Origin of the sequence: Pedobacter sp. UBA4863, assembly GCF_002399615.1 — a bacterium.
In the GTDB taxonomy this organism is placed as follows: domain Bacteria; phylum Bacteroidota; class Bacteroidia; order Sphingobacteriales; family Sphingobacteriaceae; genus Pedobacter.
On the sequence record NZ_DHDZ01000050.1, the window covers coordinates 1 to 52,739 of the forward strand.

Sequence of the window (52,739 nt, forward strand, 5' to 3'; positions counted from 1 at the left end):
TAGTTAAGTTATGACCTCTATTAATTTATTCATTTTAAAGAATTTTTCAGCGAATTTATCTTTTTACAAAACTGTTTATACTCAGTATAAAAGTACATGAATTGTTCATTAGAAATATATTTTCTATTACGTGCCATGTGTAAACAGCTTACAGCTTCTAAGCCAGAACGAACAGAATAAGTTAAGAATCTGCTAAACTCTGCATTGGATTGACCCATACAGCCTTCTGCTATATTTAGGTTTACAGTCGGCAGCTTTTTTTATCTGGGTAGTTAGACTAAATAATTCTATTTTAGGAAACTGCCGCTTGGCAAGGTTATCAATTTCATCACTTAACAACAAAGAGATTTGCCAAATTTTTAACTCTTCAAATTTAAATACCATAGTATTAATACATTATTATACAATCTCTGCATTCTTTTTGACGATAAGTTATTTTTTTTAAAAAGTTTTCAGCTATTGACCATTGACTATCAAGCCTGTCAAACTATTCATTAATTTTTTTGGTAACAATTACTCAAATGGGACAAAGTCATTGTTTAATTAATTCATAGTCCGTTAGAAATCTTTTTATCTCCTCGGATTTGACGCTTGTTTCAGGGTGGTATATGGTTTTAATGGTAAATTTATAGTACTCTCTACCTATATTTAAATAGTCATTTTTTATTTTTTCTAGAATTGACAATTCAAATTTTCCCCGGATAGAAAAATCCTCTTTTTCAGAGTATATTTTAAAAGACGGTTCTTTTGAGTCTATGTCTATTTCTCGAAATATACCTTCAATGATTTCTACATCCTCAACTACGTCCAAAGACTCATCAATTATCGCTTTCGCTATTTTTGCTTTTTCTTTGTCAATAACTGCTATCTGTACTTCTTTGTTAATTGGATTAGCATATGCTGTGTTTAAGGTCGCATCATTTTCTATGATAGCTTTGATTATCGTACTATATTCTTTTATATATCTATTATTCTTAGTTGAATTTATTACACGTTTAAACTCATCCTTATTTTGAGCATTTAATAGCTGCATAATTTTCTCTATGGCTTCTGTTTCTTTTTCTAAAAAAAGGTCTTTTGAATAATTTATCTCAATCGTTATTCCAAGAGATGAATGTCTAAGGTTGTTAAATGAAATGTGCTTGTCTGCATTTCTATTATCAAATTCCAGTAAGTTTTTTATGATATCTACAAGCGGGGTTAGTACTTTAAATATTGCATACGGTTTTATAGATGAAATTAAGTTTTGACTTTGTAAATAAAAGTCTAGTATCAATTTATTAGTTCTTTCAGAATAACCTAATAGATAATTTTCATTTAGTTCAGCTTCTTTTATTGAGTATTCGAATGTAAAGTTGTAACTCTGTGGAATGAGATTATATGTATGCGTATCAACAGATGGAACTAAATATGATTGCAATATTTTCCCATCATATAAACTATATTCAATTATATAAACCACATTATTTTCAGCGCTTATAAATGTATCGTAAATGTTCTTTCTATTTTCAAGAACTTCATTCAGCCTTTCCTTACTAACTTGTACGTAACTTCTAATTTCCGAGTCCGTATTAGAAGTTGATAAATAACTCAAATAAAGATTCCCTATTTCATCTTGCTCAAGCAATAAAATAGGCTCTTCCCTAAAGTCAAAAGCCTCTATTACACTTAAATTAAGTGAAAATTGTGGGAGCTGAAATTTCGAATCAATCTTCATTTACTTCTGAGATATTTATAGGACTAAAGATATCAAATTGAGATTTGCTGTAAAACCATGTATTGATATGACCACTTGAACCATTAAGATGAGATTTACCATCATCTTTACAAAGATTATAATGAGCAATATAGTCTCCTAATTTATTATTTCTTTCTATTGATTTTTGTACTGCTTCCTTCGCATTGCTTAATGTATCGTAAAAAGAAATCGCATATGCTTCACATAGTTGCTTGTATCTAGGATTATCAGGATACAACTTAGCATATACCTTAAAATCATCTATAGAAGGAGTGTTAGTTTTTGTCACTCTGAATACACTTCCTTCATAATCTATAGCTTTATTAGTAGGACATCTTTCAGGTAAATCTTCTTTCCACATAGAGAGCGTTTTGGTTTGAAAATTGGTCAATATAATCAAATATAATAACAAAGTTTTATTTATAAATATTCGAAATTTTTAAAAGAATTTTTTTCACACATAAGAGTTTAATTACTAACTAAAAATGTTAGCAATTATTTTTCCGCTATTTTCTTATTATCATTATTTTAGTACTCAATGAGAAATAGATTATGGATGGAGCTTTGTCAAGCAAAATGGAACAATAAATATTGTGCTGTTTTACTTACGTACAGGAGAAGAGTTCTTAATTGGGTAACTATTTTAATTCTAGTTTTTTCAGGCGCAGGTGTAATGGGATGGAAATTTTGGGAAACCATGCCTTTTATATCCTGCCTAATAATTTCGGCGATACAGATAGTAAGGTTAGTACAGCCCCACCTTTTTCCTACTGAAAAACAAATAGAAAAGCTAGAATTTGTTACGGACTTCTATTTCGATTATTATAATAAACTTGAAAAACTATGGTTTGATTATGAAAATGAACGAATTGATGAGGAAAATACCCAATTAGAGTTTTACAAATTAAAAGACAGTGAGAAAGAGGTAAACAAAATCATTAATGAAGTAATTAAGACCGTGGATAAAAAAATGAAGGAAAAGTGTGACAAAGCAACAGAAGAATATTTTAATAGATTAATTGTAATAATATGAGTGAAAAACCAAAAGGAGATTCAAATCCCTCTCCAGAAAGCATCGTTAGGATTATTGAGGATGGAAGCAGAAGTGTAAAAAATGGCAATATTTTGCCCAGTTTTCATATTCCACCACCACCTCCAAAAGAAAAAAAGTAAGTTTTATTAACTTAAATTTATGGAAAAATTATGACTGCCCTTTGTGATGAGCCAAGGGCTTTATCATTTTATGGCTTCTTGACAAATACCTTATCCATATGCGTAGAATAGAAATAAGAACTATCTACTACTGGTAATACTTGTAAAGCTATCTGCTCTGAACCATCTGTGCCAAATTCAATAACTAAGTGCCTAACTTCGTTATTCTTTTTCACTTTATCATACCAAATATACGCACCTCGTCTTCCTGTAGGTGATATCATTTCATCATCTGACTGACCTAATAACCTTAAAGCCTTATCTATCCTACCCTCTAAGAATGCAAGTTTATATTCGTCTATATCTTTTAGTGTTTTAAGCTTTTCTTCTTTTTCTAAAAGTTTTCTAAACGCTTCTGATGTGTCTTTTTTAGTTGTTAGCTGTTGGTTTGATTTTTCTGTCTTCTGATTTGAGTTGTGCTGATTGCACGAAGCAAGTACGCTGATAGCGATAAGAAAGATTAATGTCCTTTTCATAAAATGATTTTTTAAATTATTTCAATCGCAATATATGATTAATCGTGCATTATTCATCGTGCATGATATAAAATATGTTATAAATAATTTTGTTTCGATGGCAGGTAAGAAAGAGAATCCAAGGAACAACCTTATCATAAAACGATTCGGTGAAAATGTGCGAAAGATTCGCATAGCCAAAGGATTAACTATGAATGAGCTTGCTAATGCATGTGACGTTGAGTTGGGAACAATAAGTACCGTTGAAAGAGCTATTGTAAATTGTACAATTAGTACAGCCTATGCGATTTCAATAGCATTAGAAACATCAATTGATAAATTATTGGAGGAATAATAATGGGAGTTTTAGCAGATAAGAATGATTTTGAATTTCAAAGATGGGTTGAGAATTATAACTCTGATTTTATACTACCATTTATTACAGAAGCAGCTTCTAAAAAGTATAAGATAGATATGTTTTCAACTTCAGGAATGTTCTATTTATGGTATCCTGAAAAAGAAAAATATATAGAAATAAAAACAAAATTAGACTTGACTAATAAAGAGAACATATACTCTTTAGTTAAAACATTTGATGAATTGATTAAAGACGGTGAAATTTGATTTTACTATTTTCACAATCAGTATTCACATCATAAACAAAAAATATATCTATACCATTAGATTTTCTCTTGTCATAAGAAAATTCCATCTTTAGAATATCATTTCTTTTTAGATAATTACTAACTATTGACATGAAATAATCATGTTCTATTTCCATTTGTGTAATTGGTTGTTTCATATATATAAATAGTCCCTTTCTTAAAAATAGACCAGAACTATATATATAAATGCTATTTATATTCTTCTTTTTATCTATCCTTTTTAGGTTGGAATAGCAACTGCGTAATTTCTACGCAAAAAACTTATATTTATCTGAAATATTATCATCAAAATGGAGGACTCTCAATCTTTTATATCAGGCATATATCAATTTATTTTAGGAATTTCTGCTGGAGTAATTACCACTATTTTAACTACCAAATGGTTAAATAAGGAAATTTTATTAACAAAACGGCTATTTATCCAGCGTGTTGCTTATTCTAGTGAATCAGAAACTTGGGGGAAAATAGAAGTCCTTTATAATGGAGGTCAGTCTCATAATCTACATCTAATAACTGTAGAAATTCATAATGAAAGCAGCAAGAACATTGAGGAACTAGAAGTGGTTTTTACTCTTCCTGAAAATAACGTTGTTTATGCTAGTTCAGGTGAATATAAGCAGGATGAAGTTTTTACACCATTGTATTTTACCGCGGAATATTACAACTATTTTGCTTCTGTAATTGAAAAAAATAAAGATTTAAGCCTTTTAGATGAAATAGAAAAATCACAGCATCAGAAGGACGTGAATGTAGTTACCAGGCAAAGAAAATACCGTATCCCCGTTTTTAACAAGAATGGGGTTGGCATTTTTAGTTTTTTAATTGACAACATTGGCAATATTGAACCAACACTAATGGTAAGCATTCTGAAAAAAGATGTTCGACTTGCACCTTACCAAGAAGAAGAGGAAAGAAAAAAAACACAGAATAAGTGGGTAACAATAATGAATTTGCTTTTCCTTTTAATAGCATCTTATGCCATATATTTATATAGCACCAGCATTATGATGGCTGTTTCATTGATGTTTGCTAATATATTCATTTCATATCTTTTAGCATTCGGATTATACAGGACGATAGTTTGGGTTAAAAATTCAATGAATTAAAATGGAAATAGCTATAGGAATTGTTGGATTGTTGATAGCTTGGTTTACTTATCAGAAAACCTTTCTTTCAAAACCAAATGAAGAAATAGAAAATCTAATGCTTCATTTTAGAACTACTCAATCCATGTCTAAAAAAGTACAGACTAAATTGAAAGATTATGCTGAAATGAATAATGCTTGGGATGCGGATATGTTTCCCAATATAACCTTTGCTAAATATATAAGTACTATGGAAGAAACTTATGAGAAAAATCTTTCTGATAAACTAATAAATGATATTCTTCGTGAAAAACCATCCAAGTCAATATTAATATCCATGACTAAAAGTTTAGAGAAACAATTAGAAGCACTCAACATTCTGGATACACAAATTAATCTATTATCTGAAAATCATTAAGAAATTATTTTTAAATTTCCAAATTTTTTCTTATATTTGTTTTATGTTCAATGAATTTAAAACTTATAACCAATTTTTAGATTACTTCAACAACGAACAAACCTGCATAAGATATCTCGAATACCATCTTTGGAACAATAACCCTACTTGTCCACATTGTGGCTGCACTAACGCTTATACAACTAACAGAGGTTATAAATGTTCAGACAAGGATTGTAGAAAGAAATTCTCAGTAACATCAGGTACTATCTACAGACATACAAAGGTCAGTCTTCGTACATGGCTGTCTGCAATGTACCTGACAACTTCTTTCAAAAAAGGCATATCAGCATTACAGCTTGCCAAGATGATAGGTGTATCTGATAAGACAGCTTGGTTCATGCTAAGGAAAATAAGAAACTTATTTACACAAGCAAACTCAGAAAAGCTAAAAGGCACAGTTCAGGCTGATGAAACATTTGTAGGTGGGAAGAACAAAAACAGACATGCCGACAAGAAATATAAAGGAGTTCAGGGCAGAGCTGCAAAAGATAAAATACCTGTTTTGGGGCTGGTTACAAATGAAGGTCAAGTAAGAACATTTGTTGTAAAAGATACAGAAGCATATACTTTACAGAATATTGTAAAGAATAATGTAGAGCAAGGTGCAACGTTTATTTCAGATGCTTATAAGTCTTATATAGGTTTGGATAAATATTATAATCATATAAGGGTGAAGCATAATGAAAATGGTGATTATAAGTTTGCTGTAACAGGCATACACAATACAAATCGAATGGAAGGTTTTTGGACATGGGTTAAGAGGGGTTACATTGGAACTCATCACCATATGAGCAGAAAGCATCTACAGGCTTACTGTGATGAAATTAGTTTTAGGTATAACACAAGAAATTTGTCCGATTCTGCTAGATTTGAACAAACTATGAAATTGATTCATCAGGGACAGATTACTTACAAAGATATAGCGGCATAAAATCATGGCAAAGAAGAAGGGGAAGGGTAGAAAAGATAAACAAAAGCAACTTGAAGAAAAGTATAATGAAAAAGTTATAGTGGATGTTTCTTTTGAGGACTTGGTAAAGTTAAGCTTAGGCATACATCCTAAACCAGCACTTAAAAAAGAGGATAAAGAAAAAGGTTCAGAATAATCACTGAACCTTTTTCATATAGGAATTTTAAACCAATCTTATATTGGTAAAGATTTTAATCCTTTTAAAGATTTTCTAGCTTCTGCAATTTTATTAACAAATAATTCTTTACCTTTTAAAGTTGCAGCAACAACACTAAATTTCTCTTTAGCATCAATTGGAGTTTCTATTACATTAGAATTTCTCACAAGTTTTCTATTTGCTTTCATAACTTCATTAATTATATGATTATATCAAATATAATCATATTTATAAATACTTTGTTTTACAAAAGTATTTATTTTTTCTTATATACTAAAATTTCATGATAAGTTTCACCAGGAACATATTGAACAAATTCTTCACCTCCTGTACTATTTCTACCATAAAAATCATAATCTTTAGAAAGCTCATCAAAGTTCTTATTTACATAATATCTATATGTATTTATTCTTTGATTCGTTTTTCTACATTCATCCTTACATTTTTTGGTGCAAGTATTAATACAATTCAGCTTAAAATCGTCAGCAGAATCACTTCCACGAACATAAATTACATCATATGGTCTTTCAGCAAAAAAAACAGGGATACTATGCAAGACAGTATTAAATACTGTATACATATCTCCATTATTACTATTAACATCATCAACTAATGTTTTGTTAGCGTCATCATAATCTCCAAAACCTAGATTATACACATACCTGCCATCTTCTTGCTGCTGTATTGGAGCATATTCTATCAGTTTAATTATAGTTGAATTACCCGTACTAGCAAACATGAATTTTATTTTCTTATCTTCTTGTGTTAGTTCAGTATCGTAGTGCTTCTTATCTTTCAAATCATTGTATCGGAGTTGATTATACTCCAACACCAAAAATATTATTTTAACTTGAAATTTAAGCTTCTAAATCTTAACATATATTTTTTTGTCCCATTTCAGTAATTGTTACCATTTTTTTATTTTGCAACTATGAGAATTAGCCTATCATATTTCCTTTTCGTAACGCTTCTTTTCTTTGGTTTATCCAGCACAAAAGCTAACGACATTCCTCGTATTGGCGTACCCTATGTACAGAATTTCCATAAATCATTATATGCTGCCGGAAATCAGAATTGGTCTATCGCCAAAGACAAAAAAGGCATCATGTATTTTGGTAATGCTAGCGGATTAATGAGCTATGATGGCAAATATTGGCAAAAACAAAAACTACCTAACAACCAAATCATTAGATCTGTTGCTATTGGCGCCGATGGCTTAGTTTACACGGGAGGCTTTGGAGAATTTGGATTTTGGAAACATCAGGACAAAAAACCACACTATACCTCCTTAATTAGCTTAATACCTAAACCAACCAAATTAACAGGCGAAGTTTGGAAAATTTATCCCCTAGGCAAAACCATTTACTTTCAAACCTTTTCACATATATTCATTTATCAAAACAATAAAATAACAGTTTTAAACGCTGCAAACAATCTTCTATTCCTGCACAAGGCGGGCAACAGACTTTTTGCCGAAGTAATTGACCACGGATTATTTGAGCTTAAAGGAAACAAGCTTATTAAGCTACAAGGCAGCGAAATACTGGGTAAAACAGGCGTACTTTCCATTCTTCCTTTTAAAAACAATCAACTTTTAATTGGTACCAGTAAAAATGGATTATTTGTATTTAATGGCACTACATTTATGCCTTTTGCCAACCAAGCCAATAATTTTCTTAAAACCTACCAACTTAACAATGGTATTAAAGCGCTCGATAATTATTATGCTTTCGGTACAATTTTAAATGGCATTATCATTATCGATGAAAATGGAGATATAGTTCAGCACATTAACAAAGCAAGCGGCTTACAGAACAATACGGTGCTATGCCTTTACAACGACAATGAAAACAATTTATGGGCAGGTTTAGACAATGGTATCGACAGAATTGAGCTAAATTCTCCCCTGTCTTTTTATTTTGACAAAACAGGGAAATTTGGCACCGTTTACTCTAGTTTAATATTTGGCAACAAGATTTATCTTGGAACCAATCAAGGTTTATTTTCGGGGAATTGGAACAAACACTCGGCAAGTAATTTCGATTTCAAATTAATTCCAAATTCGCAGGGGCAGGTTTGGGATTTAACCAAAATTGACAACCAACTCATTTGCGGGCACAATGACGGAACATTTACCGTTGTTGGCGATAGAATTGAGAAAATATCTAACATTAATGGCGGATGGACACTAAAAAAACTAGCTTCGAACCCCAATTATTTAATACAAGGCACTTACACTGGCCTTGCTATTTACACTAAAAATACGCAAGGAAATTGGGTTTTTAGCCTTAAAATTGATGGTTTTGGCGAACCTTCCCGTTATGTAGAGCAAGACCACAAAGGTAATATTTGGGTAAGCCATGCTTACAAAGGGCTTTACCGATTAACCTTAAGTACCGACCTAAAGAAGGCCAGCAACATACAATATTACGATGAAAAAAATGGCCTGCCGAGTAGTTTTAACATCAATGCTTTTAACCTAGAAAATAGAGTAGTGTTCTCTTCCGATTCGGGTTTTTACGTTTACGATGACATCAGTAATCACTTTAGCAAATATGAGGCCCTCAACAATAAATTGGGGGGTTTCGGTTCATCACATAAAATTATTAAGGCTACAAATAATGCCTATTGGTTTATAAACGATGGCAGAATGAGCCTTGCCAACTTTAATCAGCCCGGAAAAATAAGCGTCGACTCCAATAGGTTCAATGTACTAGACGGCAGAATGGTGCAATACTACGAGAACATTAGCCAAATTAGCGATAACCTGTACTTAATTAGTGTAGATGATGGTTTTGTAATTTATAACAATGCCTTAGCAAGCGCACTTAAATCTGCTACAAAGCTACCTCGAGTTTTAATTGGCAAAATAGAAGACATTACCGACAAGTACAGTTCAATTACAGAAAGTGGCGAAAGTGAAAAAGAGATTGCCATTCCATTCTCTAGAAACAGTATCAGGATTTCTTTTGCATTGCCTTATTACCGTCTCTCAAAAATCAAGTTCCAATATTTTTTAGAGGGATATTCTAAACAATGGTCTGAATGGAATACAGCAAGCCAAAAAGACTTTACGAACCTGAGCAATGGCTCCTATACTTTTAAAGTAAGGGCAAAAATTAACGAATATACAGTTACCGAAATTAGCAGTATAAAAATTATCATTTTGGCACCTTGGTATGCCAGCAATTGGGCTTGGGCATTTTATTTCATCTGCATTGTTATTGGGTTAATTGTAGGCAAACGAATTTATGAAGCAAAATTAAAAAGAGATCAACAAAAAATCTCCGACAAGTTACAACAAGAGCACGAAGAGCACTTGAAAAAAGAAGCAGAAGCAACCGAAAAACAAATTGCTAAGCTACAAACCGAAAAATTGCAAATCGAGCTTGCCGGAAAAAGCCGCGAATTAGCCAACTCTGCCATGAGCTTGGTTTATAAAAATGAACTGCTTCAAAAAATAAGTCAAGAACTGAGCAAGTTAAAGGACAACCAAAAACCACAAGAAGACCAATTGCGAAAAATACAGAAAATTATAGACGATGGCATGAATGACGAACGCGATTGGAACTTGTTTGAAAACAGTTTTAACGAAGCCCACGAAAGTTTCTTTAAAAAATTAAAAGCAAACCATCCAGACTTGGTACCAAACGACCTAAAACTGTGCGCTTATTTACGCATGAATATGAGCAGTAAGGAAATGGCCTCTCTCCTAAATATCTCGGTAAGAGGTGTAGAAATTAGGCGATACCGCTTGCGCAAAAAGCTAGCAGTTCCGCATGATAAGAACCTCACTGAATTTCTTATCGAATTATAACACTACATCATTACCTCTCACACTGCTTTGCTAAAGGTACTTTTAACTAATTACTCAAGACGCTTTGTAGTAGTATCATTTTCTTAATATAACCTAAAAAAACAGTGTTTAAACCTAAAAAACAATAGTTTACCCCTCATCGTGAGATAGCTTTAAAAGCCCCCTTGATGTAGTAATGTGTAAGTCGTTTTAATTGTTCTTACCAAACAAAAACTTAACATTCGTGTATTCAATTAATCAAATATTAATTAAACGGTATGAAAAAAATCTTTACAGAACTCTCTGTTATTACCTGTTTTTTATTGCTTTTAATATCAGACGTTGCCTATGCCCAAAATGTTACAGTTAAGGGTACGGTAAAAGACGATCGGAATTTACCCATACCAGGAGTAAGTATTGTACTTAAAGGCACTAACAACGGCGTACAAACAGACGCTATTGGAAATTATACCATCAGTGTTCCATCTAACGGCACATTGGTATTTTCTTCTATCGGTTTCAACAACCAAGAAACTCTAGTTAACAACAGAACAACTATTAACATTACACTGCTTCCTTCTACCAACGACTTACAACAAATAGTAGTTATTGGTTACGGTACACAAAAGAAAAGAGACCTTACAGGTTCTATCACCTCTATTAAGGGAAAAGAGATAGAAAAACTACCTAACGTAAACCCGGTATCTTCTTTACAAGGGCAGGTGGCAGGTTTAACCATTGTAAATAGTGGTAGTCCCGGTGCTGCACCAACAGTAAGGATTAGAGGTATTGCAAGTACCAATTCTAACTCCGTTAACCCTTTATATGTGGTAGATGGGGTACACCAAAGCAATATAGACTACATTAATCCCGCAGACATTGAAAGTATAGAAGTACTAAAAGATGCTTCTTCTGCAGCTATTTTTGGTTTACAAGCAGCCAATGGTGTTATCGTAGTAACCACAAAAAGAGCTAAAACAGGAACTACTACTATTAATTTGGCTAGTTCGGCTGGTTTTCAAAAAATACAGAAAACCATTGATGTACTCAATGCAGCTCAATTCCGTACGGTGTACGATAAAATTAGAGCAAACGCAAATGCCATTCCATTTGATTACACCAACTACACGGCCGACACCGATTGGCAAAATGAGATGTTACGAACAGCCTTCCAAACCAATCATGGCTTAACCATTTCAAATAGTAGCGAAAAATCTACGACTTTGTTAAGTTTGGGATACAACAATCAAGAAGGCGTCTTAAAATTTGGCAAATATCAAAGATATACCGCTAGATTGAATGAAGAAATTAGGATAACCAAAGACATTAAAATAGGTGGCGATTTTACAGGCTCGCATTGGAATTTGAATGGATCTGGTGCAAGCTTAAATAACGCTCTGTGGGCTGCTCCAATTGTAGGTATTAGAGAGAGTGAAACTGCCTATTATGCCATGCCTAGTTTTCAAAGGTCGCAAGTAGGTAACCCAATAGCTTCAATTTACCAAAATGATAAAACAAGCATCAACAAAGGTTACAGATTTGTAGGAAGTCTGTTTGGCGAGGTCAAATTTTTAGAGAAATTTACTTGGAAGTCGCAGGTGTACACAGATCTAGGCTTCAATAACTCGAGAGGTTATACCCCAATTTCTTTCACACAAGTTTTACTGGGGGAATTTGGACAACCAACAGAGTATTACAACAACCCAAATGCCAGAACTTCTGTTAGACAAGCAGCAGAAGAGTTCAGAAAATTCCAACAAGACCATACCTTAACTTATAGTGATAAAATTGGCGGCCATAGCTTTACCGGCTTAGTTGGTTTAACAACGATCCACGAAAGTAGCACTTCGCTATCTGGAAGCCGCACAGATACGAGGTTATTTATCCCCAACGACCCAGATTTATGGTATGTTGGCATCGTAGATCCTGATAACCCAACAACATTGGGCGGCGGGGGTGCTAATCGTTCGTCGGTGGGGGCATTCGCCAGAGCCAATTATGCTTACAAAGAAAGGTATTTAATAAATGCATCTATTCGTAGAGACGGGATTTCACGTTTAAGCCCTCAAAACAGATGGGGTACATTTGGTTCTTTAGGTTTAGGATGGGTAGTTTCAGAAGAAAATTTCTTTAAGAACATTAAAGGCATCGATTTTCTAAAATTACGTGGTGCTTGGGGTAGTACAGGTAATGCTTCGGGCATTGCAGATTTCATTTACCTCCCTGGTTTAAACACAGGCGGATCCGGTGTATTTGGTGATTTTATCTATCCATCTGTAGCTCCAGACTATCTTCCAGATCGTAATTTAAGATGGGAAAGTAACAGAGGTTTAGATATGGGTTTTGATTTGAAAGCTTTAAATAACAAGCTAAGTGCAGAAGTAGTTTATTACGACAGAAAAGCGAAAGATATCATTACCTCCATTACCCTGCCTGGTTCAACTGGTGTTACACGATATATCACAAATGCTGGTACCATTAGCAACAAAGGCTTAGAAGTTGCCCTTGGATGGACTGATAACATTACCAAAAATTTAAAATACTCGATATCACCAAATTTTAGCTACAATAAAAACGAAGTAACTTCTATTGGCGACAAAATAGACTTCTTATTGACCGGTAATGGAACAGTGAATAGAACGGTTACCGGTCAATCTGTTGGTCATTTCTATGGTTATAGACAAGCTGGAATTTACCAAACCGTATCTCAAATAGAAAATTCTCCAACTTTAGCAGGAGTATTGCCAGGAGACATCATGTACCAAGACATCAATAAGGATGGAAAAATCGACGAAAAAGACATGGAAAACTTAGGTTCGCCATTCCCATCTTGGAATTATGGAATCAATTTTTCATTATCATATAAAAACTTCGATTTCTTAGTGCAAGGTCAAGGTGTTGCCGGAAATTACATCTATACCCAAAGACGAGTGGTAACATTTACCGATGCCAATCTGGAAACCAATAGATTAAACGCTTGGGACGGCGCAGGCACTTCCAATATAGAACCTATCTTAGACAAAGGAAGGTCTGGCAACTATCGCTTTAGTACTTACTTTTTAGAACCTGGCGATTATTTCCGTCTTAGAACATTACAATTAGGCTATACTTATAAACCTAAAAACACTACGGGTATGATGTTGAAAAGTTTAAGAATGTATTTAAGCGGACAAAATTTATATACCTGGTCTAAAGTGAGTGGTTATACCCCAGAAGTTCCAATTGGCAACGTTTTAGGAGGTGGTGCCGATAATGGCACCTATCCAATACCTGCGGTTTACACATTTGGTATTAATGTTACATTTTAATCTTGAACCAATGAAAAGTTTTAAAAACATAACAAAATATTTTTTGGCTGCAATACTTATCGTCATTGCATTGCCATCCTGTAAAAAATTCTTAGACCTTGATCCACAAGGTAAATACGATACAGGTACTTACCCTTATCCAAAAGGCTCTGGACCTTTTGATGGCGATATATTTGCCGCCTATGATGTTTTACGCTCCTATGATGCTACAGGTTCGGGCTTTATTGCAGCAACCAGTATTCGTAGCGACGATGCCGACAAAGGCAGTACACCTACCGATGGGCCTTCGTCTAAAGAATTTGATGACTTCACTTTAATCTCTACCAATGGTTTACTAGATGGAATGTGGAAAAGCTATTATAACCTAATTGGAAAAGCAAATGGAGTTCTTGATAGGATAGCGAAAGACCAAGATCCAGGAACTACAACAGAAGTAAAAACCTATGCCGAAGCTGAAGCCAAGTTTTTACGTGCTTATGGCTATTTCATGTTGGTAAGATTGTTTGGAAGAGTGCCTTTAGTTGATAAAGTTTATGCTGATCCAACTCAACAAGCTAATATTCCGCAAAGCGAACCTACTACTATTTATACTTTTATAGAAAGTGACCTTAATTTTGCAGGGGCACACCTACCTCCAAGCTGGGATCCAAACATATTTCCGGGAAGGGCTACAAGTGGTTCTGCTAATGGATTATTGGCCAAAGTATATCTAACGCAGAAAAAATGGGGGCCAGCTATGAGCGCAGCTAACAAAGTAATTATTTCTGGACAGTATGATTTATCCACTACCTACGATAAAATTTTTGGTGAGGATGGCGAAAACAGCAAAGAGTCTGTTTTTGAAATTCAATGTACTGCAACCCTAGTAGAAAAAAGAGCTAACGGAAGCCAATTTGCCAGCATACAAGGCGTAAGAGGTTCGGGCGATTGGAACTTAGGCTGGGGTTTTAACTCTCCTAGTGGCCAACTAAGTGCGGCTTACGAAACTAACGACCCTAGAAAAGCAAGAACATTTTTAAGTGTTGGTGTACCAACTATTTATGGAGAAACCTTATTGGCCGGAAACCAAGCAGCCGATGCTCCTAAGGTTTACAACCATAAAGTACACTCAAACCCTGCCCGTAGAAAAGCTTTACTAGACAACTTCTCTTATTGGATGAATATCAGAATATTACGCTATGCAGATGTGGTATTAATGTATGCAGAAGCAGCTAATGAAGTTGGAGGAACAACCAATACAACAGATGCACTGGAAAAGCTAAATAGCGTAAGGCTAAGAGCTCGTAATGGAAATAATGCTATCCTGCCAAACGTTACCACTACAGATCAAGGAGAATTAAGAAATGCGATTAGACAGGAAAGAAGAATTGAATTGGCGATGGAGTACGATAGATTTTTCGACTTGGTAAGATGGGGAACCGCTAAAACTGTATTACATGCGGCAGGAAAAACTGGTTTCGTAGAAGGTAAACATGAAATATTGCCTATTCCTGCAGCACAAATTCAAATTAGTAAAGGAGTATTAACTCAGAACTTTGGTTATAACTAATTAAAATATTGAATAATGAACAAATTATTTAAAACATTAGCCAAATGCAAGCTTAGTTTACTTGCATTAGCAGTGGCACTGATTGTTGGTAGCTGTACCAAAGACAATAATCCTTTTGATCTAAAAGACGCAGATAAATCGCAATATGGCGGAAATTCAAATGACGGCGTAATCAAAATTCTTGCTATTGGAAACAGCTTTTCTGAAGATGCCTTAGAAGCTAATCTATACGAATTAGCGAAAGAAAAAGGAAAAACTGTAATTATCGGAAATATGTACATCGGTGGAGCCTCGCTAGCCGAGCACAAGAAAAATACAGACAACAAAGCTTCTGTTTACAATTACAGAAAAATAGGGAAAGACGGTGTTAAAAGAATCTATAACGCTATTAGAATGGATATGGCTATAGAAGACGAACATTGGGATTACATTAGTTTCCAACAGGTAAGCCAAAACTCTGGCCAACTAGAAACCGTCCAAGCCTCGTTGCCTGCGGTTTACAACTATGTTAAATCTAAGGTTACCAACCCTAACGTTAAATATGTTTACCACCAAACTTGGGCCTATGCACAAAGTTCAACCCACGAAGGTTTTGCCAACTATGGCAATAACCAAACAACCATGTATAACGCCATTGTAAATGTTTCGCAAAAAGCAAAAGACATTGTTCCGATAAACATTATTGTACCAGCGGGTACAGCCATTCAAAATGGTAGAACAAGTGCTATGGAAGATGGTTTTACAAGAGACGGCTACCACCTGAATGATTTGGGTAAATACACCGCAGCTTGTACGTGGTTCGAGACCCTGTTTGGCCAATCGGCAGTAGGCCTACAATACAAGCCTGCCGGGATGGGGAATTTCGAAGCTGCTGTAGCACAAAATGCTGCCCATAGAGCAGTTTTAAAACCCTTCGAAATTACTGCCATGCCAGATTTCTTGGGCGAGCCTGGGCCATTAACAGCACCGGTACAAATTGATTTTGGTGATTTAACTGCCTCGCCTAATTGGAACCAAGTTCGCACGGTTACCGCGGGTACTAGGATTAACTTAAAAGATAGCCAAGGAAAAGAATACGGTGGCTTGGCACTTACCATTACCGAAAGATTTAATGCCATTAATACAGACGGCCCAGCGGTTACCAATACACCTTTCAATATGCCCGAAAATGTATCTCGACGTTCGTTCTTTGGCAATTCAAAAGCAGCATTTAATAGCATTATAGTTGCACAAAGCACATTTGTACTTTCTGGTTTAGACCAAAGTCGAACTTATAACATTTGTTTCTTTGGTGCTAGGGGTGGCGTTTCAGACAATCGCGAAACTAAGTTTACTGCAATTGGTACAAACCAAGCTGAAGCTAACCTAAATACCTCATCAAATACTGCTAATACCGTTTGTGTAAATGCGATTAAACCAGATACTAACGGAAAAATTACGGTTAAGGTAACCTCGGGAGCTAATAATAACAATGGTTCTGGATTTTACTACCTTACCTCTGCTGTGCTAACATCAAATTAATCCATAGCTAATTCTAAATCATAGCCATCACTTCGTATAAACTACGTTGTGATGGCTATTTAACTGATCATACATCTATCCTGTTTCAAAACAAAAACCTTGGGCTTTTGTAGCCTAAATCAATAAACACACCAATGAAACTTAAATTATTCATTATTCCCATCCTTGCCCTTTTAGGAAGCTGCTCCGTCAGTAAAACGAACAATACCCCATTAAAACTATCTGACGATGAACTTTTAACTGAAGTTCAAAAACAGACCTACAAATACTTTTACGAAGGTGCCGAACCAACTTCAGGTTTGGCCAGAGAACGTTATCACATAGATGACATCTACCCACAAAACGACAAAGACATTATTGCTGCTGGCGCAAGTGGTTTCAGTATTATGGCAACTATTGTAGCCATAGAACGCAAATTTATTACCCGAGAGCAAGGTTATCAGCACCTTAAAAAAGGTTTAGATTTTTTGGCCAAGGCCGATAGGTTTCATGGCGTTTGGGCGCACTGGATGTATCCCTCTGGAAAAGCAAAACCTTTTAGCCAAGGCGATGATGCTGGCGACTTGGTAGAAACTTCTTTCATAGCCCAAGCATTGGTTACCTTACGCCAATATTACCTTAATGGCAGCGAACAAGAGAAAGTGTTAGCACAAAAAGCAGATGAACTTTGGAAAGGGATTGATTGGAATTTCTATAGAAAAAATAACGAAAACGTATTGTATTGGCATTGGTCGCCAACGGTTGGCTGGAAAATGAACTTTGCCATTACAGGTTACAACGAGTGTTTAATTACTTATGTAATGGCCGCCTGCTCCCCTACCCATGGCGTACCTGCCGAAGTTTATCATCAGGGCTGGGCTAAAAATGGCGATATTAACACCAACATTAACTTATACGGGCATCCAATTAAACTAAAACATAATGTAGTTGGCGAAAGTGTAGGACCTCTTTTCTGGTCGCACTACTCGCACCTTGGCCTAAACCCAAAAGGATTAAAAGATAAATATGCCGATTATTGGGAAGAGAACAGAAACCATGCTTTAGTAAATTACGATTATGCAATTGCCAATCCGAAAGGATATAAAGGCTACGGAAAAAACTCTTGGGGCTTAACTGCAAGCTACTCTGTAAAAGGCTACGCTGCCCACATGCCTAGCGAAGATTTTGGTGTAATTAGCCCAACAGCAGCACTTTCTTCTTACCCTTACACGCCAAAAGAGAGCATGCAAGTAATCAGACATCTTTACGAAAACATGAAAGACAAAGTTTGGGGCGAATATGGTTTTTACGACGCTTACAGCGAAACTGCTAACTGGTACCCAAAAAGATATATTGGTATTGATCAAGGCCCTATTGTAATCATGATAGAAAATGCCCGTACCGGATTACTTTGGAAACTTTTTATGAGCGCTCCAGAAGTACAACAAGGATTAACAAAACTAGGCTTCACCTATTCAAAATAAAGACACATGAAGAAAATAATTATAGCTTTTGTAGTAACATTAACTTTACCTGTTTTTGCACAGCAGAAGAAATCAGTACCAACCGAAAAACAAAAAATGAATACTTTCATCAGCAACCTAATGTCGAAAATGACAGTTGATGAAAAGATTGGGCAACTGAATTTAGTTACTGGTGGCGAAGCAACTACAGGGGCAGCAGTAAGTACAGGTGTAGAAACAAAAATTGCCAAAGGTAACGTTGGCGGCATTTTCAGTTTAACCACACCACAAAAAATTCGCAAGGCACAAGAAATAGCTATGCGCAGTCGTTTAAAAATTCCTTTGATCTTTGGTCAGGATGTGATACACGGTTACAAAACTACTTTTCCTATTCCATTGGCATTGGCCGCAAGTTGGGATATGTCTTTAATAGAAAAAACGGCTAGAATTGCCGCAACTGAAGCAACGGCCGATGGTTTAAACTGGACTTTCTCGCCAATGGTAGATTTAGCCCGCGACCCACGTTGGGGCCGTGTAGCCGAAGGTAGCGGTGAAGATCCGTTCTTAGGCTCGGCAATTGCCAAAGCCATGGTAAAAGGTTATCAAGGCAACGATTTAAAAGCTATTAACACCATGATGTCGTGCGTAAAGCATTTGGCCTTATATGGCGCAGCTGAGGCTGGTAGAGATTATAACACTACCGACATGAGTTTCGACAGAATGTACAACGAGTACTTGCCTCCTTACAAAGCGGCAATTGATGCAGGTGCAGGAAGCGTAATGGTTTCGTTTAACGATATTAACGGCGTACCGGCTACGGCTAACAAATGGTTATTAACTGATTTATTGCGTAAAGAATGGGGATTTAAAGGCTTTGTAACTGCCGATTATACTGGCGTTAGCGAATTAGTTGCACATGGCTTGGGCGATTTAAAAACCGTGTCGGGCTTAGCCTTAAAAGCAGGTACCGATATGGATATGGTGAGCGAAGGTTACTTAACTACCCTAAAACAATCCTTAAAAGAAGGTAAAGTAACCATTGCACAAATTAACACCGCTTGCCGTTTAATTTTAGAAGCCAAATACAAATTGGGTTTGTTTGATGATCCTTTTAAATATTGCAGCGAAGACAGAGCCACTAAAGAAATACTGACCCCAGAAAATTTAAAGTTTGCCCGCGAAACCGCTACCAAAACATTCGTATTGTTAAAAAACGAAAAGCAAACTTTACCATTACAAAGAAAAGGAACAATTGCTTTAATTGGCCCATTGGCTAACACGGCTAGTAACATGCCTGGTACTTGGAGCGTAAACGCCGATATGTCTAAAGTGCCTACGCTATTACAGGGCTTAACCGAAGTAGCTGGCGATAAAGTAAAAATTGTACACGCTTTAGGCTCAAACTTAATTGCCGATGCCAATCAACAAATTTGGGGAACGGCACATGGCAGAGATATCCCGCGTGACAATCGCCCAGAAAGTGAAATTATTGCTGAAGCAGTAAAAGTAGCCGAAAATTCTGATGTAGTAGTAGCTGCTTTGGGCGAAGCTTCGGAAATGAGTGGCGAAAGCTCAAGCCGCACCGATATTGGCATTCCAGACACACAGAAAAAATTATTAGCGGCATTATTACAAACTGGCAAACCGGTGGTTTTAGTACTTTTTGCAGGCCGCCCAATGACTTTAACATGGGAACAAGCAAATGTACCAGCTATCCTTAACGTTTGGTTTGGCGGTGTAGAAGCTGCAAAAGCTATTGGTGATGTGCTGTTTGGCGATGTAAATCCATCTGGAAAAATCACCATGACTTTCCCTCAAAATGTAGGGCAAATTCCATTGTATTATGCACATAAAATGACTGGTCGCCCACTTGGCGATAGACCTTGGTACAGCAGATTTTGGTCTAATTATTTAGATGTAACTAACGACCCTTTATATCCTTTCGGTTATGGCTTAAGCTATACTACATTTAGCTATGGCAATGTTAAAATAAGTAATAACACCTTAAAACCCGGACAGCAAATAACGGTAACCACTACAGTAACAAATAGCGGTGCTCATGCGGGAGAAGAAGTAGTACAACTTTACATCCGCGATTTAGTAGGCAGCAGCACCAGACCAGTAAAAGAATTGAAAGGTTTCCAAAAAATTAGCTTAAAGCCTGGCGAAACCAAAACAGTAACTTTCGCTATTACCGAAGAAATGTTAAGATTCTACAACAGCCAATTAAAATTTGTATCGGAAGCTGGTGATTTTAAAGCTTTTGTGGGCACCAATTCTAGAGATGTAAAAGAAGTTGACTTTAAATTAGTGAAATAATAATCTTCAGCCATCATTTCGACAGCCTGCTCCAAACATTCGGAGAAGAATGAGAGCTTGTCTCGATTTTAACAGCGAGAAATCTAGCATAATGTTAGATTTCTCGCTATGTTCGAAGTGACGAAGTAATTTAACAAAACATGAAAAGAACAAGTATTCTAGCCCTATTATTCTTCCTTACCCTAAGCGCCTTTGCTCAAGACTTATCACTTTATAAAAAAGAAGAGTTTGTAGCCAAAGGCGATACTTTGAGATACCGTATCCTCTATCCTAAAAACTTTGATGCCAGCAAAAAATATCCGGTAATATTGTTTTTACATGGCAGAGGCGAAAGTGGTAACGATAACGAAAGGCAGCTTACCCATGGCGCTAAGTTGTTTCTAAATGATAATTTTAGAAATAACAACGAAGTCATTACCATTTTTCCACAATGTGCCGAAAATAGTTATTGGGCAAACGTTGAAATAGAAACTGTATCGAATAAACGTTTTTTTACTTTCGTAAAGGGAGGGCAAGCAACTTTGTCCATGAGTTTACTACTTCAATTCAGCGGTCAATTTTTCAGAAATAGTTTTGTAGATCCTACTAAAATTTATGTTGGCGGCCTATCAATGGGTGGCATGGGTACCTTCGAAATTTTAAGAAGAAAGCCAAAAACCTTTGCTGCCGCATTTGCCATTTGCGGAGGCGACAATGTGCAAAACGTAAAGAAATACAAAAATATTCCTCTCTGGATTTTTCATGGTGGCTTAGACGATGTGGTAACTCCCCAATTTTCGTATGGCATATACAAAAAGCTGACCGATTTGGGCAATAAACCTAAGTTCACCCTATATTTAAAGGCAAACCACAACAGCTGGGATAGCGCCTTTGCAGAGCCAGAATTACTGCCTTGGCTACTGTCGCACAAAAAACAATAGGAAAACTGTTTAAAAATGGACAACTATTTTACATTGCCTTTGGCGAGGACGCCAAAAGTTGCCCTACTTGCAGAGGACGGTGCCCCCGCCGTCCATACACATATTTATTTGACCAAAAAAACAAACTAAAGTAAGTCCGTATAAGCTAATGCTAAATCAGCATGACGAGCAGCCTAATTGCCGTGACCCTAACCACAAAATAGCTGCGAAGCAAATTTATTTCAGGGGCTGCCATACTTAAATTAGTATATGTGACTTATAAATGAATAAAATAATACTATAACCCAAGTTAGTAAGCCATAAGTCGGTTAATTTTCAGTTTTGATTTTTTACTTTTAACTTGGCCTTATGGATTTACCTAATATTTTCAGCAAAGAAGTTTCCGAAGGTGTTATAGAACGAATAAACCAATTAACAGCAAGTTCTCAGCCACTTTGGGGCAAAATGACCGTAGCGCAAATGTTGGCACATTGCTGCGTTACCTACGAAATGGTTTATACCGACAAACATCCCAAACCAGGCTTTTTTATGGGATTTATTTTGAAAAATTTCGTGAAAAAGATGGTAGTATCTGCTAAGCCCTATCCGAAAAGTTCAAGAACAGCTCCTGCGTTTCTAATTAGCAATGAACGAGATTTTGAAGCAGAAAAACAACGTTTAATAGCTTACATACGCGAAACCGAGGTATTAGGTTCTTATATCTTCGATGGTAAAAAGTCGCTTTCTTTTGGTCCCTTAAGCGCTAATGAATGGAACAACATGCTGTATAAGCATTTAGATCACCATTTAAAGCAATTTGGTGTATAAATTTATTCGAAAAACAAAGTAAATTAGCACATCACAGCTAAACATCTCTAGCCTATTAGGTGTTGTGTTATTATAGCTTAAGAGCACCAATAACTAGGTCTTCGAATAAAAAATAAAACTATGGCAACTATCAATCCACACATCAACTTCAACGGAAACGCAGAAGAAGCATTCAATTTTTACAAATCAGTATTTGGCGGAGAGTTCATAAAGATTATACGTTTTAAGGACTTGGCAGGCATGGAATCTCAAATACCAGCAAGCGAAGCAAATAAAATAATGCACATAGCGCTACCTATTGGCCACAACGTATTAATGGCTAATGATGTACCCGAAAATATGGGACCAACAAACGAAAATGAGCATAGAAGTAAAATTTCAGTAAGTGCCGAAAACAAAGCGGAAGCTGATAGATTATTTAACGGACTTTCGGCAGATGGGCAAATTGAAATGCCAATTTCAGACAGTCCATGGGGTTCGTACTTTGGAATGTTTAGAGACAAGTATGGCATAGAATGGATGGTAGAATTTGATCCTAATGCTCAAAACCAACTTTAATTTAAGGCACATCTAGTACTACTTACCTAGCTTATTTCAACAATTAGCATAGTTAAGCGTTTATGCCTACTTCAGCATGGGTAAATAACACCATCATTTATCTATACAGCTACACGTCCAGCGGTTATCTGGGTTAGACGGAAATACCAAGAAGAATTTATTAGGCCTGTCGGTTTTGTCTGCTTTACCGCCATCAAAATAGCCTCCTTTAAAAACTAGGTTACCTTTTGCATCAACCGTAAATTTCCCCTTGCTGGGCTTTTGGAAACCTTCGTAAGTATAAGTTCCATCTTTTTTAAGGGTGAAAGAACCTTTGGGAGTATATTCGTACGAACCACCAGTATATTTGGAAGCAGTACATCCATATTTACCATACTTTACAGCAGCAGCCGTACTTTGAGCTTTGGCTGACCAAGAAAAAACAATTAGGGCAATGGCCAAGAAATAAAAATTTTTCATACAATTTAAAAGATAAGAATGTTAAAATAAACCGAACCCTAATATACTGATTATCAAAACAAATTAGCAACCTCAGTCTAATTATTCTTTTTTAAATAACTCTTATGATAGTTTACGTCATAGTTTTCCACTTAGCGTATTACTAACCTTAGCGAGCACGCCAATATGAGCAATCTTTTTTCACCTTTCTGTAAAAGTAATTATGTTACGTACACAGGGGCTTGATTAATAATGTGCTAATAACGGTCTTAAAAGCTGGTCCGAAATTAATTTCGGGAGACGAATCTCACATCTTGCGTTACGCTAAACTTACCTACTGCAAGTTTTTTTTAAGAAAAAAAATCCCGCAGCTTAAACTACGGGATTTCTTTTTTACAGCTGGAGAATTATATTATTCTGCCATATTATGATAAACGGCTTGTACGTCATCGTCTTCTTCCAGTTTATCAATAAGTTTCAGTACATCTGCAGCCTGCTCTTCTGTTACTTCGTGGTGCGATAAAGCAATACGCTCCAATTTAGAGCTTTTTAATTCCAATCCTTTTTCTTCTAAAGCTTTTTGCAAAGAGCCAAAATTCTCGAACGCACCTTGCGCTACTACAATATCATTTCCCTCTTCATCTGCTTCTACGTAAAGTGCTTCTAAACCCGCATCAATTAATTCAAACTCTAATTCTTCCAAATCAAGCTCTTCTGTTGGCACAAACCTAAAAATAGATTTACGGTTAAAAACAAAATCTAATGAACCGGTTTTGCCCAACGAACCATTTGTTTTATTAAAATAACTGCGCACGTTAGCTACCGTACGGTTGGTGTTATCTGTTGCTGTTTCAATTAAAACCGCAACACCATGAGGGGCGTAACCTTCGTAAACAATCTCCTCATAGTTGGCCATAGATTTATCAGATGCACGTTTAATAGCCGCCTCTACCCTATCTTTTGGCATGTTTACCGCTTTGGCATTTTGCATAGCCGTACGTAAACGAGAGTTGGTTTCTGGGTTTGGCCCCGACTCCTTAACCGCCATTACAATATCTTTACCAATACGTGTAAACTGTACGGCCATTTTAGACCAACGCTTAAATTTTCTTTCTTTTCTAAATTCGAATGCTCTTCCCATTTTATTAGTATTTAGTAGTAAGTATTTAGTATTTAGACGAAAGCAAAACTTTACACCTTAATCCTTATACCTAATACCTCTTTTATTTTTTCAAGTTCATTAACATATCTAATGTCAATTTTGCGATATCAAACTCAGGTTTCCAGCCCCATTCATTTTGTGCAAAACTATCATCAATTGATTTTGGCCAGCTATCGGCTATTTGTTGCCTCGGATCATGCCCGGCATAGGTTAGTTTAAAATTAGGAATATGTTTTTTAATTTCTTCGGCCAAAACTTCTGGTGTAAAACTTACGCCGCCAAAGTTGTAACTAGAACGAATACTAATTTGATTTTCAGGTGCATCCATTAACTCAATAGTTCCACGAATGGCATCGTCCATATACATCATTGGTAATTCGGTTTCTGCCGACAGAAACGAAGCATAACTTCCTTTTTTTAATGCTTCATGAAAAATATGTATAGCATAATCTGTTGTGCCACCACCAGGGGCAGCTTTCCAGCTAATTAGTCCCGGATAGCGAATACTTCTTACATCTAGTCCATATTTTTGGTGATAATACTCACACCAGCGTTCTCCCGCTAATTTACTGATACCATATACCGTATTTGGATCCATGGTACAAAATTGAGGGGTATTGTTTTTTGGGGAATTTGGACCAAATACGGCGATAGAACTTGGCCAGTAAACCTTTGCCGTTTTATATACCAATGCTAAGTCTAACACATTTAGCAAACCGTTCATGTTCAAATCCCATGCTAGTTTAGGGTTTTGCTCTCCCGTTGCAGAAAGTAGTGCCGCTAATAGGTAAACTTGTGTAGGTTTATATTTTGCGAAAATGGTATTTAAAATATCTTTTTCCAATACATTCACAAATTCAAATGGCCCTGCGTTTTTGATTTCGTAATCTGGCCTACGAATATCGCAGGCAACCACGTTATCGTTACCATAAGTAACACGTAGGGCTGTTACTAACTCAGTACCTATCTGACCATTTGAGCCCAAAACCAATATTTTATCTTTCATACGTAATTTAAATTTGACAAAGTTAAAAAATTGGACTAAAAAGCCTTATCAATTTTTTTAATAACCTGATTTCGATTAATTTTAATCTTTCAAATTCTAAAGCAAATTTGAAATTATCCCTTCTGGTGTCACTATTTTTCAGTAATTTAGCTTTACTTTCAATTGTAGGATAATCCATCCTAAAAGCAAATCCATCCATACTTTACAAGTCCACCTTAAGTTCGCCTCAAGTCTATTCTTACTTTAGCTTTGTAGGTGTGTTTCCCTAACCTTTATATACCTCATCACTCATGGTTGGCCACAACTACACAGCTTTTTCTTTTTTAAGAGGGAAAGTCATCTTCTACCCCTCAATTTACAGGTTGTTTTGAAATATTTAATCATTCTCGGGTTAATAATATAGTTCCCTATAAAAACACGTTTCGATATGTTACATTCGTATTAATAATAATTAACTTTATCGATAAGAAAAATTTCATTTCGATTTCAAAAACGAATCGTCTATAATTAATTAAAACTAAAACACTTGAATAACAATGAAGAAGAACCACTTTTTTAGCAAGCTACTTTTTATCGCATTTTTAGTAATTACCCTCAGTAACGTTTATGCGCAAAAGATAAATACCGTTTTTCACAATGCCGATAACCTTTTTCTATACGGAAAAACCAAGCCTACCGCCACCAGGTATCATAGAATAGACACCGCCACATATAATGATTTGCCTAATGCCGTAAAAAAATTACTAACCCATTCGGCAGGCATGGCCGTTGTTTTTAAAACCAACAGTAAAAGCATCAGTGCAAAATGGTGTGTAACTAATGCAAAGGCAGCAAATAACCTCACGCCAATAGCCCAAAAAGGATTGGACTTATATATTAAGACAAATGGCAAATGGGAATTTGCAGGCGTTGGCAGACCAAGCAATGTGTGTAGCGAATATAACATTGTAAAAAACATGGACAATGGGGAAAAAGAATGTATGCTTTTTTTGCCTCTGTATGATGAGCTAAAAAGCTTAGAAATTGGCATTGACGAAGGCAGTACGATTACCAGTTTAGACAATCCATTTAGAAAACGTATTCTAATTTATGGCTCTAGCATTGTACACGGCGCTTCTGCTGGTAGGCCGGGAATGGCATACCCGGCAATTTTAGCTAGAAAAACGGGTTTATATTTTATGAATTTAGGTATTAGCGGCAATGCCAAAATGGAAAAAGCGGCTGCGAGAATGGTAAGTGAGATTACCGCCGATGCTTTTGTGTTAGATTGTGTACCCAACCCAACACCACAACAAATTAAAGAAAGAGCAGAATATTTTGTTAAAACAGTAAGAGAAAAACATCCGAAGGCACCAATTATATTAGTACAATCTATTATAAGAGAGCAAGGTAATTTTGATTTGGAAGTAAGAGAACGGGTAAAAAAGCAAAATGAAGAAATAACCGCAGCTTTTAATAGGCTAAAAGCAGCAGGAATGAAAGATATTTATTTAATTACCGCAGAGAAATTATTGGGCAATGATGGCGACTCTAGCACTGATGGCACACACCCTAACGATTTAGGTTTTTACCGAATGGCAGAAGAACTTGGCCCACAAATAACGAAAATATTAAGTAGCTATAACATCCACTAAGTAATACTATCGTATCATTCAACGAACAATATTGTATCAAAGTAGAAATACAGTTTGATAAATATTTTTTAATCATTAATATTACATTCAATATACATCGTGTAAAAAACACACTTATAAACCAAAATATATTAAGTATATGGACAGAAGAGAAGCACTCAGAAGTGTTGCTATCCTTTTAGGAACTACCATTTCTGCCGGAACGACAAATATCTTGTTCAGTAGTTATACCTTGCCTGAAGGAGAAAAAAACACAGTTAGTTTTTCGGCCGAACAGTTAAAAACACTAACTGAGATTGCGGATGTCATCATCCCTACCACTAAATCATCTCCTGGAGCTAAGGCAGCAGGCGTTGGCAAGTTTATACCTATGATGGTAAAAGATTGCTATCCGGCTAAACAGCAACAATCTTTTTACAATGGATTGGTGGCTTTTGAACTTAGTGCTAAAAAAACCTACAAAAAAAGCTTCGCATTAATTCCTTTGGCAGAACGCAAGAAAATGTTAACTCAGCTTAGGCAAGATACTTTAGACCAGAAGAAAAATAAATTTCCTGAAAAGGTAGATATCGCTTACTTCTTTACCTTAATGAGAGATCTTACTTCGCTAGGCTATTTTGCATCAGAAATTGGATGTACACAAGCTCGTGAATACCTGATGATACCTGGCAGCTACGATGGCGCTTATCCGCTTAAACCTGGCCAAAAATCTTGGGCAACTTAAACAATCTTTTCTCAGCACAAAACAGCACAAACAAAATGAACTTAAATATAAATCTAAAAGCCGAAAACACTTATGATGCCATTGTAGTTGGCTCGGGAATAAGTGGCGGTTGGGCTGCTAAAGAACTCACCGAAAAAGGATTAAAAGTATTAATGTTAGAAAGAGGGATGAACATTGAGCACATTAAAGATTATGATGGCGCAATGAAAAACCCTTGGGATGTGAAGCATGCAGGCAGGTTAACCGAAGAAATGAAGCGAACCCACCCTGTACAAAAAAGAGATTACCCATACAATGAAGTAACCGAAAAATGGTGGGTAAACGATTTAGAATGCCCCTATACAGAAGTAAAAAGATTTGACTGGTACAGAGGTTTTCACGTTGGTGGAAAATCTTTAATGTGGGGGCGCCAAAGTTACCGTTTTGGCGATGTAAACTTTGAAGAAAACGCTAAAGACGGTTTCGGTAACGATTGGCCCATCAGATATAAAGACCTAGCTTCTTGGTACGATTATGCAGAAAGATTTGCAGGCATTAGTGGTCAAAACGAAGGCCTAGAGGGCATTCTGCCCGATGGACAGTTTCTTCCTCCAATGGATTTAAACATTGTGGAGAAATCTGTAAAAGAAAGTATCAAACAAAAATGGGGCAGCGAAAGATTAATGACAATTGGTCGTGTGGCTAACTTAACCGTACCTCATAATGGCCGAGGCAGTTGCCAATACCGTAATTTATGTAGTCGTGGCTGTCCGTTTGGCGCCTATTTTAGCACTCAATCTTCTACCCTTCCCGCAGCAGTTGATACGGGAAACCTTACCCTAAGACCTTATTCTATCGTTAACCATATTATCTACGACAAGGACACTAAAAAAGCAAAAGGTGTAGCTGTAATTGATGCTTTAACCAATAAAACGATGGAGTTTTACGCAAAAATCGTTTTCGTAAATGGCTCTACTTTAGGTACAACTTTTATTTTATTAAACTCTACTTCGGCCGAGCATCCTAATGGTTTGGGCAACGGCAGCGGCCAGTTAGGGCACAACTTAATGGATCATCATTTCCGTTGTGGTGCCAGCGGCGATTTCGAAGGTTTTGATAAATATTACACCTATGGTCGCCGTGCCAATGGTTTCTACATTCCTCGTTTCAGAAACGTAGGTAGCGATAAACGCGATTACCTAAGAGGTTTTGGTTACCAAGGAAGCGCATCAAGACAAAATTGGCAAAATGATATTGCCGAACTGTCATTTGGTGCAGAGTTTAAGCAAAAAATGACTACCCCGGGTAAATGGCGTATGGGCATGGGCGGTTTTGGCGAGATGCTGCCTTACTACGAAAATCGTGTTTACATAGACCACAACAAAAAAGACAAATGGGGCCAATCTGTTTTGGCTATCGATTGTGAGTACAAAGATAACGAGAGTAAAATGCGTGTAGATATGATGAACGATGCTGCCGAAATGCTAGAAGCTGCAGGTGCTAAAAACATCAAAACTTACGATAATGGCTGTTATCCAGGTATGGCTATCCACGAAATGGGTACGGCAAGAATGGGCAAAGACCCTAAAACTTCGGTACTTAACGAGTGGAACCAAATGCACGAAGTGAAAAACGTTTTCGTTACCGATGGTGCCTGTATGCCATCTATCGGTTGCCAAAACCCTTCGTTAACATTTATGGCCTTAACGGCTCGTGCAGCAGACCACGCAGTAAAAGAATTGAAAAAAGGAAACCTTTAAAAAGCCAAGAGCACAAAGCTGAAAGCTGAAAGCACACCCTACATGGCTTTAAGCTTTTCGCTTTCTGCTTTAAGCTCAAAAGTTATGAAAGAAAAAATAAGAATGGGCATGATAGGTGGCGGTAAAGACGCATTCATTGGCGCTGTTCACCGTATTGCCGCCAACATGGATGGTTTAATTGAGCTGTGCTGTGGTGCATTGAGCATTAACCCAGAAATCGCAAAAGAATCAGGAAAAATATTATTTCTCCCAGAGAACAGAACCTACCTGAGCTACGAAGACATGATCAAAAAAGAAAGTGAACTTCCAGCAAATGAAAGAATTCACTTTATCACTATTGTTACGCCAAATTTCGCCCATTTTGCACCTGCAATGATGGCCTTAGCGCATGGCTTTAACGTAGTAATTGAAAAGCCAATGACTTTAACTTTAGAGGAAGCAAAATTGTTACAACAAAAAGTTGAAGAAACCGGACTTACTTTATGCCTTACCCACACCTACTCGGGCTATCCAATGGTAAAACAAGCCAAAGAAATGGTAAAGGACGGTGCCTTGGGTAAAATCAGAAAAATTATTGTAGAATACCCTCAAGGTTGGCTAAGTACTTTAAGTGAGCGAGAAGGGAATGCTCAGGCTGCATGGCGTACCGACCCTAAAAAATCGGGCAAAAGTGGTTGTGTTGGCGATATTGGCACCCATGCCGCCCATTTAGCCGAATATATTTCTGGTTTAAAAATCACTCAACTTTGTGCCGATTTGAATATTGTAGTTGAAGGCAGAACCATTGACGACGATGGAAACATCCTATTAAAATTCGACAATGGCGCAAACGGCGTTTTAATTGCCTCTCAAATAGCCGCTGGCGAAGAGAATGCGCTTAACATTAGGATTTATGGCGAAAAAGGCGGATTAGAATGGTTTCAACATGAACCGAACACCTTGCTTGTAAAGTGGTTAAACAAACCCACCGAAATTTACAGGACTGGCAGCAGCTATTTAGGAGATTTCGCAAAACACAACACCAGAACTCCTGGTGGCCACCCCGAAGGTTTATTAGAAGCTTTTGCCAACATTTACAGAAACTTTGCATTAACCATAGCCGCAAAGCTGAACAACGAAGAACCTAGTGCCCAGATGTTAGATTTCCCTAACGTTTACGATGGCGTTAGAGGCATGGCATTAATTGAAAATGCAGTAATAGCTAGCCAATCGGACAAAAAATGGCATAATTTTATAGTATAAACTTAGACAATAGTTAATAGATAATGGCAGAAAGACAAGCAAACTATAAACCATCAACTATTGGCTATTAACCAGAAAAAATGACTACAATACAAGGACCAGCAGTATTTTTAGCGCAATTTATTAGCGATGAAGCTCCTTTTAATTCGTTAGATTCTATTTGTAAATGGGCTGCCGACTTAGGTTTTAAAGGCATACAAATGCCAACTTTAGATAGTCGTTTTATTGATTTAAAACTAGCCGCAGAAAGTAAAACTTATGCCGACGAACTTAGTGGAAAAGTAGCCGCACATGGTTTAAAAATAACCGAACTTTCTACGCACCTGCAAGGGCAATTGGTAGCTGTTCATCCGGCGTATAACGAATTGTTCGATGCCTTTGCGGCGCCAGAAGTAAAAAACAATCCAAAAGCCCGTACCGAATGGGCCATCCAACAACTAAAATACGCCGCTAGGGCTTCTCAAAATTTGGGACTAAATGCACATGCTACCTTCAGTGGTTCGTTGTTATGGCAATTTTTCCATCCTTGGCCGCAACGCCCTGATGGTTTGGTTGACGAAGCTTTTACCGAACTGGCCAAACGTTGGTTACCTATTTTAAATGAATTTGATAATTATGGGGTTGATGTTTGTTATGAAATACACCCGGGCGAAGACTTATTCGATGGCATTACTTACGAAATGTTTCTCGATAAGGTAAACCAGCACCCAAGAGCCTGTTTATTGTATGATCCATCGCACTTTGTATTGCAACAATTAGATTATATCCAATACATCGATTTATATCACGAGCGCATCAAAGCTTTCCATGTAAAAGATTCTGAATTTAATCCAACCGGAAGACAAGGAACTTTTGGCGGCTATCAAAGCTGGGCCAACCGTGCCGGGCGTTACCGCTCACCAGGCGATGGTCAGGTAGATTTCAAAACCATTTTCAGTAAACTAGCGCAATACGATTATAAGGGATGGGCAGTAATGGAATGGGAATGTTGCATTAAAAACCAACAAGATGGTGCCCGCGAAGGTGCCGAGTTTATCAAGAAACATATTATTAACGTAACCGATAAAGCGTTTGATGATTTTGCCGCAGCTGGAAGCGACGCTGCCTTTAATAAAAAAATATTAGGCTTATAAACATTGTATTTTTAATTATTGACTTTTAACTTTAAACTACTTATTACCCCTAAATACAACACACGCATGAAACGAACTTTTTTAATTGTTGGACTTACTTCGGTATTTTTTGCTTCATTATCAGCATTTAAACCTGAGCCCAAAACAGAACCAGCTGTAAACATTAGCAGTGCAACACCAAAAATAGCCCCAATGCAAATGAGCGGTGGCGAGTTGTTAATCAATAAATCAGATTGTATTGGTTGCCATCACAAAATAAACAAGTTAATTGGCCCTTCCTATACAGATATTGCAAAAAAGTATCCTAATAATGATAAAAACTTAACCTATTTGGCAGATAAAATCATTAAAGGTGGTGCTGGAGTTTGGGGCAAAATACCTATGACACCACATCCCAAAGTATCAAAAGACGATGCAAAGTTGATGGCAAAATATATTCTTTCATTAAAGAAATAGTTGTTCGCATCAGCGATTCAGCTTTAACCAATTGTTCTAAAACAACAAACACAAAAAAAACAACAACATGACCCCAGATAATCATCAAAGCAGGCGCAATTTCCTTAAAATGGGAGCCGTTGCAACTGCAGCATTTACCATTGTACCCCGCCATGTTTTGGGCGGCAAAGGCTTTCTTGCTCCCAGCGATAGATTAATTGTTGCTGGCATAGGCGTAGGTGGCAAAGGCGATAGTGACTTGCGTTTAATTCACGAAAGTGGTAAAGCAGAAATTGCTTACCTATGCGATGTTGATACCAAACGAGCAACCAATAGTGTACAACGTTTCCCAAAAGCTAAGTTCTACAAAGATTGGCGAGAAATGTTTGACAAAGAACACAAACATTTTGACGCTGTTAGCGTATCAACACCAGACCATAACCACGCTATACAAACTCTAGCGGCAATGCAGTTACGTAAACACGTTTATGTGCAAAAGCCGCTAACTCACGATATTTATGAAGCTCGCATTCTTACCGAGGCCGCTAAAAAATATAAGGTAGTAACCCAAATGGGTAACCAAGGTGCTAGCAATGATGGCCCTCGTTTGATGCGTGAATGGTACGATGCAGGCTTAATTGGCGATGTACACACCATTTACGCTTGGACAGACAGACCGGTATGGCCTCAAGGTATTCCGTGGTCTAAAAACAAAGCCGATGTTCCAAAAAACTTAGATTGGGATTTATGGTTAGGAACAGCCCCTTACAAAGATTATGTAGAAAAATTGGTTCCTTTTAACTGGCGTGGATGGTGGGATTATGGCACTGGTGCATTAGGCGATATGGGCTGTCACTTATTAGAAGCTCCTTTTAGCGTGCTGAACCTTAAATATGCTACAGAAGTTGAAGCAAGTGTAGGTTCTGTTTATGTAGATGAGTTTAAGCGTGGGTATTTCCCCGAAAGCTGCCCTCCTTCTAGCCATGTAACCTTAAAGTTTCCTAAAACCAATAAAACCCAAGGTGATGTTACCGTACACTGGATGGATGGTGGTATTCAACCAACTAGGCCTGAAGAACTGGGTGCCGACGAAGTTTTTGGCGATGGAGGAAACGGAACGCTATTTATAGGTACCAAAGGTAAGATGATAGCAGACACCTATGGAAATAAGGCCAGACTTTTGCCTCTTTCTAGAAATGAACACCTAAATGTGCCTCAAAAATTTGCTCGTGTAGAAAAACAAGCTAATGGCCACTACGGACAATGGGTAGAGGGTTGTATTGCTGGGTACGGTAAAAAAGAATTGAGTTCTCCATTTGAAATTGCTGGCCCTTTAACCGAAAGTTTGTTGATGGCTAACTTGGCCATAAGAGCTGCCGATATTCAAAAGGTTAATGACAAAGGCAAAATAACTTATCCTGGTAGATACAGAAAACTACTTTGGGATAATGACCAAATGAAAGTAACCAACTTCGACGATGTTAATCAATTTGTAAAAAGAGATTACCGCGAAGGTTGGAAATTAGGAGAGCAGTAACATAGGCTCCATACGCCGTCATTTCGAACGCAGTTGAGAAATCTAACGAATAGATTTAGATGTTAGATTTCTCCTCGTTTGTCATTGAAATGACGCGAGTATTATAGACTGTGGTTAAAATAAAAAAATCAAAATGAAAAAAATATTAATAGCAGCGTTTATGGTTGCTTCAATTAGTGTAAACGCACAAAACAAAAAAGGTTTCACCCCTCTTTTTGACGGAAAAACCACTACAGGTTGGCACACTTACGGAAAAGATTTTGCGGGCAAAGCCTGGAATGCAGAAGACGGTTTGCTACACTTCGACCCTAAATTAAAAAACAAAGATGGTGGCGATTTAGTAACCGATAAAGAATACGGTAACTTTCATCTAAAATTAGAATGGAAAGTAGCGCCAAAGGCTAATAGCGGCATTATTTTCTATGTGAAGGAAGATTTATCAAAATATAAACAAACTTATCTCACTGGCCCAGAAATGCAAGTATTAGACAATGATGGTCACCCAGATGGAAAGATTACCAAGCACCGTGCCGGCGATTTGTACGACATGATTAAAAGCAAAAGTGAGCCAGTAAAAGCAGTTGGCGAGTGGAACTTAGCAGAAATTATTAGTAACAAAGGGAAATTAACCTTTAAATTAAATGGTAAAAAAGTAGTAGAAACCACCATGTGGGATGAAAACTGGAAAAACCTTATTGCAGGCAGCAAATTTGCTAAATGGGAAGGTTTTGGTACTTACAAAACTGGCAAAATAGCTTTGCAAGACCACGGCGACGAAGTTTGGTTTCGTAATATCATGATTAAAGAATTATAAAAAGGGAATAGTGTTCAGGTATCAACATCTGACCAAAAAGCTAACCAACTATAAACTAAAAAACCAAAAAACTAAATATGAACCCTACAACTCGCTTCAAGCTATCCTTTATGATGTTCCTCGAATTTTTTATTTGGGGCGGATGGTTTGTAACCATGGGCACTTATCTTACGAAAAATCTTTCTGCAGACGGTGTTCAAATTGGCTCTGCTTACAGTACTCAGTCTTTGGGTGCAATTCTTGCTCCTTTCATCATCGGATTAATTGCAGATAAATTTTTTGCTGCCCAGAAAATACTTGGTTTTCTACATATTATTGGCGGTATATTGCTTTGGTTTGCCTCAACTTCATTAAATTTCGATAGCTTTTTCCCTTTCATTTTAGGATACATGATTGCCTATATGCCAACCTTGGCATTGGTAAACTCAATCTCTTTTAAGCAAATGAAAGATCCTGGTAAAGAGTTTCCTGCAATTAGGGTTTTTGGCACCATCGGATGGATCATTTCTGGTTTAGTAATTGGTTGGTTAAATTGGGAACAAGATGGAAATCTGATTTTAACCTTTAAAATGGCATCAATAGCTTCCATTATTCTTGGCTTATTTAGTTTTGTTTTACCACACACCCCGCCGATAAAAAAACAAGAAAAAACCTCTTTTGGCGATATTATTGGATTAGATGCCATTGGATTATTGAAAAACAGATCGTATTTATTATTTTTTATTGCATCGGTTGCCATTTGTATCCCTTTAGCATTCTACTACAATTTCACCAATCCTTTCCTCAACGAAGTTGGCATGAAAGCCGCAGCTGGCAAACAGTCTTTAGGTCAAGTTTCTGAAACATTGTTTATGCTTTTAATGCCTTTATTTTTCGTTCGTTTAGGAGTTAAAAAGATGTTGGCCATAGGGATGATTGCATGGGTATTACGCTATTTATTATTTGCTTTTGGCAATGCCGATAATAATTACTGGATGCTAATTGGCGGCATAGTTTTACATGGCATTTGTTATGATTTTTTCTTTGTTACCGGACAAATTTATACCGACAAATTAGCGGGAGATAAATTTAAAAGTGCAGCACAAGGATTTATCACTTTAGCAACTTACGGTGTAGGAATGCTTTTTGGCTCAATTATTTCGGGAGTAGTAGTTGATAAATATGTGATTGCTAGCGGCGGACACGATTGGTATAATATATGGATTATTCCAGCAGCAATATCTGCTGCAGTTGCATTACTATTTTTAGTATTTTTTAGAGATAACAACAAATCAGCAACTACTGAATAATAAATATTAGAATGAGCACTAGAAGAAATTTTATAAAAGAAACGGGCATACTTGCTGCAAGCTTAGCTTTAGCCCCTTCGTTAACCAAGGCCTTTGCTACAGTTCAAAAGCCCATAGGCATACAGCTTTATACGCTAAGAGATATTATTGATAAAGATGTTAAAGGTGTTATAGAAAAAGTTGCCAAAGCTGGCTATAAAGAAGTGGAAACTTATGGTTACGACCCAGTAAAAGACAGTTTTTGGGGCTTAAGTGCGAAAGACTTTAAATCATTGTTAGATGATAATGGGCTTTACTCTCCAAGTGGGCATTTTGGTTTCGACCATTATATTAAAACAGGGAATTTAGACGACATTAAAGCTTATATAGATGCTTCTAGTATTTTAGGCAGTAAATATGTGGTTGCCCCCTACTTGGGAGATGACTTGCGTAACAACTATAAACTAGTAGCCGAGCGGTTAAATAAAGCCGGAGAGCTTTGTATTAAAGCTGGCCTTAATGTAGGTTATCATAATCACGGTTTTGAATTTGATAAACAAGGCGACAAAACTGGCATGGATATTTTACTTAGCGAAACAGATCCAAAACTGGTTCGCTTTGAATTGGATTTATATTGGGCTGCCTATGCTGGGCATAATCCAGTAGATATTTTCAAAAAATATCCTGGCAGGTTTAAAATGTGGCATGTGAAGGATATGGACAAAACCAAAAAAGATTGGAATACAGAAATCGGCAAGGGTAGCATCGATTTTAAATCCATATTTGCCAAAGCTTCATTAGCTGGTGTTAAACACATTTATGTAGAGCAAGAAACCAATTACAAGCCAGATCATATCGGTTCTATTACCACAAGTATCAATTATATTAAAAAAAGCTTGCTATAATATTGCCCAGTCGTTCCTGCTTTATCTAAATACCGGAGAAAAATTAGGGAACTACCCCAAAAATAGCGATAAACTCATTTGCAGTTCTTTTAACGAGCAACGAAGAGAAATCTAACAATTTGCTTTCCCAATAGCTAGATTTCTCTTCGCCGTTCCTCCTCATCAAAATGAAGGAAAATCTATTGGCTATTTCTAAATGACAATAGTTTAACGAGTTTTGGGGCTTAATTTAAAGGGTTTAGGTCAACCTTAGCCAAGCTACCACATAGCCCACCCATTCTTTAATCAATAATTCCCAGCCTGCAATAGCTTTGGCTTGGGGAAGCAGGTAATCTTCAAAGCTATAGTTATCCTTTAATGAATTTGTAGGATAATAATCTACATTTTTAAGCCCTTGTTTTTCTGCCAGAAGCTTGGTTCTTGGAATATGCCATGCACTAGTAATTATCAAAATATTGGCATTTGGCTTATTCATTTTTTTCAAGACATCTATGGTGTAGGTAAAGTTTTCTTTGGTGTTTCTGCTTTCCTTTTCAATAATTACGGCACTATCAGGAATATGAATTGACTGGAGATAATCTTGTGTATAAACCGCTTCTACAGGATTTCGTTCTAGTAAATTCCCACTTCCCCCACTCATCAAAATTTTATCAATTACACCGTCATGGTATAGCCTTATGGTTTGTGTGAGCCTATCTCCAGCGTATTCTGCCTTTAAGGCTTTTGTTTGGTTTTGATAACTAGAGAAACCGCCCAACAACATTCCAATATCATAATGTTTCAATTTGGGATATTCTGGCTCATACCAAGCCGCTACGGTGCCTAGCAGGAAATTATTAGTGCAAACCAAAAGTAATGTTACCGCAGCAATTAGCGCTTTCTTTTTATAACGTTTATGCTTAGCAAACAGGCTATATAATAGCAATACGGCTATCCATACCAAAGGTCGGATAAGGAATAACAAAAACTTAGATAGAAAAAACGACACTTTTAATTGAGTTTAGATGCTAGCACGCAGGTTTGTTTAAAACTATCTGAGTTTCCATTGATGTTAAAAACAGTTGTTCTGACGATGTAAATACCAACTTTACATAATTGCCCAGCATCATTAAGGCCATCCCAATAAATGCTTCCTTGAGTGGACATGGTGATATTTCTGGCCAATTTGCGCACCAATATGCCTTTGTCTGTATAAATGTTAATGGTAGCCAAGTTTCCATTCTCTTTGAAACGATAATCTATCTGTAACATATCTTCAAAACCATCATTATCTGGAGAGAAGGTTTTATTAGCAACTGCCATAGCATTTTTTACGCTCGTATCTTCACTTTGTGAATTCTTGTAAGTTGGTGTTGCAAAGCCAGCAGAAGCCGCTGCCGACTGTAGGTTACCAGGCTCATTTGCACTTTTAGTAAACGAAACCCGTTCTAACGATACTCCTTTAACTTCTTTTAGCAATGCGTGGTGCATTTTTTCAGTGTAACTCAAATCATCTATCAGTTCATCTACCTTCCACAGCTTTACACTCCCAGCAGTGTTGGTATAAGTTGGCAAACTCGCCACCTGAACCATTTGCTGTGGGTATTTAACTTCGTATTGCTGCTTAACTGCTTCCGGATTTCGGCTGAGTACCCAATAGGTTTGGGGTTTTATAAACAATGAGGTAGCACTAATGGCTTTTTTGTCGTTAGTACCAGTAAAGTTTGCATTTGAGATCTGAAGTTCTTTTAAATCAAGGATTTTATTTGTTGGATTGTAAATTTCTACAAACTCTGCACCGCCAGTTCTTTCATTAAAAAGTACCTCACTAATTAAAATATCATTGGGTGCAATGGTTCCGGGCAGTAAAATTGTTGCGCTATTTGCGGTTGGGTCTATTGTTAAACCTACGTAATCTGTGAGGTTACTTACGGTAAGCACATTTTCTTTGCTTGCGGCAATAGCATTGGTTAAAGTTAAAATAGCGCTATTTCCGCCAGTGCCGCTCAACTGAATGTGGCTAGGTTTGCCTATTCCGTTATTGATACTGTAATTATTTACATCAAGAATTTGCGTTTCTGGAATGGGTTCGCTAAAATAAACTTGAACCGATGTTGGCGACAGTACCACTGCGTTGGTAAGTTTAGGTGCCGTAGTGTCTAGGTATGGCTCTACTTTAAAATCATCGAACTTAAACATGTTATACCTAGATGTGGTGCTGTATTTACAATACACGCCAAAATAAGCGCTACCGGTATAAGAATTGTCTATCACTCCCCCATCATAGGTAAAATTTCTTCCGCCAGTAAAATCTGTATAAATGGCCCATCTGCCATTGGCAGAACGCTCTACCCTAACCCTTACATTTACACTACTAGTTGGGTTTCTCACTTTGTCTGGCAAACTTAATAGCGTGGTTAAAGTAGTACCATTTTGATAAACCAAAGAGAAATTTTCGGCATTGGTACCAGTGCCTAATTGTAAATAATAGGCTTTTTTTCCGGTAGTAGCCAATAAATCTTGCTGATTAGAAGTTAAATATATACGTGGATAGTTTGTAGTACTGGGGTCAAAAGCTAAATTTACCAGAAACTCCCAAGCTGCATCGGTAGCTAGAGAATTTGCAGTAGAAAGGTAAAGTGTGCTGGATGCTTGTGGTCCGTTAGAGGTTAAAACGCCATCAATTACCTGAAAATAAGTTGTAGTACCTTCCCAAACCGGGCCAACACTAAAATTCCCATCGGAAAAGTCGTCTTTTAACTGGGCAAACGCTAAATTTGCGGCAAACAACAATAAAAAGAGTAAAGTTTTTCTCATATTTGGGGAATAAACATTTTCAATTTAAATATAGAACAAAAAAACAAAAAAAACATGAAAGTTGCAGTAGTAGGTGCCACAGGACTTGTAGGTACCGTAATGTTAAAAGTATTGGAAGAAAGAAATTTTCCTTTAACCGAGTTAATCCCAGTGGCTTCTGAAAAGAGCGTTGGTAAGTTAATTAAGTTTAAGGGCAAAGAATATCCAATTGTTAGCATTGAAACTGCAATTGCACTAGCTCCAGAAATTGCTATTCTCTCTGCTGGCGGAAGCACCTCTTTAGAAGTTGCTCCTCGTTTTGCCGCTGTTGGAACTACAGTAATTGATAATTCTTCGGCCTGGAGAATGGATCCTACCAAAAAATTAATAGTGCCAGAAGTTAATGCCCACGTTTTAACTAAAGAAGATAAAATTATTGCCAACCCAAACTGCTCTACCATACAAATGGTGGTAGCTTTACAGCCACTACACGAAAAATATAAAATTAAACGTGTTATTGTTTCTACCTACCAATCGGTAACAGGTACGGGCGTTAAAGCTGTGGATCAGTTAATGAACGAGCGTAAAGGTGTTGATGGGCCAAAAGCCTATCCGTACGAAATTGATTTGAACGTGTTGCCTCATATAGACGTTTTCACCGACAATGGCTACACCAAAGAAGAAATGAAAATGGTAAAAGAAACCAACAAAATTATGGGCGATGATAGCATCAAAGTAACTGCTACCACTGTTCGTATTCCGGTAATGGGTGGCCACTCAGAATCTGTAAACGTGGAGTTTGAGAACGATTTTGATTTAGCAGAAGTACGCAGCATTCTAGAAAATGCACCTGGTATAGTGGTGGTTGATGATGTAGCGAACCTAAAATACCCAATGCCTAAAGATGCTCACGAAAAAGATGAAGTATTTGTAGGCCGTTTGCGCAGAGATGAATCGCATGACAAAGCATTAAACATGTGGATTGTTGCAGACAACCTACGCAAAGGTGCAGCTACAAACACAGTTCAAATTGCAGAATATCTAGTACAAAACAAACTAGTTTAAGTAGCATATATTTTTTTATAAAAAGTGATGTAAACAGCATCACTTTTTTTATGCGCTTTACATTATAACCTATAAATTATATATAAAAAAGAGATTTCAATCTAAAAATTATATATAAAAAAGAGATTTCAATCTAAAAATTATATATAAAAAAGAGAATAATAATTATATTTGCTTTAGCTTAAATAGGTTAATATGATAACAAGAGTATTAAAGCATATCATAAATTCTAAGTTCTTTAAAGGAAAAGCCATTATTATTACAGGGCCAAGACAGGTAGGCAAAACAACACTTTTAAAAACAATAGCTAAAGAAAAAGAGTTGCCATATACCATCTTTAACTGCGATGAAGCTAACATAAGAAACAGCTTAAAAGACGTAAGTATAGAAAGACTTAAGTCTATGATAGGTAAAAACAAGGTACTACTTATAGATGAAGCACAACGTGTAGAAAACATCGGTATTACCTTAAAATTAATTGTAGATAATTTTGAGGACGTTCAATTATTAGTTACAGGCTCTTCTACATTAGACCTTGCCGTAGGAATAAAAGAATCCTTAACTGGCAGAAAATTCGAATATCATCTTTTTCCATTTTCTTTAACGGAGCTTATTGAACATCATGGAATTATAAACGAAGAACAAGCCTTGGAGAAACGACTGCTTTATGGTAGCTATCCAGATGCCATCAATCATTTAGGCGAAGAAAAGGAGCTCTTATCAAACCTCAGCAATAGCTATCTTTTTAAAGATATTTTAGCACTGGGCAACATACGGAAACCTGTACAGCTAGAAAAATTGGTGCAGGCTTTGGCCTTACAAATAGGAAGCGAGATTTCTTATGCCGAGCTGGGGCAAATTATAGAAGCCGACAAACAAACTGTAGAACGATACATTGATTTGCTAGAGCAATGCTTTGTTGCTTTCAGGCTTAATGCTTATTCAAAAAACCTAAGAAACGAAATCAAAAAAAGCAAGAAGATCTATTTTTATGATTTAGGCATACGCAATGCTATCATTCAAAATTTTAACCCTTTGGCTTTAAGAACGGATACAGGACAATTGTTTGAAAACTATATCGTTTCTGAATATATAAAAGCTAACAGTAATGCCCGCAAACATGCCAAATATTACTTTTGGAGAAGTTTTCAGCAACAAGAAATAGATTTGATAGAAGAGGTTAATGGAAAATTAAATGCCATCGAAATTAAGTGGAATGAAAACAAAAAAGCAAAATTTCCAACTACATTTACAAACAACTATACGATAGACGAAAAACTTATCATCAACAAACAAAATTATTCCAGCATACCTTCATTAATTATTCCCAATGAAATTATTTAAACTCATCACGTTTGTATCTCTTATAGCAATACCTAGCTTTGCCCAAACCACAGCTCAAAAGCTAGAAAGAGCATACAAAAACTTGATAAACGACGAACAAGCAAAATATGCCATTACATCGCTCTGCGTATTAGATGCCAGTACAGGTAAAGTTGTTTTTGCCAACAATGAGAACATCGGACTGGCCACAGCATCGACGTTAAAAACCATTACTTCGGCAACGGCTTTTTATACCTTGGGTAAAGATTTCCGTTATGAAACAAAATTATCGTACACCGGAAAAGTTACTAGCAACGGCACTTTACAAGGCGACTTAATCATTACCGGTTCAGGCGACCCAAGTTTGGGATCGTGGCGCTACGAGCAAACTAAAGAAAGTAACATCCTTAACCAATGGGTAGCGGCCATTAAAGCTGCGGGCATTAAAAAAATTGAGGGAAGCGTAATTAGCGATGATCGTACTTTTGGCACTTCTACCCTACCCACCGGCTGGATTTGGCAAGATATAGGTAATTACTATGGTGCGGGTGGGGCTTCGATTTGTTGGCGAGAAAACCAGTTTGATCTACATCTTAAAGCTGGTGCTACTATTGGAAGCAACGTTGAACTGGTAAAAACCGTTCCCCAAACACCATACATCCAATTGGTAAACGAATTAAAAACTGGTGCTAACGGCACTGGCGATAATGCCTATGCTTTTTTGGCGCCCTATACCAACATTGGCTATTTGCGTGGCACTTGGGGAATGGGCATTAAGAAAACAGGCATTTCGCTAGCCTTGCCGGATGCCGCTTTTGATGCTGCCTATCGTTTACAAGACACTTTAAGAACTTTAAACATACCCTGCGATAAAGCTGCAAGCACCACCCGTTTGTTAACATTAGTACAAAAACAAATTGAGAGCGAGCAAAAACCACTATTAACTATCTTCTCGCCCACACTAAGCCAAATTGTGTATTGGTTCAATAAAAAAAGTATTAACCTTTATGGCGAACAGTTGCTAAAAACCATTGCCTATCAGCAAGGCAAAGAAGCCAGCACCAAAAATGGCGCTAGGGCTGCCATTGATTTTTGGGCGGGCAAAGGCATCTATAAAAATGCATTGAACATAATTGACGGAAGTGGCCTTTCGCCAGGTAATAGAATTACTACCATGGCCATGGCCTCTATATTATTTCAAGCACAAAAAGAAGAATGGTTTACCGATTACCTCAACTCGTTCCCAGAGTATAACGGTATGAGCATTAAAAGCGGCAATATTAACGATGTTACCGCCTATGCAGGTTACTATACCGCTAAAAATGGCAATAAATATGTTGCGGTAATTAACATCAATAATTATAGCGGATCTGGAATTAGCCGAAAATTATTTCAAGTATTAGATGCTTTGAAATAATAATTTTCACCACCTAACACATCCTAGAAAACCTTAGCTTAAAAAACTCAAATGTACTTAGGTTTCTAAGGTGGTTATAAATGGAAGTTCATTAAGTGTTAAATTTTCTTAATGCGTTAAAGTAGTTTTGATATTTTACCACCTTAGGAAATCTAAGCTAAAAGTGATAAAATTCCATTGCCTAACTCCTAAATTTTCAATAAATTGCCAATTCACACAAATCAAATTAGCATGAAATTATTTCTGTCGTCAATTTTATTGTCCGTTTCTCTCAGTTCGATTGCCCAAAATACCGTAGTTGCTACAGGCGAAATAGCATTTGATCAAACTGCCAGCCATGCGCATAGCGGAATTGCCATTATTCCAGAACCGGTAACAGTTACCAAACAAGAAGGTCATTTTGTATTGCCAGAAAATATACTGATCCAAGCGGTAAAATCTAACGAGTTAAAACAATCAATTGCTTTTTTACAAGAAAGGCTCGGTACTCCTACCGGATATTTTGTGAGTGCTACAGCCGCAGCCTCAAACTCGGCACAAGTTAGGTTAGTACTCAACGATAAAAACGATGCAGTAATTGGTGCAGAAGGTTATCATTTACAAGTTACACCTCAGCAAATTACCATTACCGCCAATAAACCGGCAGGTATTTTTTATGGCGTACAAACGCTGATACAGTTATTGCCCAAAGAAATAGAAAGTAAGGAACAAGTGAAGGATATAAAGTGGCAAGTTCCATGCGTAAACATTACCGATTACCCACGTTTAGGCTGGCGAGGCTTAATGTTTGATGTAGCTAGGCACTTTTTCACCAAAGATGAAGTAAAACAATACATTGATGCGATGGTGCGCTACAAGTACAACATTTTGCACCTACACTTAACAGACGACGAAGGGTGGAGAATAGAAATTAAAGGCTACCCTAAACTTACAGAAGTGGGCGCTTGGAACGTGAAACGCGTAGGCTCTTTCGGTACTTTTATGCCAACAAAACCTGAAGAACCTCGTAATTATGGGGGTTTTTACACCCAAGAAGATCTCAAAGAATTGGTAGCTTATGCCAAAGCACGTTTTGTTAACATTATGCCCGAAGTAGATGTTCCAGGGCACAGTTTGGCAACCGTTGCCTCTTATCCAGAGCTGTCTTGCACGCCCGATGCTGTAAACTACAAAGTACGTAGCGGCGAGCGCATTATGGACTGGAGCCGTGGTGCACCACCTTTGGCACTGGTAGATAACACTTTATGTCCGGCCAACGAAAAAGTTTACGAATTTTTAGACACTGTGATTTCACAAGTGGCACAAATTTTCCCATTCGAATATATACATATGGGCGGCGACGAAGCCCCTCATAATTTCTGGGAAAAAACGCCACAAATAGCAGCGCTGATGAAACGCGAAAACCTAAAAACAATGCCACAGGTGCAGGGTTATTTCGAGCGCCGCGTAGAAAAAATTGTAGAGAAGTATGGCAAGAAATTTATGGCTTGGGACGAAGTTTTAGAAGGTGGCGTTTCGTCAAAAGCAGCCGTAATGAGCTGGAGAGATATGAAATATGGCATACAAGCCGCAAAAGCAAAGCACGAAGTAGTAATGAGCCCAACACAATTTGCTTACATAGATTACATGCAAGCAGACCCCATTACCGAACCTAAAGTTTATGCTTCTTTAAGGCTGAGTAAATCTTACGAGTTTGATCCAGTGCCAGAAGGTGTAGATCCGAAGTACATTAAAGGCGGACAAGCGAACTTATGGACCGAACAGATTTACAACATTCGCCAGGCCGAATACATGACTTGGCCACGTGGCTTTGCCATTGCAGAGAGTGTATGGAGCCCTAAAGAGAAGAAAAACTGGAAGAACTTTTTTGCCCGTACCGAGCAGCATTTCGAACGTTTAGACATTGCAGAAACCAAGTATGCACCTAGTGTTTATGACCCTATTTTTGCTGTAAAACGCACCGCCGATGGTAAATTATTGGTAACACTAAGTACCGAAGTGGAAGATTTGGACATCTATTACAGTTTCGACAATTCGTTTCCAGACCATTTTTACCCAAAATATACCGAACCATTGGTTGTTCCTATCGACGCAAATATGTTAAGGGTAATTACCTATCGTGGTAAAAAGCCAATTGGCAGAATGATGCACATGCCAATTGAAGAAATGAACAAAAGAGCACCTTTGAAGAAATAAGTTAACAAATATTCGTCAATACGATCTTTATAGGTTGTATTGGCGTTATGGAGTAGCGGTGCACCTAAGTAAGCTATATGTTAAGCTTAAATAAAAAAAACAAAAGAATGTCCAAAACTTAAACACGATAATGTCTTTAATGAAATTTTAAAATAATTTACAATGAAACAGTTCTTATTATTACTTCACGAAGACGTTGAAAAACTAAACGAATTATCTCCAAAAGAAATGGAGGAATTGGCTAATGCACATATGAATTGGGCAAATAAATTAGCTGAGGCGGGGCATTTGATTTCTGGAGATGGATTAAATGAAAAAAGTGTTCTCATTACAGGGAAAGATGCTGTAGTGAAAGATGGACCTTATTTGGAAGCCAAGGAAATTATTGGCGGATATTATTTGCTACGAGCGGATAACTTAGAAACGATTATAGAATTTGCCAAGGAATGTCCTACACATCATTATGGAGGAACAACAGAAATCCGTCCGATAATGGAGATGGAAGATTATGAACAATAATTTACTTCCAAAAGAAGAAATAAATTACCGAGCATTATATGGAAAGCTGTTTTCGGGGTTATTAAATCAATTTGGCACGAATTACGTTTCTGAAATTGAGGATGCTATTCAAAATTCATTTTTGAAATCCTTAAAAATTTGGAATAAAAATAAAATTCCGAATAATAAAGAAAACTGGCTTTTCATTGTAGCTCGTAATGATGTATTAAACCAAATTAAAAAGCAGAAAGAAAACTATATTTTTTCTGTAGAAGAAACTGAAAACCAATCATTAGCCATCAATAAAACAGACTTACGGTTACAAACAATTATCTTTATTTCTTCTTTAAAAAGCATTTCCAATCAGGCTAAAATATTATTCGTTCTCAAAAACATATTCGGATTAAACGTAGCCGAAATCTCTGATTGTACTTTAATTCATCAAGAAGCAATTTACAAAAGTATCAATCGTACGAAGAAAAGCTTACAACTTGAATTTAGCAAGAAAGAAATTGATCTCAATGCTATTGTAGCTCATCAGCAATCTATTTTAATTGTAGAAGAAATACTTTATGCGGTTTTCAATATCGGCTTTGACTCCTTTAATGAAAAGACGGAAAATATTGTGAATGAAGATTTGTGTTTAGAAGCATTTGCTTTAACAAAGCTTTTGTTCAATCAAAATAATACTGGCTCAACCAGCAACTTATTGTCGCTTTTTTGCTTTCACATTGCAAGAATTCCTGCAAAAATTGCCAACGGCAAACTAGTCTCCTTTTTCAATCAAAATCGTAAGAAATGGAACAAAGAACTGGTGAATTTAGGTTTTCATTATCTCAAAATACCAAAAAAACTTAACAAGTTTTATCTTGAAGCCATTATTATCAGTAAGTATATGTCTATAAACCAACTAACATCAAAAGACTGGATTGATATTGTGAAATTATACGAAATGATGCAGAGAGTTTCGCAATCGCCCATCGTAAAACTGAACTATTGTTTTTGTTTAAGCAAAATAGGAGAAACTGAAAGAGCTTTACTAATTCTTTCAGAAATTGAAAAAGAATTACCCAATGAACATATTTATTTTTCGTTGGTAAAAGCTACAATTTTAAAAGAAATAGCACCAAAAACATCAAATGAATTATTCAATTCGGTAATCAGTAAAATGTCTCAAAACATTAGAAAACAATATTTATTAGAAAACGAATTAACCCTTACTGTTCAACATTTCTTAAAATCCTAAGTATCCTTTTTCTTCTTATTGAACAGGCCTTTTAGTTTATTACCTATTTCAGTGGTTACTTTATCCACCGCTTTTTTCTTCAAAGTATCTACCTGTTCTTTTGCCTTTGCTTCTAGTTCCGCTTTTTTCTCTGCCACTACTTGATTTACCACTGCTTTTGCAGCGTTACCAGCAGTTTCTTCGCCCGCTGCGTATTTTAGTTTGATGTTAGGTTTTAAGAAAGTACCCAACAAATCGGCGTTAATTTTAATGGTTTCGCCCATAGACACATTGGTACCTAACTTGCTATTTAAAGCTGCCATTGCAGAGTTAGCCGCATCATTAGCTTTATTGCCCAACATCGCCCGTGGCACATTTAACACCAAAGCATAATCCATACTTTGGTCTATACCGTTAGAACCCTGAACGTTCATGCTCACCCCTTTTACCTTTATATTAAAAGGAGCTACTATCAAACGACCGTTATCAATTCTAAATTTGGTTTTCAGATCGTTTACTTCCAATTTTTTCAGTTCGGTTGCTCCTAAAGCATTGGCCAACTTGGTTACCGGCTCAAAGCCATCAACAATGGCTTGTATAATGTTAGCCAAACCTTCTGCATTAATAGACGAATAAACAGGCATCATATGTTCATCCAGATCAGCATTGAACTTTAAGTTGGTGGAGAAAGTTCCTTTGGTAAACTGTGCAATTGGCGCTAGTAATTTTACCGTATTAAAAGCATTAAAAGCCTGCTGAATATCAATTTTATCCATTCCAAAATCTACATCTACTTTTGGTTTTTTTGGATTAATGGTGGCATACGAGCCATTCATGTTGATGGTACCGCCAACCACAGCTAAACCTAAGTTTTTGAAATAAACCGTTCTATCTTTTACTTGCAAAGCACCTTTGGCATTCTTAATATCGTACTTGTCGTATTTTAACTGATTTGCCTTTAAAGCCATATTAAAATTGATATTCGCTGGTACTTCAAACACCGTTAATGGGACTTCCTCTTTCTTTGTTGCTTCCGTAATTTTTGGCCCCATCAGTTCATTTACATCGATGTAATTAGACGAAATATTGAAATTCCCTTCTAACAATTGGTTCTTTTTAAACACATAATTTAAGTAGTTATTTATCGAACCGTTTGCTGCAAAATCACTTTTGCCAAGCTTAGCGACCAAGTTGCTCAACGTAATATTTTTCGGACTAAAAATCATTTTTGCAGCTGGAACGCTTACTGGCATGGGCACATTTTTTCCGGCATAAACGAAATTGCTGGCCTGCATTTGTCCGCTGGCTTTAAAATCTTGATAAGCGCCCTTATCTATCGATGATTTTCTGCCCGCCGCTTGTACATCGGCCAATAAAACACCAGAGATGTTCATATCCTGCAAAGGAAAAATGGTAGTGAGTTGTTTCAAATCTAAGTTTCCTTTTAGGGCCATGTCTATAAAAGGATCAGTTATCGGATTTTTAACCAGCAAACGACCATCTAATGGAGCCTTACCAAACTCTAAATGAAAAGCAGGGATATTTACCACGGTATGGTCTAAAACCCCATTTGGATTAGCAATATTTGCCTTTACCTGAATGTTATTAATGGCAGATGGCAATGAAGGATATTGTATTTTTCCATCAACAATAGCCAAGTTTAAATTAAAAGTGGGGATAGTTTTTTCATTGTAAGTTCCTTTTACCACGCCATCTATACCAAATTTACCCGTTGCCTGCATATCTTTAAAGTTAGCCGTGTAAATAGCCGGAATTAGCGAAAGAAAGTTCTTTAAATCCGATTGTTGTGCATCAAACTTCAAATCCATTACCATATCGGTTTGGTTAGGCATGGCCAAGTAGCCCACTGCCGAAAGTACCAGTTCGTTCAACTTGATCTTATTCTCGCCAAAAGTAAACTTCATTTGCTTCATATCCATTTCTAGTGGCAAGCTGGCATCTAAAACTATCCCGTTCAAATATGGAATACCGCCATATTTTACGGTCAGCTTTTCAATAGCTGATAAAGTAGTTAGCGTAAAAATATCTTGGCTAAAGTTTCCTTTACCGCTATGGTTTAGGTTTTCTGCCTGCAAAAAGAAATTAAGGGAAGCATCATCATAAGTAATTTTTCCTTTTTCAATAGCATATTTCTCTAGAGCCGCCTTAAAAGCAGTACTTGCTGTATCGTTTGGCGTAGCTGCGCTATCGGGCTTCATGATATCCCAATTAGCTTTGCCGCTTTTTAAAACTTTGGCTAAAATAGTTGGTTCTTGTATGCTTATGGCGTTAATTTCATAGGTTTCGCCTTTAATTACGCTCATTAAATTCAAATCGAGCTGTAATTGTTTAATATTTGCCAAGGTGTCTTGAGCAAAACTATCTACGCCAATAATCAATAAATCGTTCAACCGAATGCCCATTTTAGGAAAAGAGCGTATTAATGTCAAATCAAACTCTTTGAAATCTACTTTAGCATTTACTTGCTCGCTAATTACTGATTTTACTTTGGCTACCAGCTGATCTTTAAAAAGATAAGGCACAGCAGCAGCGGCAACGAATAAAACTGCAAAAGCAATAGCAATGGTAATGAAGACTTTTTTCATGGTTTGTAATTTATAAACAAAAATAGGTTTTTAGCTGGTTGTTTTGTTTATTAGTTGGTTTGTTTGTTGGGTGTTTAGTTGGTTTGTTATTGGTTATTGGTTATTGGAATTTAATTATTGGTTCTTCTGTATAACCCTTGCCACCCAAACCCAACAACAGCGAAAAGCTTTTTCAATGCTAGGCTGAGCTTGTGGAAAGCCAATTGAAAAACTTATAGCGAATAGCGGGGCCATGCTTCAATAGCAGTATTTCACTTGCTTTTCAAATCTTATTCTTCGTTGGCTCATTAGTTCATTTTAAAATTAGTTATTTTTACGTTCTAGAATAGAAACATGCAAAAACTCCTTTTTATTGTATTGGCGACAATTACCTTCAATACAGCGGCACAAACTCAAAGAGAGCAATATTTTAACTTAACTAGGGCTGGTTTTAACGAGAATAACGCTTACCAAACTACGGCTTTTGTAGAGCAATTTTTTCGTTTGCCGGGCAATAAAGGTTTCGATGCAAGCATTTACCGCGTAGAAGAAATTTTAAAAAAAGCTGGTTATGTACTGCAAAAGAAAGATGAATTTGAAGCACCACTAACTTACCGCATTGAAAAAAGAGCCATGAAACGCGATGCTTGGGAACCGGTAGATGCCAACATTAGCATTGTGGGAGAAAGTGTGCCTTTGCAATCGTTTAAAACTAACAGGAACATGATTCCGATTAATTGTGTTTCTACCCCTGCAGAAGGCATAACCGCCGACGTAGTGTTTGTAAATAAAGCCACCAAAGAGGATTTAGCCGATAAAGACCTGAAAGGCAAAATTGTTTTTGGAGATGTTTCTACACAACGTTTAATTAGCTTAGCGGCAAAAGCGGGTGCTGTTGGGGTAGTAGGCTTTGCGCTTCCAAATTACAACCAGCCTACTAAACACGTTACCTCTATACAGTTTAGCGGCATGCAAGCTAACGCCGGCATTTGGGCCTTGTTTTTATCGTATGCTTCTAAAGAGCGATTAAAAGAAGCTTGCCTAAAAGGAAAAGTAGCATTAAAAGTAAATATTACTACCAAAACCTACCCTGCCGAAGAACTGACTATTATAGCTAATGTTCGCGGCAAAATAAAACCACAAGAACGTTTCGTTTACAGCGCCCACGTACAAGAACCGGGTGCTAACGACAATGCATCGGGTGTGGGAACCTTGGCAGAAATGGCTCGTTTAACTGCGCAGTTGGTTAAAAATGGCAAACTAAATCCTCAACGCAGTTTAACCTTTTTGTGGGGCGATGAGATTACTTCGACACGTAGGTATATTGTAGAAGATAGCGCCAGGGCAAAGGGTATTCTTTGGGGAATGAGCCTAGATATGGTGGGAGAAGATACCGAGAAAACTGGCGGCACTTTCTTGTTAGAAAAAATGCCAGACCCTTCTGCCATTTGGACCAGAGGCGAAGACAAACATTCTGAATGGGGCGCTGGCGATATAAAAGAGAAAGATTTGTTTCCTCATTATTTTAATGATTTTGTATTTGATATATGTAAGGAACAAGGCAAGTTTGCAAACTGGACGGTTAAGTTTAACCCTTTTGAAGGTGGCAGCGACCACACACCTTTCTTGCAAAACAAAATACCCGGCTTGTTAATGTGGCACTTTACCGATGTATTTTATCATACCGATAATGATAGAATTGACAAGGTTTCTGCCACGACCATGAAAAATGTAGGTGTAAGCGCTTTAACAGCGGCCTTTACTTTAATTAGCGCTAATGAAAATACAGCAGTTGCAACGGTAAATGAGGTAAAAGAGGCTGCTTTAGTTCGTTTAAAAACAGAGTTTGAGTTAAGTAAGAAAGCTATTGCTGAGGGTAAAGCAGTAAGTGATGAAAAACGTATTATTGAAGTTTGGGGCAAGTGGTATGTAGATGCGCTGGCTACTATTGGCAAATTAGCTGTAGATCCGAAAACTACCCGCGTTGGTTCTACTATTAAAGTGGCTACCCTTGCAGTAGAAAAACAGACGAAAGCATATTTAGAACTGTTGGGCAACTAAGCAAACTGTTTTAAGAGGCATATCTATCTTATGGGTATGTTTGGCGAGGACTCCAAAGATTGGCCTAAGCGGGCAAAGTGCGCTCCCACTGTCGAGGTATTTTCTTAGCATGCAAAAGAACAAGCTATTAAAACCTGGGCAAACATCAAATCATTTAGTTTTCCATTACAAGATAAAAGAACTTACCAAAAGAAGAGATTGAACAAGAATAGTTTAACAGTCGTTTCCACAATTTTGCTCCATCGCTTAGGATTAGGCCAGTTTAACTGCCAATGTAGCTGTAAATTAGTTATAATAAATCACATTAAAAATTAAACAATAGTCCTTTTGCTCGGAGCTTGTTCGAGACTTCTTCGGTAAAAACACTAAATTTCCGAAGGCCTTCCGAACAAGTCCCGAACAAAACCTCTAAAAACACACTTTTTAGGAGGATGATTTGTTTTAAAATTTTACATTAAAAAAACAAAAACACTATTAATCTTGCGGTAATACTCTGAAGCTGTTTAAAAATGATATTAATATTTTACACGTTGGGTTTGGTGGTGACACCAAACTATAGCTAGGGGCTGTAGGCGGGTGTCCCCACCCGCCCATT

46 protein-coding genes are annotated in these 52,739 nt (G+C 36.9%); 34 read left to right on the forward strand and 12 right to left on the reverse strand.

Annotated elements, in window-relative coordinates; all coding sequences use genetic code 11:
- Positions 1-29 precede the first annotated feature (29 nt).
- From B3I52_RS13330 to B3I52_RS13345, 3 genes are all read right to left on the reverse strand, one after another.
- Positions 30-218: a four helix bundle protein gene (locus B3I52_RS13330; protein WP_293302027.1), complete on the reverse strand. Its 189-nt coding sequence runs from the start codon at positions 216-218 to the stop codon at positions 30-32.
- 314 nt (positions 219-532) lie between these two features.
- Entirely contained in the window at positions 533-1,717 is a 1,185-nt protein-coding gene (locus B3I52_RS13340) for a DUF6575 domain-containing protein (protein ID WP_293302031.1), read from the reverse strand.
- A complete protein-coding gene (locus tag B3I52_RS13345; RefSeq protein ID WP_293302033.1) occupies positions 1,707-2,099 on the reverse strand; it encodes a hypothetical protein in 393 nt (130 codons plus the stop codon). The genes B3I52_RS13340 and B3I52_RS13345 overlap by 11 nt, the downstream gene beginning before the upstream one ends.
- Positions 2,100-2,276: 177 nt before the next feature.
- On the opposite strand from B3I52_RS13345, the gene B3I52_RS13350 reads away from it, so the two are divergent.
- Complete coding sequence (locus tag B3I52_RS13350) at positions 2,277-2,771, forward strand: hypothetical protein (RefSeq protein ID WP_293302036.1); 495 nt, start codon at positions 2,277-2,279, stop codon at positions 2,769-2,771.
- The gene (locus B3I52_RS13355) at positions 2,768-2,911 is read left to right on the forward strand and encodes a hypothetical protein (RefSeq protein ID WP_293302038.1); all 144 of its coding nucleotides are present in this window, start codon (positions 2,768-2,770) and stop codon (positions 2,909-2,911) included. The genes B3I52_RS13350 and B3I52_RS13355 overlap by 4 nt, the downstream gene beginning before the upstream one ends.
- A gap of 68 nt (positions 2,912-2,979) precedes the next feature.
- Here the strand turns inward: B3I52_RS13355 and B3I52_RS13360 are convergent, their stop codons facing one another.
- Positions 2,980-3,426, reverse strand: a complete 447-nt coding sequence (locus tag B3I52_RS13360) for a hypothetical protein (protein ID WP_293302041.1) — start codon at positions 3,424-3,426, stop codon at positions 2,980-2,982.
- Between the two features lie 34 nt (positions 3,427-3,460).
- Here B3I52_RS13360 and B3I52_RS13365 point away from each other — a divergent pair, with 34 nt between their 5' ends.
- The 6 genes from B3I52_RS13365 (at position 3,461) to B3I52_RS13390 (ending at position 6,721) form a co-directional block, all read left to right on the forward strand.
- Positions 3,461-3,760, forward strand: coding sequence for a helix-turn-helix domain-containing protein (locus B3I52_RS13365; protein WP_293302044.1), 300 nt, complete (start codon positions 3,461-3,463; stop codon positions 3,758-3,760).
- 2 nt (positions 3,761-3,762) lie between these two features.
- Entirely contained in the window at positions 3,763-4,029 is a 267-nt protein-coding gene (locus B3I52_RS13370) for a hypothetical protein (RefSeq protein ID WP_293302047.1), read from the forward strand.
- A 331-nt stretch (positions 4,030-4,360) separates the two neighbouring features.
- Positions 4,361-5,176 (forward strand): hypothetical protein, encoded by an 816-nt coding sequence (locus B3I52_RS13375; RefSeq protein WP_293302049.1) that lies wholly within the window; start codon positions 4,361-4,363, stop codon positions 5,174-5,176.
- 1 nt (position 5,177) lies between these two features.
- Complete coding sequence (locus tag B3I52_RS13380; protein ID WP_293302052.1) at positions 5,178-5,573, forward strand: hypothetical protein; 396 nt, start codon at positions 5,178-5,180, stop codon at positions 5,571-5,573.
- A 43-nt stretch (positions 5,574-5,616) separates the two neighbouring features.
- Positions 5,617-6,546, forward strand: coding sequence for an IS1595 family transposase (locus B3I52_RS13385; protein ID WP_293302054.1), 930 nt, complete (start codon positions 5,617-5,619; stop codon positions 6,544-6,546).
- Between the two features lie 4 nt (positions 6,547-6,550).
- Positions 6,551-6,721, forward strand: a complete 171-nt coding sequence (locus B3I52_RS13390; RefSeq protein ID WP_293302056.1) for a hypothetical protein — start codon at positions 6,551-6,553, stop codon at positions 6,719-6,721.
- A gap of 38 nt (positions 6,722-6,759) precedes the next feature.
- Here the strand turns inward: B3I52_RS13390 and B3I52_RS13395 are convergent, their stop codons facing one another.
- Positions 6,760-6,930, reverse strand: a complete 171-nt coding sequence (locus B3I52_RS13395; protein ID WP_293302059.1) for a hypothetical protein — start codon at positions 6,928-6,930, stop codon at positions 6,760-6,762.
- 68 nt (positions 6,931-6,998) lie between these two features.
- Positions 6,999-7,541, reverse strand: coding sequence for a DUF6934 family protein (locus tag B3I52_RS13400; protein WP_293302061.1), 543 nt, complete (start codon positions 7,539-7,541; stop codon positions 6,999-7,001).
- 132 nt (positions 7,542-7,673) lie between these two features.
- On the opposite strand from B3I52_RS13400, the gene B3I52_RS13405 reads away from it, so the two are divergent.
- The 9 genes from B3I52_RS13405 (at position 7,674) to B3I52_RS13445 (ending at position 22,962) form a co-directional block, all read left to right on the forward strand.
- On the forward strand, positions 7,674-10,559 hold the full coding sequence (locus tag B3I52_RS13405; protein WP_293302063.1) for a helix-turn-helix and ligand-binding sensor domain-containing protein: 2,886 nt from the start codon (positions 7,674-7,676) through the stop codon (positions 10,557-10,559).
- Between the two features lie 257 nt (positions 10,560-10,816).
- Positions 10,817-13,846, forward strand: coding sequence for a SusC/RagA family TonB-linked outer membrane protein (locus tag B3I52_RS13410; protein ID WP_293302065.1), 3,030 nt, complete (start codon positions 10,817-10,819; stop codon positions 13,844-13,846).
- A 10-nt stretch (positions 13,847-13,856) separates the two neighbouring features.
- A complete protein-coding gene (locus B3I52_RS13415; protein WP_293302068.1) occupies positions 13,857-15,395 on the forward strand; it encodes a RagB/SusD family nutrient uptake outer membrane protein in 1,539 nt (512 codons plus the stop codon).
- A 15-nt stretch (positions 15,396-15,410) separates the two neighbouring features.
- Positions 15,411-16,916 carry a DUF4886 domain-containing protein gene (locus tag B3I52_RS13420; protein ID WP_293302071.1) on the forward strand — a complete coding sequence of 502 codons (1,506 nt, stop codon included), beginning with the start codon at positions 15,411-15,413 and terminating at the stop codon, positions 16,914-16,916.
- A gap of 134 nt (positions 16,917-17,050) precedes the next feature.
- Positions 17,051-18,379, forward strand: a complete 1,329-nt coding sequence (locus B3I52_RS13425; protein ID WP_293302073.1) for a glucoamylase family protein — start codon at positions 17,051-17,053, stop codon at positions 18,377-18,379.
- A gap of 6 nt (positions 18,380-18,385) precedes the next feature.
- Positions 18,386-20,677, forward strand: a complete 2,292-nt coding sequence (bglX, locus tag B3I52_RS13430) for a beta-glucosidase BglX (RefSeq protein ID WP_293302076.1) — start codon at positions 18,386-18,388, stop codon at positions 20,675-20,677.
- Positions 20,678-20,817: 140 nt separating this feature from the next.
- The gene (locus tag B3I52_RS13435) at positions 20,818-21,597 is read left to right on the forward strand and encodes a phospholipase (protein WP_293302078.1); all 780 of its coding nucleotides are present in this window, start codon (positions 20,818-20,820) and stop codon (positions 21,595-21,597) included.
- A 348-nt stretch (positions 21,598-21,945) separates the two neighbouring features.
- Positions 21,946-22,404 carry a DUF1569 domain-containing protein gene (locus B3I52_RS13440; protein ID WP_293302081.1) on the forward strand — a complete coding sequence of 153 codons (459 nt, stop codon included), beginning with the start codon at positions 21,946-21,948 and terminating at the stop codon, positions 22,402-22,404.
- Between the two features lie 120 nt (positions 22,405-22,524).
- Complete coding sequence (locus B3I52_RS13445) at positions 22,525-22,962, forward strand: VOC family protein (RefSeq protein WP_293302084.1); 438 nt, start codon at positions 22,525-22,527, stop codon at positions 22,960-22,962.
- Between the two features lie 93 nt (positions 22,963-23,055).
- Here the strand turns inward: B3I52_RS13445 and B3I52_RS13450 are convergent, their stop codons facing one another.
- From B3I52_RS13450 to B3I52_RS13460, 3 genes are all read right to left on the reverse strand, one after another.
- Positions 23,056-23,421: a hypothetical protein gene (locus tag B3I52_RS13450; RefSeq protein WP_293302087.1), complete on the reverse strand. Its 366-nt coding sequence runs from the start codon at positions 23,419-23,421 to the stop codon at positions 23,056-23,058.
- Positions 23,422-23,812: 391 nt separating this feature from the next.
- Positions 23,813-24,541 carry a YebC/PmpR family DNA-binding transcriptional regulator gene (locus B3I52_RS13455; protein ID WP_293302089.1) on the reverse strand — a complete coding sequence of 243 codons (729 nt, stop codon included), beginning with the start codon at positions 24,539-24,541 and terminating at the stop codon, positions 23,813-23,815.
- 82 nt (positions 24,542-24,623) lie between these two features.
- Positions 24,624-25,568, reverse strand: a complete 945-nt coding sequence (locus B3I52_RS13460) for an NAD-dependent epimerase/dehydratase family protein (protein ID WP_293302092.1) — start codon at positions 25,566-25,568, stop codon at positions 24,624-24,626.
- Positions 25,569-26,104: 536 nt separating this feature from the next.
- On the opposite strand from B3I52_RS13460, the gene B3I52_RS13465 reads away from it, so the two are divergent.
- The 10 genes from B3I52_RS13465 to B3I52_RS13510 all read left to right on the forward strand — a co-directional run bounded on the left by B3I52_RS13465 (position 26,105) and on the right by B3I52_RS13510 (position 36,999).
- On the forward strand, positions 26,105-27,202 hold the full coding sequence (locus tag B3I52_RS13465) for an SGNH/GDSL hydrolase family protein (RefSeq protein ID WP_293302094.1): 1,098 nt from the start codon (positions 26,105-26,107) through the stop codon (positions 27,200-27,202).
- A gap of 139 nt (positions 27,203-27,341) precedes the next feature.
- Entirely contained in the window at positions 27,342-27,926 is a 585-nt protein-coding gene (locus B3I52_RS13470; RefSeq protein WP_293302097.1) for a gluconate 2-dehydrogenase subunit 3 family protein, read from the forward strand.
- Positions 27,927-27,961: 35 nt separating this feature from the next.
- Positions 27,962-29,665 (forward strand): GMC oxidoreductase, encoded by a 1,704-nt coding sequence (locus B3I52_RS13475; protein WP_293302099.1) that lies wholly within the window; start codon positions 27,962-27,964, stop codon positions 29,663-29,665.
- A gap of 84 nt (positions 29,666-29,749) precedes the next feature.
- Positions 29,750-30,907 (forward strand): Gfo/Idh/MocA family protein, encoded by a 1,158-nt coding sequence (locus B3I52_RS13480; RefSeq protein WP_293302100.1) that lies wholly within the window; start codon positions 29,750-29,752, stop codon positions 30,905-30,907.
- A gap of 80 nt (positions 30,908-30,987) precedes the next feature.
- Positions 30,988-32,040, forward strand: coding sequence for a sugar phosphate isomerase/epimerase family protein (locus tag B3I52_RS13485; protein WP_293302101.1), 1,053 nt, complete (start codon positions 30,988-30,990; stop codon positions 32,038-32,040).
- A gap of 66 nt (positions 32,041-32,106) precedes the next feature.
- Complete coding sequence (locus B3I52_RS13490) at positions 32,107-32,496, forward strand: c-type cytochrome (protein ID WP_293302103.1); 390 nt, start codon at positions 32,107-32,109, stop codon at positions 32,494-32,496.
- A gap of 67 nt (positions 32,497-32,563) precedes the next feature.
- Positions 32,564-34,012, forward strand: a complete 1,449-nt coding sequence (locus B3I52_RS13495; RefSeq protein WP_293302105.1) for a Gfo/Idh/MocA family oxidoreductase — start codon at positions 32,564-32,566, stop codon at positions 34,010-34,012.
- A 133-nt stretch (positions 34,013-34,145) separates the two neighbouring features.
- Complete coding sequence (locus B3I52_RS13500) at positions 34,146-34,826, forward strand: 3-keto-disaccharide hydrolase (protein WP_293302106.1); 681 nt, start codon at positions 34,146-34,148, stop codon at positions 34,824-34,826.
- Between the two features lie 77 nt (positions 34,827-34,903).
- Positions 34,904-36,115 (forward strand): nucleoside permease, encoded by a 1,212-nt coding sequence (locus B3I52_RS13505; RefSeq protein WP_293302108.1) that lies wholly within the window; start codon positions 34,904-34,906, stop codon positions 36,113-36,115.
- Between the two features lie 11 nt (positions 36,116-36,126).
- A complete protein-coding gene (locus B3I52_RS13510; protein WP_293302110.1) occupies positions 36,127-36,999 on the forward strand; it encodes a sugar phosphate isomerase/epimerase family protein in 873 nt (290 codons plus the stop codon).
- Positions 37,000-37,237: 238 nt separating this feature from the next.
- Here the strand turns inward: B3I52_RS13510 and B3I52_RS13515 are convergent, their stop codons facing one another.
- Both B3I52_RS13515 and B3I52_RS13520 read right to left on the reverse strand, forming a co-directional pair.
- Positions 37,238-37,987 (reverse strand): YdcF family protein, encoded by a 750-nt coding sequence (locus B3I52_RS13515; protein ID WP_293302113.1) that lies wholly within the window; start codon positions 37,985-37,987, stop codon positions 37,238-37,240.
- 2 nt (positions 37,988-37,989) lie between these two features.
- Positions 37,990-39,795, reverse strand: a complete 1,806-nt coding sequence (locus B3I52_RS13520; protein WP_293302115.1) for a lamin tail domain-containing protein — start codon at positions 39,793-39,795, stop codon at positions 37,990-37,992.
- A 54-nt stretch (positions 39,796-39,849) separates the two neighbouring features.
- Between B3I52_RS13520 and B3I52_RS13525 the strand changes: the two genes are divergently transcribed.
- The 6 genes from B3I52_RS13525 (at position 39,850) to B3I52_RS13550 (ending at position 47,519) form a co-directional block, all read left to right on the forward strand.
- Entirely contained in the window at positions 39,850-40,839 is a 990-nt protein-coding gene (locus B3I52_RS13525; RefSeq protein ID WP_293302117.1) for an aspartate-semialdehyde dehydrogenase, read from the forward strand.
- Between the two features lie 195 nt (positions 40,840-41,034).
- Positions 41,035-42,183 (forward strand): ATP-binding protein, encoded by a 1,149-nt coding sequence (locus tag B3I52_RS13530; RefSeq protein ID WP_293302120.1) that lies wholly within the window; start codon positions 41,035-41,037, stop codon positions 42,181-42,183.
- Positions 42,170-43,579, forward strand: coding sequence for a D-alanyl-D-alanine carboxypeptidase/D-alanyl-D-alanine endopeptidase (gene dacB, locus B3I52_RS13535; protein ID WP_293302123.1), 1,410 nt, complete (start codon positions 42,170-42,172; stop codon positions 43,577-43,579). Before B3I52_RS13530 ends, dacB begins: the two co-directional genes overlap by 14 nt.
- Before the next feature lie 231 nt (positions 43,580-43,810).
- A complete protein-coding gene (locus B3I52_RS13540; protein WP_293302125.1) occupies positions 43,811-45,775 on the forward strand; it encodes a beta-N-acetylhexosaminidase in 1,965 nt (654 codons plus the stop codon).
- 162 nt (positions 45,776-45,937) lie between these two features.
- The gene (locus B3I52_RS13545; RefSeq protein ID WP_293302127.1) at positions 45,938-46,294 is read left to right on the forward strand and encodes a YciI family protein; all 357 of its coding nucleotides are present in this window, start codon (positions 45,938-45,940) and stop codon (positions 46,292-46,294) included.
- Positions 46,284-47,519, forward strand: coding sequence for a DUF6596 domain-containing protein (locus tag B3I52_RS13550; RefSeq protein ID WP_293302130.1), 1,236 nt, complete (start codon positions 46,284-46,286; stop codon positions 47,517-47,519). The genes B3I52_RS13545 and B3I52_RS13550 overlap by 11 nt, the downstream gene beginning before the upstream one ends.
- Here B3I52_RS13550 and B3I52_RS13555 read toward each other — a convergent pair.
- Entirely contained in the window at positions 47,516-50,104 is a 2,589-nt protein-coding gene (locus tag B3I52_RS13555) for an AsmA-like C-terminal region-containing protein (RefSeq protein ID WP_293302133.1), read from the reverse strand. The genes B3I52_RS13550 and B3I52_RS13555 overlap by 4 nt on opposite strands.
- Positions 50,105-50,437: 333 nt before the next feature.
- Between B3I52_RS13555 and B3I52_RS13560 the strand changes: the two genes are divergently transcribed.
- Entirely contained in the window at positions 50,438-52,144 is a 1,707-nt protein-coding gene (locus B3I52_RS13560; RefSeq protein ID WP_293302136.1) for a M28 family peptidase, read from the forward strand.
- Positions 52,145-52,739: the final 595 nt, after the last annotated feature.

Coding starts and splice junctions, on each gene's coding strand:
- B3I52_RS13330 (WP_293302027.1), bottom strand. CDS start 218: ATGGGTCAATCCAATGCAGAGTTTAGCAGATTCTTAACTTATTCTGTT.
- B3I52_RS13340 (WP_293302031.1), bottom strand. CDS start 1,717: ATGAAGATTGATTCGAAATTTCAGCTCCCACAATTTTCACTTAATTTA.
- B3I52_RS13345 (WP_293302033.1), bottom strand. CDS start 2,099: ATGTGGAAAGAAGATTTACCTGAAAGATGTCCTACTAATAAAGCTATA.
- B3I52_RS13350 (WP_293302036.1), top strand. CDS start 2,277: ATGAGAAATAGATTATGGATGGAGCTTTGTCAAGCAAAATGGAACAAT.
- B3I52_RS13355 (WP_293302038.1), top strand. CDS start 2,768: ATGAGTGAAAAACCAAAAGGAGATTCAAATCCCTCTCCAGAAAGCATC.
- B3I52_RS13360 (WP_293302041.1), bottom strand. CDS start 3,426: ATGAAAAGGACATTAATCTTTCTTATCGCTATCAGCGTACTTGCTTCG.
- B3I52_RS13365 (WP_293302044.1), top strand. CDS start 3,461: ATGATTAATCGTGCATTATTCATCGTGCATGATATAAAATATGTTATA.
- B3I52_RS13370 (WP_293302047.1), top strand. CDS start 3,763: ATGGGAGTTTTAGCAGATAAGAATGATTTTGAATTTCAAAGATGGGTT.
- B3I52_RS13375 (WP_293302049.1), top strand. CDS start 4,361: ATGGAGGACTCTCAATCTTTTATATCAGGCATATATCAATTTATTTTA.
- B3I52_RS13380 (WP_293302052.1), top strand. CDS start 5,178: ATGGAAATAGCTATAGGAATTGTTGGATTGTTGATAGCTTGGTTTACT.
- B3I52_RS13385 (WP_293302054.1), top strand. CDS start 5,617: ATGTTCAATGAATTTAAAACTTATAACCAATTTTTAGATTACTTCAAC.
- B3I52_RS13390 (WP_293302056.1), top strand. CDS start 6,551: ATGGCAAAGAAGAAGGGGAAGGGTAGAAAAGATAAACAAAAGCAACTT.
- B3I52_RS13395 (WP_293302059.1), bottom strand. CDS start 6,930: ATGAAAGCAAATAGAAAACTTGTGAGAAATTCTAATGTAATAGAAACT.
- B3I52_RS13405 (WP_293302063.1), top strand. CDS start 7,674: ATGAGAATTAGCCTATCATATTTCCTTTTCGTAACGCTTCTTTTCTTT.
- B3I52_RS13410 (WP_293302065.1), top strand. CDS start 10,817: ATGAAAAAAATCTTTACAGAACTCTCTGTTATTACCTGTTTTTTATTG.
- B3I52_RS13415 (WP_293302068.1), top strand. CDS start 13,857: ATGAAAAGTTTTAAAAACATAACAAAATATTTTTTGGCTGCAATACTT.
- B3I52_RS13420 (WP_293302071.1), top strand. CDS start 15,411: ATGAACAAATTATTTAAAACATTAGCCAAATGCAAGCTTAGTTTACTT.
- B3I52_RS13425 (WP_293302073.1), top strand. CDS start 17,051: ATGAAACTTAAATTATTCATTATTCCCATCCTTGCCCTTTTAGGAAGC.
- bglX (WP_293302076.1), top strand. CDS start 18,386: ATGAAGAAAATAATTATAGCTTTTGTAGTAACATTAACTTTACCTGTT.
- B3I52_RS13435 (WP_293302078.1), top strand. CDS start 20,818: ATGAAAAGAACAAGTATTCTAGCCCTATTATTCTTCCTTACCCTAAGC.
- B3I52_RS13440 (WP_293302081.1), top strand. CDS start 21,946: ATGGATTTACCTAATATTTTCAGCAAAGAAGTTTCCGAAGGTGTTATA.
- B3I52_RS13445 (WP_293302084.1), top strand. CDS start 22,525: ATGGCAACTATCAATCCACACATCAACTTCAACGGAAACGCAGAAGAA.
- B3I52_RS13450 (WP_293302087.1), bottom strand. CDS start 23,421: ATGAAAAATTTTTATTTCTTGGCCATTGCCCTAATTGTTTTTTCTTGG.
- B3I52_RS13455 (WP_293302089.1), bottom strand. CDS start 24,541: ATGGGAAGAGCATTCGAATTTAGAAAAGAAAGAAAATTTAAGCGTTGG.
- B3I52_RS13460 (WP_293302092.1), bottom strand. CDS start 25,568: ATGAAAGATAAAATATTGGTTTTGGGCTCAAATGGTCAGATAGGTACT.
- B3I52_RS13465 (WP_293302094.1), top strand. CDS start 26,105: ATGAAGAAGAACCACTTTTTTAGCAAGCTACTTTTTATCGCATTTTTA.
- B3I52_RS13470 (WP_293302097.1), top strand. CDS start 27,342: ATGGACAGAAGAGAAGCACTCAGAAGTGTTGCTATCCTTTTAGGAACT.
- B3I52_RS13475 (WP_293302099.1), top strand. CDS start 27,962: ATGAACTTAAATATAAATCTAAAAGCCGAAAACACTTATGATGCCATT.
- B3I52_RS13480 (WP_293302100.1), top strand. CDS start 29,750: ATGAAAGAAAAAATAAGAATGGGCATGATAGGTGGCGGTAAAGACGCA.
- B3I52_RS13485 (WP_293302101.1), top strand. CDS start 30,988: ATGACTACAATACAAGGACCAGCAGTATTTTTAGCGCAATTTATTAGC.
- B3I52_RS13490 (WP_293302103.1), top strand. CDS start 32,107: ATGAAACGAACTTTTTTAATTGTTGGACTTACTTCGGTATTTTTTGCT.
- B3I52_RS13495 (WP_293302105.1), top strand. CDS start 32,564: ATGACCCCAGATAATCATCAAAGCAGGCGCAATTTCCTTAAAATGGGA.
- B3I52_RS13500 (WP_293302106.1), top strand. CDS start 34,146: ATGAAAAAAATATTAATAGCAGCGTTTATGGTTGCTTCAATTAGTGTA.
- B3I52_RS13505 (WP_293302108.1), top strand. CDS start 34,904: ATGAACCCTACAACTCGCTTCAAGCTATCCTTTATGATGTTCCTCGAA.
- B3I52_RS13510 (WP_293302110.1), top strand. CDS start 36,127: ATGAGCACTAGAAGAAATTTTATAAAAGAAACGGGCATACTTGCTGCA.
- B3I52_RS13520 (WP_293302115.1), bottom strand. CDS start 39,795: ATGAGAAAAACTTTACTCTTTTTATTGTTGTTTGCCGCAAATTTAGCG.
- B3I52_RS13525 (WP_293302117.1), top strand. CDS start 39,850: ATGAAAGTTGCAGTAGTAGGTGCCACAGGACTTGTAGGTACCGTAATG.
- B3I52_RS13530 (WP_293302120.1), top strand. CDS start 41,035: ATGATAACAAGAGTATTAAAGCATATCATAAATTCTAAGTTCTTTAAA.
- dacB (WP_293302123.1), top strand. CDS start 42,170: ATGAAATTATTTAAACTCATCACGTTTGTATCTCTTATAGCAATACCT.
- B3I52_RS13540 (WP_293302125.1), top strand. CDS start 43,811: ATGAAATTATTTCTGTCGTCAATTTTATTGTCCGTTTCTCTCAGTTCG.
- B3I52_RS13545 (WP_293302127.1), top strand. CDS start 45,938: ATGAAACAGTTCTTATTATTACTTCACGAAGACGTTGAAAAACTAAAC.
- B3I52_RS13550 (WP_293302130.1), top strand. CDS start 46,284: ATGAACAATAATTTACTTCCAAAAGAAGAAATAAATTACCGAGCATTA.
- B3I52_RS13555 (WP_293302133.1), bottom strand. CDS start 50,104: ATGAAAAAAGTCTTCATTACCATTGCTATTGCTTTTGCAGTTTTATTC.
- B3I52_RS13560 (WP_293302136.1), top strand. CDS start 50,438: ATGCAAAAACTCCTTTTTATTGTATTGGCGACAATTACCTTCAATACA.